Below are 55,921 nucleotides of genomic sequence, written 5' to 3' on the forward strand. Positions count from 1 at the left end.
CGTGAAGCATCTTATTGAAGGCGATCTTGAGTTTCGTCTCAGTCAGGCGGCGCTCGACAAGGGGTACAGCATAGCCGACTGCGCGCGAACTGCGGCACGTGACGGGATGTTGGGTTACCACGCGGAAAACACCGTCGTACCGGTCGAAGTGTCCGCTGATCGCGTGGTCTGGCGCGGGCCGATCAGGAACAGCATCTACGAGATCCTGCTGGACTATCCTGCGCAGGCCTGTGATGCAACCGAGCTGGTCTTGGGCTATGCAGGCCTGTTCACCGAGCAGTTCTTCTGGAAGGGCGTCAAGAGCGTTCCCTTCACCTCGCCTGCACCGTTGCCTGCCTATTCACCCAGCAGCCCGCTGTGTGAGGACTATGGCAATACCTTCCGCTCCGAAGTGTTCGATGTCAGTGGCCAGACTGAAACCGGCGTGGACCCGCGCACAGGCTTGTTCCATGCGCATTATCCGGTAGCCACATTGCGTGGACTGGAAGGTTTAGGGCCTGTCTGCGACCTGACCCTGCATTATTCAGCGCTCAGAGGCAATGAAGCAGGGCTTGGTGATGGTTGGGCCTGGCGCTTTTCTAGCCTGGAGCATCGTGATCGTCGGCTGACTCTGGCCGATGGCTTGCAAATCGATTTTACAGACGCCGAGTGGAGCGAGCTTGCGCAAGGAAACAGCCTTACGAAAGCACAATGTGTCATTCGCAGCAACGCTGACTACAGCGAAGTCACCGTTAGTCTTCCTAGTGGTCGGCAGGAAATCCTGACCAAACCCAGTGCCGAGGGCAGCGATGAAGAAGAACCCAATGATAAGGTCCGTCAAGAGATTCTTCGTTTGTTGCGAGCGATAAAAAGCAAATCGAAGCCAGAGTTTCCGGCCAAGCCACAGGGTTTTCAGCAGTGGGCGCTCATTTGCATACTTCCCGTGGGCTATTACGCGGCGGCGTCGTTGGATTGGAATAGTGCGCTCAACGCATGGAAAGACAGGGTCAAGGAGCTGGACCAACAGATCGCCTATTACGAACGATCCTTCGTTCAGTTACTGCCGTCTCGTATCGTGTCGCCCTATGGCCAAGTACTGGCGTTGACATGGAAGCGACAGAAGGGGCAGTTCCTACTGCAGAAGGTCAAAAGCGATGAAACTACCCTGTTCGAAGGCACCTACCTCCCATCGACGGTAACCTTGAGCCTCTGGGAAACCAGCGATGCGGACCGTGCCCATGTGCGCCTCACGCTGGAAAACTACTTGCTCAAGACCATCCAGCGGTTCCAGGGCTCTGACGATAGCAATCTGCTGCATGAGGTTCAGTACGGGTATGACCAGGACCCGACCTTGGACCGCGTACTCAACCAAGTGAGAGAACTGGACGGATCTGTGGAGTTTGTCAGGTTCGAACACGAAGCCATGACATTCTCCGACTCACGCCCTGCGCTGCCACGTGTCCAGCAGCATGTGATCATCCCCGCGAGGAATCAGCAAAGCCTCGTCAGCGACTACCGCTATCATGGCAGCTATTTGAAAGATGAGCATTTCGCGTGCGGTGTCACACGCTGGATAGGTGGAACGTCTTCGGCAGACTTCAAGGTGTTTGACCGTCGAGGGCGCCAGCTTGCACATGGCGATGCTCAGGCTGAGACCATCACGGTGGCGAGCGAAGCGTTGGGGCGCAGCTTCGTCACTTATCCCGTCGGGTACTGGGGTGATACCGAAAGGCGAGTGGGACAGCGCGTGATTGCTTTCATACGAGCATGCTTTCTCAGCGCCCCACCTGACCCTCACGAGTGGAGCAACGGGTCACATCGCTCGTTTAACGAGGTTGAAGACAATTATGAGCGCGAGCATTCACTAAGCTATCAAGACTATTCATTGGACAACGATGATGATCACACACCGGACAACGATGACGATCACACACCGCTCCAGTTAACCGAGTTGGAGAAAGAAAACCAAATTCATAAACCGGTTTGCGATGCCCTGAAAGCTCATAAGCTCAGCTTCAAAGTCCTGCATGAGCAGGTGATTCGTACGTTGGCCTCTTGTATCGTGGACCCTTTGCATCAGCCGCAGATCCTTTCCCCTGCGTCGGACCGGTCAGCGTTGCTCGCCTCATTGGCGGCAATCGATTGGAACAGTTTTTTCGAGCGCTATCGGTTCATTCTGCCGCTGCTCAGTTACATCGAAGACTCGCGTATGGATGTTCACAGTGATGAGCGTTCCCGCGATCGCGTGCAGTTCGCTGAAACTGGCACCTATCTCAAGACACTCAATCAAGCGTGTCTGTGCAACGAGCATGATCAAGTTATCCGTCTCAAGGCCACGGATGGCTGCTTAACCTACAATGCGTACTATTCCGCTCAAGGTCCCAATACGATCGTCTGCAGCCCTGTGCAGGAGCTGCCGACGCTCGAATGTCCAGCCATCCCGCCCGGTACGCCTGCGCCGTTGATGGCTGAATATCAATGCGATCCGTTTGGGAATCCGATGCGCTTGACGCTCTACGGATATCGCGCGTGCAAACGTAACGACCGAGACCTGCTTGAAGTCGCTCACACCGTCACGATCGAGGGAGTCAAAGCTACGTTGTCGGGAGGACAGCTGGATGCCAATGCCACGTGGTGCCTGAGCGTACCCGACAAGGCGCCGGTAGTTCGCAGGAGTAGTACGACGGTCAGCGCAATCGCCAATAAAACCAAGGAGCCGGATTGCAAGGTCAAGGTGTGGTCGACGACTGAAGAACAGACCACCCAGTGTGGTAATGACGTGTTCACCGTGACCACCAGCCAGGCATTCGAAAACAACCCGAATGGCGCAGGCATAGAGGTGCGTACCAGCGCCAAAACGACGTCAGGTACTGTGTTGCTGAAAAAAGAGGTACGCTCTCGTTTCACTCATAAGTGCCTCCAGAAGCTGGAAGACCACGTGGAGTGTCGCTGGCGATATGACGCCCTCGCCCGAGTCGTCGAGCACCAGCGCTATCTCCTTCAGGCGGGTGCAACGACCGTAAAGAAAGATCAAAAGCCTGATCAGACCACGACCATCACTTATTCCACTGACAGCAAGGTCGAAACCCACACGCTGCGCAATGGGGAGCAGACGCGCAATCACAAGGATGGCTTACAGCGCGTTTGGCTCACACAATGGCGCCGCAGCGAAAAAGCGTCTTTCGTGCCGATGACCGAGCAGTCTTTCGCCAGCATCGACTCGTCTCAGCTCCTGTGGGGTCTGTCATGGGACTACCTGCCAGGTGGCCAGGCCGTGCTTGCGAACGGTGACGAGGTGTTGGGGGAAATGCCTTGGAGCAGGCAGGTCGAGGGCGAGGATACGCTGGTCGAACATGGCCTGGGGCGGCGCTTGCTCGCTCGACATCGTCAGCGTACCGAGCCGCTCAGCGCGGGCGGGTTTATCCGCTCGGACAGTCAGACGGACGCGCAAGGCAATGCCTGTGCGCTCATCAAGCGCCGGTACGATGGCAATGGTGCGTTGATCTCGCTTGAGCGCACCGTGGATGGCAAGGCGTCGAATACCACGCTGGTCCGAGATCAGTTGGGGCGAGTGACCCATATGACGCGCGCCGACGGTAGTGTCATCGAGCGGTCCTACAAGGGTTTCAGCAATCAGGTTATTGAACTGAAGGTTGATGCCAAAGTGGTTGCGACGCAGGAAGTCAACTTGCCTTCGACCTTGACCTCCAGAACGGTTGGTACGCGCCGCTACGGGTTCTCGGACAGTGGAGTGGCCCTGCCAGACAAGACTTTGCTCAGTTTCAGCGATTCGGCCCAGGGCTCCAGCTACAAGGCCGACGAGCAGACGCTGGCCCAGCTGACACTCAGTGGAGCAATGGTCAAATGGGCTACGCCCGATACTGTGGACAGCGAGGGTCGCGCAGTAAGCGGTTGGGCTCACTGCGTGACTGGCGCGAGCCTTCCCGGGGCGTCTGGGGTTGAGGAAAGCGGCCCGCGTGGCACGGTCAAGGGGGCACGTTGGCAATCGTTGCGGGGGGTGACCGTGGCGGCACGAGGGACCAATGGTCACTTGCAGCGTTGTTTCGATGATCGGGCCGGTCGGACGCTGCGTACCTGCCAAGAGCACGAGGATGCTCGGTTTCGCTACGACGCGCTGGGTCATTTGGTATCCAGGCACGTTCATGCGCTGGGCGGCGGTGGCCAGTGGCAGGTGTGCAGCCAGCATGATGCGTTCGATCAAGAAACGTGTCGCACCTTCAGCCGTAATGACAGTGTGGTGTTCGAGCAGCGCCTGACCTGGAAAGGCGAAGGCAAGCTGGGCAGTAAGCAAAGCTGCAAGGGGCGACAGGTACTGCGTACCGAACGGTTCGACTATGACGAGCTTGACAGGCTCAAGGCCTATTCATGTGAAGCGCTAGCACCCGAGCATTACCCCCAGGACGCCACTAACAAGGCGGTCAAGTCTCAAACCTTCATCTGGGACAGCTTGAGTAATATGACCGAGTGCCTGACGACCTATTCGGATCATGGCACGCGCAAACAGGTCTTCGGCTACGAAGACAACGACCCGACCCGGCTTAAATCTGTGAAGTGCGGCGAAGACGCGAAAGTGCTTTCATGGAGCAGTAATGGTTGGCTGACCACCGATGAACAGGGTCGCACGCTCAGCTACAACGCCGGTGGCCAGTTGACGCAGATTTGCGATGCACAAAACCAGGTGCTGTCGCGTTATACCTATGACGGGCATGATCGCCTGGCTGCCCAATACGTCGCGACAGACGCTACTACCCGTGAACTTCGTTACTCGGGTAGCGAGTTGATCGGTGAGGTATGGTTCGACAAAGACGGTAACGCCAGTCGCTCGATCAGCTTGAGCCGTGGTCTTGCTGCCTATGAAGGCGCAAGCGTGCGCTGGTTGATAGACGATCCGCAGAGCGGTGTGGTGGGTGAGGTCAACGGTACAACCCTGACGATGAGCCCGCTGTTACCCTTCGGCGAGGGGGCTGACGCTTGCGCCCTGGATATGGGCTACAACGGTATGCGCCGCGATCCGGTGACAGGTAACTATCACGCCGGCAATGGCTATCGTTGCTACAACCCGACATTGGGTCGCTATCTGCAGCCAGATTGGCTGAGCCCGTTCGGACAAGGGGGGATCAATGACTACGTGCATTGTCCAGACCCTGTGAATTGGCACGATCCCAGTGGTGCGATCATGCTCAGCCGTTGGGCACAGGCGCAGACGCTCAATGCGCTGGAGCAGCACTTGAGTGAGGTCCAGCCGATGCCTGTCGGCACAAAATGGCGTGGGCTGGCAATGTCGGCGGTATTGACGGTGCTGGGGATAGCTTCCGTGGTCATGAGTGGAGGCGCTACATCGGCCTGGGTCGTCGCTGCTCTGACAACATTGAACACGGTCTCTTTCGGGCTGGAGTTCGCCTCGGAGATGGTCAGGGACGTGAATCCTGGTTTGGCCAGTAAACTGGGCATCGCCTCAGGTATTACAGGTGTTCTATCTATCGGCAACCCTGCGGGTATGTTCAAGCTGTTAGCCAAAGGTTTCAGGGCCTGCACCGTGTTTGCGTTGCGTATCGCACGCGGAGCCGCATTGCAGATGCACCATGCCCGCGAGGCATTTCGCATCATGCGTCTCAGAGGTATCGAAATGGGGCGAATTGCCTGGAATAGTGGTAAGCATGTACCCAAGGCCCTGGCGCACAACTCCGGGCTCGATATCCTGGGCTCACCGCATTTACGAGGCTTCACGGTCGCCCGACGGCCTAACGGCAAGATGGGTAGGTACATTGGAAACGATTCGCCAATCGGCTCGATAAGCGAATTCATCTTCGATCACCGGTTCGAGATCATTCGTGGCTGGAAGGCTGACCTTGTCCGGCTCAACAGGACGTTAGCCAATCTAGGGGAGGCCGCCTATCAAACGATGGACCTATACCTGGATTTCGACGACCTGAAGGACGGCCTGAATTTGTTTATGCCCGAAGAACAGCAACTCGGAAACGGTTCGAGCCTCAAAGGCCGCTTGGCGAAGTTGAAGGTCAACATCCCCTATGGGCGCAGAGCAGAGATGCAGGTTTTGACGCCTCCTATCGCTGGTACCGGCCCTGCATTTGGATGATTACAGTTTGTATCACGGGGTGGTTCGCAACTCGACACGCCGGGGATAGCAAGGTACCCCCGGCGATCGAGGCGATGGTTACACCAACACGCCCTGGCTACGCAGGTAGTCGTCGTAGGTGCCGCTGAAGTCGACCACGCCATCGGCCGACAGCTCGATGATGCGCGTGGCCAGCGACGACACGAACTCGCGGTCGTGGCTGACGAACAGCAGGGTGCCTGGGTAGTTCTCCAGCGCCAGGTTCAGCGCCTCGATCGACTCCATGTCCAGGTGGTTGGTCGGCTCGTCCATCACCAGCACGTTGGGCTTTTGCAGGATCAGCTTGCCGAACAGCATGCGGCCCTGCTCACCGCCGGAGATCACCTTCACCGACTTGAGGATCTCGTCGTTGGAGAACAGCATGCGCCCGAGGGTGCCGCGGATCACCTGTTCACCGGTGGTCCACTGGCCCATCCAGTCGAACAGGCTCACGTCCTCTTCGAAGTCGTGGGCGTGGTCCTGGGCGTAGTAGCCGACTTCGGCGCTGTCGGTCCATTTCACTTCGCCCTTGTCCGGGGTCATCTCGCCGACCAGGGTGCGCAGCAGGGTGGTCTTGCCGATGCCGTTGGGGCCGATGATCGCCACGCGCTCGCCCGCTTCGATGCTGACGCTGAAGTCCTTGAATAGCACCTTGTCGTCGAAGGCCTTGGCCATCTTCTCGACGGTCACCGCCTGGCGGTGCAGCTTCTTGTTCTGCTCGAAGCGGATGAACGGGCTGACGCGGCTCGACGGCTTGACCTCGGCCAGCTGGATCTTGTCGATCTGCTTGGCCCGCGAGGTGGCTTGCTTGGCTTTGGAGGCGTTGGCCGAGAAGCGGCTGACGAAGGTCTGCAGCTCGGCGATCTGGGCTTTCTTCTTGGCGTTGTCGGCCAGCAGTTGCTCGCGCGACTGGGTGGCGGCGGTCATGTACTCGTCATAGTTGCCTGGGAACAGGCGCAGCTCGCCGTAGTCCAGGTCGGCCATGTGGGTGCAGACGCTGTTGAGGAAGTGCCGGTCGTGGGAAATGATCACCATGGTGCTGTTGCGCGCGGTCAGCACGTTTTCCAGCCAGCGGATGGTGTTGATGTCCAGGTGGTTGGTCGGCTCGTCGAGCAGCAGCACGTCGGGGTCGGAGAACAGCGCCTGCGCCAGCAGCACGCGCAGCTTCCAGCCAGGCGCCACTTCGCTCATCGGGCCGAAATGCTGTTCCAGCGGAATGCCCAGGCCCAGCAGCAGTTCGCCGGCGCGCGATTCGGCGGTGTAGCCGTCCATCTCGGCGAACTCGGTTTCCAGCTCGGCGACGGCCATGCCGTCTTCTTCGGTCATTTCCGGCAGCGAATAGATACGGTCGCGCTCGGCCTTGACCTTCCACAGCTGGGCGTGGCCCATGATCACCGTGTCGATCACGGTAAATTCCTCGTAGGCGAACTGGTCCTGGCGCAGCTTGCCCAGGCGGGTGTTCGGCTCGAGCATCACCTGGCCGGCGGACGGCTCCAGGTCGCCGCCGAGGATCTTCATGAAGGTCGACTTGCCGCAACCGTTGGCGCCGATCAGGCCGTAGCGGTTGCCGTTGTTGAATTTGACCGAGACGTTTTCGAACAGGGGCTTGGAGCCGAACTGCATCGTGATGTTGGCGGTGGAGATCAAGGGCTTACCTATCAGTAGCTTACGAAGCTGTGGGCCCCGCTGGTACCGATCGGATACCCGTTTGCGGGACGTGCCAGCTCGCTTCAGTCAGAGCTTGGGGTGGACCAACAGGCAAGCGTCTAGAGCAGCATCGGAACGCTGTGACCCAGCTGTTGGGCGAAAATGCGGGGGTTGAGGCCGGACATTGGGCGGCATTGTCGCATAGGTGGGGCGGGAGGTGTATGGGCGAGTGGCGGATAACGAGCGGTTCGCATACCGGTAGCTATCGTGGCGGGCGCCCGGTGTCATTCGACGCCTGTGTGCTGGCTGGCATGACGCTTATCGTTGATGCAGTGTTCCAGCGCGCGCAGGCGCGAGGTCGATCCCGGTTCTGCCAGTGGCATGGGCCTGGTTTTGCCTGGCGGCTCGCCGCAAGGTAGCGCCTGCAATCCACTGGGCGGCATGTGCACGTGCATCTGGCGTCGCCGCTGTTGCGCAAGCTTGTGGAGGCGTTTCATCACGGCCTTCCTCGATGGGTGCCTTTCGCGCCGTGGCAAAAGGACATGTCCACCAGTAAGCACGTGTTTTGGTGCATCGTGCCGCTGGCCGACCAACGGCCATGCCAAGCGGTCACGGTCAGCGCAGGCAGCGGCGCGTTCGCACCCATTCATCGGCCACATCACCCATGGTCAGGGGTATGCCGCTCTTTATCCAGGCCATGAAGGCGCGGTCGAACTTGAACGTGTCGCCGCACTCGCCAATCAGAAACCGGCGCACCGCCTGTGTGTTGCGGTAGTGCTGGTCGAGCGGGGTGTCGCGGCTGATCGGCCCTGCGTGCCAGTCGAAGCTCATCGAGGTTTCCTTGTACCGGCTCGCTATCTGGCGCATTCCGGCATGCTGACGACCTATTCGCGCAAAGAAAAGCCCGCGGGGCAGCGGGCTAAAGTGTTTCACGGATGAAAAGCTACCATGCCAGCCCAAAGGTGAAAAAAGCGTCAAGGCAAGGCGAAGAAGGAAGATCAGCGTTGTCGCCCTGATTCTGCGGCGGCAACGGAATCATCGACGAAGTATTCAACGGCGCGCTGAACCGGGGCGAACGTTGCCCTGCGCCTCTCAAAGAAAAGCCGGGACTGATCGCCCCGGCTCACCTGCAACGGCGCTGTCACTCAGCGCTTTTCTTCATCACTCCAGTGCTCCTTGCCCGGGTCGCGTTCACCCATCGGGTCCGCCTCCGGCGCACGCTCGCGGTCCTTTTGCCAGTCTCCGCCAGCGCCCTGGCCACCTTTCTCGCCGCCCTGGGAGGTACGGCTCGGGTCATCCTTGGCACCGCCTTCGTTCATCTGGCCACCCTGGCGCCCCATGTCTGAAGAGCGGCCCGGGTCGGCACCCTGGTTACGCTGGGGGTCTTGCGGATTACCTTGTTGACTGCGGTGGTCATCTGGATTCCTAGGCATGATGTGGTACCTCATCGCTTACGCACAGGAAAGTCTGTGTGTACGGATGACCGGGGCGAACGTTCGCAGATTTCAAAAACTTCCGGTTTTGCAGACCAAACGCTCCAACAACCCCAGGCCCAATGGATCGTGCGCAAAAAGCCGATGGGGGTGCGCCGGTGGCGGCTTGCCCTGCGGGGCCGCCGCGTGCTGATCAGCCTTGGGCCAATTGCTCCGAGATCGACACCGTACGCGATGAAATCTCGCCGCCCGTGTGCAGGGTGGTGTCGGTTTCGATCAGCATCACCGCGCACTCTTCATGGGCGATGGGCTTGTGCAGCGCCTGGCGGGGAATCACGCAGAACTCCCCGGCCTGCAAATGCACCGTGCGGTCTTCGAGCAGGATCTGCAGCCTGCCGGAGATGACCATGAACATCTCGTCCTCGTGCTCATGGGCGTGCCAGACGAATTCCCCCTTGAGCTTCGCGACCTTGATGAACTGATTGTTGACGCGCCCGACCACACGCGGTTTCCAGTGTTCGGTAATGCCCTCCAGTGCCTGTTGCAGGCTGATGGTCGTGTTGGTGTGGGTCATGATCATGCTCCGAAGGTTGGGAGGCACGAATCTAGGAAAGGGAAGGTGCTTTGGGTAGCGACGTTTTATAATGCGGGTATTTACATCGCTAATGGCAATCATGGGAAAAGTCCTCAATATCGACCTGGCCCTGCTTCGCGCATTCGTCGAAGTGGCGGACAGTGGCAGCATGAGCGCCGCCGCCGAGCGCCTGCACCTCACCCAGGGCGCTGTCAGCCTGCGCATCAAGCGGCTCGAATCATTCTTCGGCTGCCTGCTGCTCGAGCGCGATGCCTCGGGCAGCCGCCTGAGCACGCAAGGCGGCGAGCTGCTACCCGATGCGCGGCGCCTGTTGGCCATGAACGATCGCCTGTGCCGACGCGCCCTGGCCGCTCCAGCACTCGAGCGAGTGCGCCTCGGGCTGCCGTTCGACATGGCCGGTGCGCAGTTGGCGCCTTTGCTGAAGACCTTCAACGAGGCGTTCCCACAGGTCGAAGTGAAAATCATCAGTGCCTCGTCCGTGGACATCGACGCGGCCTACGCGCGAGGTGAAGTGGACATTGCCTTGACCCAGGGGCCACCGACCAGCCCGCTGGGCGAGAGGCTCGCGCTAGACCGCCTGATCTGGCTGGGACGGGAAAGCGCCTGGGCGCGACGGCAAGCGCTGCCGCTGTGCTTTCTGACGCACAACTGCGTGTTCCGTGACGCCGTTATCCAGCGGCTGGCCGACGCGGGTATCGAATGGACGGTAGTGTTCGAGAACGAGTCCGTCGACACTACGCTGTCGATGGTCCTCAACGACCTGGCGGTGACGCCTTGGCTGCGCAGCCTCGTGCCGGATTACGCGAAAGGCTTGGTGGTCGAGCAAGGGCTGCCGCGGCTTGCGCAGTTGGCGATCCGCTTGCAGGTGCAAAGCGAGGCGAGCCCTGCGCTGTGCCGCCTCGCAGACCTCTTCAGGGCGCACTATCGCTCGTGAGCGGGGTGATTGGCGTCAAGCCGGCACCCATTCGGCCCGGTCCGCCAACCGGCGGGCCCGTTGCAGCAGGGCGTCCCCTGCCACCGGTGCCGTTATCGCCAGCCTTAGCCGGCCCAGCGCACGCCCCTGAATGCGTTCTATACCGCCTTGCAGTAGACGCACCTGACCGCCGAGCAGCGCCGACAGGTCTGCGAGGTCGGGCTCCAGCGCACCGGCGCCGGTGTAGTGCAGGTCCAGCCAACGCTCGCCTGGCACGGCCGCCGTCGCATCGCGCGCGCTCGGGCCGTGGCCGAGCAGGACTCTACTGACCTCATGGCGTGGGTCGCCGAACACCTCCCATACCTCGCCCTGTTCCACCACCTGGCCGCGTTCGAGCACCGCCACGCGGTGGCAGAGGTCGCGGATCACCTCCATTTCATGGGTGATCAGCACGATGGTCAGGCCCAGGCGGCGGTTGATGTCGCGCAGCAGTTGGAGGATGGCCTGGGTGCTTTCCGGATCCAGGGCCGAGGTGGCCTCGTCGCACAGCAGGATGCGTGGTTGCTGCACCAGCGCGCGGGCGATGCCGACGCGCTGCTTTTGCCCGCCGGACAGTTGCGCCGGATAGGCGTCGCGGCGTTCGGCAAGGCCCACCAGTTGCAGCAGCTCGTCGACCCGGCGGCGGCGTTCGGCGACCGGCAGGCCGGCCATGCGCAGGGGCAGTTCGATGTTCTCGGCCACGCTGCGGGTGGCCATCAGGTTGAAGTGCTGGAAGATCATCGCCACCTTGCGGCGCAGGTCGTGCAGGGCGTTGCCGGTGAGGTGGGCGATGTCCTGGCCGTCGATCAGCACCTGGCCTTCACTGGGGGTTTCCAGGCGGTTGAGCAGGCGCAGCAAGGAAGACTTGCCGGCGCCGCTGCGGCCAATGATGCCGAAGATCTCGCCCTGCTGGATGTGCAGGTCGATGCCGTGCAGGGCGGCGAGGTCGCCGTAGCGTTTGGCGATGCCGCGCAGGTGGAGCTGGGCGGTGGGAAGTTCCTGGGGGAAGCGGGTCATGGTGTGGGCCCAATGTGTGGTGTCGATGAGCGCCCCTGTCACGGGGCCCTCACGGCCGGATAGAACTCAGAAACCAGGCGCGATCTGCCCCTTGTAGCGGGTCAGGATGAACTCGCGCACTTCAGGCGAGTTGAGCGCCTTGGCCAGCTTCTGGATACCGGGGTCTTGCAGGTTGTCTGGCCGTGCCACCAGGAACTCGACGTACAGGTCCTTGCCTTTCTCGACGATCAACGCGCTGTTGGTGTCGATACCGGCTTCCAGCGCGTAGTTGGCGAACACGAACGCCAGGTCGACCTGTTTCACCGAGCGCGCCAGCATGGCGCCTTCCAGCTCGCGGATTTGCAACTTGCGCGGGTTGGCGGTGATGTCGCGTTGGCTCGACTGCGGGTTGCCTGGGTCCTTGAGCTGGATCAGCCCGGCCTCGGCCAGCAGCACCAAGGCACGGCCGGTGTTCACTGGGTCGTTGGGGATCGCCACGCTGGCGCCGTCGGGAAGTTCCGCCAGGCTCTTGTACTTGGCCGAGTAGGCGCCGAATGGCTCGATGTGCACGCCGACCACCGGCACCAGGTCGGTGTGGCGGGTCTTGTTGAAGTCATCGAGGAAGGGCCGGTACTGGTAGTAGTTGGCGTCGAGGTTCTTCTGCGCCAACTGCAAGTTGGGCTGGATGAAGTCATTGAACACCTTGATGTCCAGGTCGACGCCTTGCTTGGCCAGGGTCGGCTTGACGAATTCGAGGATCTCGGCGTGCGGCACGGGTGTTGCGCCAACCACCAGGTGTTCGGCGGCCTGGGCGTTGAGGGCGATGACCGCGGCCAGGGCAGTGAGGATTCGTTTCATGAGAGGCTCCGGGAAAGTGTCGGGGGGTTCAACGTCGGGTGAAATGCCGTACCAGACGGTCGCCGCTCATCTGCAGCGCCTGCACCAGCAGGATCAACAGCAGCACGGTGACCACCATCACGTCGGTCTGGAAGCGCTGGTAGCCGAAGCGGATGGCCAGGTCGCCCAGGCCGCCGCCGCCGATCACCCCGGCCATGGCGGTGTAGTCCACCAGCACGATGGCGGTTACCGTGACCGCGGCGATCAGCCCGGTGCGCGCCTCGGGCAGCAGGGTGTACCAGATGATCTGGCCTGTGCTGGCGCCCATCGACTGGCTGGCCTCTACCAGGCCTCGGTCGACCTCGCGCAGGGCGGTTTCCACCAGCCGCGCGAAGAACGGTGTGCACCCCACCACCAGCGGCGGGATAGTGCCGCGCACGCCCAGCGAGGTGCCGGTGATCAGCGTGGTCAGGGGAATCAGCACGATCAGCAGGATGATGAACGGCAGCGAGCGCAGCACGTTGACCACCAGCGACAGGCTGCGGTAGAGCGGCGCGTTGGCCAGCAACTGGCGTTGCCCGGTGAGGTACAGCAGTACCCCCAGCGGCAGGCCGAGCAGCACGGTGCAGCCCAGGGCCGCGCCGAGCATGCTCAGGGTGTCGAGGCAGGCCTGGCCGATCTCGCGCCAGTCGAGGTTGGCGAGCAGCTCGTTCATCGCCCGGCCTCCTGGCGCAGGCGGGCCACTGGGTGTGGCGCGCGCAGGCGGTCGCCTTGGGCGAATAGCTTGTTGCGCAGGCTGCCTTCGGCGTACTCGCGCTTGAACAGGCCTCGGGCCTGCAATTCGGGCACCAGCAGGTCGACCACCGCGATGAAGGTTTCCGGGGCGACCACGCTGGCCAGGTTGAAACCGTCCACGTCGGTTTCCTCGACCCAGGCTTGCAACTGGTCGGCCACGGTCTGCGGCGAGCCCACCAGCAGCGGGCCATCGCCGCCCAGGCAGCAGTAGTCGGCGATCTCGGCGGTGGTCCAGGTGCGGCTCGGGTCGGCGCGGGTGAAGGCCTCGACGGCCGACTGGATGGCTTCGCTGGGCACCTCGCGCAACACCTGGTCGGGGGCGTACTGGGAAAAATCGATGCCGGTCCAGCCGGCCATCAGCGTCAGCGCCCCGGTGCGGCTGGCGTATTCGCGGTATTCCTGCAGGCGCGCCAGGGCCGCTTCGTCGGTCTCGGCAACGATCACCGTGAGTTGTTCGAGCACCAGAATGTCGTTGGCCCCCCGGCCTGCGGCGACGGTGGCGGCGCGCAGGTCGGCGACCTGCTTTTTCAGCACGGTCTTGCTCGGTGCGGCGACGAACACGCACTCGGCATTCGCCGCAGCGAAGGCCCGGCCACGGCTGGAGGCGCCGGCCTGGTACAGCACCGGCGTGCGTTGCGGCGACGGCTCGCTCAGGTGGAAACCCGGCACCTTGAAGTAGGTGCCTTCATGGTCGATGCCGTGCACCTTGCGTGGGTCGGCATAGACCCCGCTGGCGCGATCGGCGCGCACGGCATCGTCTTCCCAGCTGGTTTCCCACAGCTTGTAGCAGACCTGCAGGTACTCCTCGGCCAGGCCGTAGCGCTGGTCGTGGCTCAGTTGGTCGCGCTGGCCGAGATTACGTGCGCCGCTGGACAGATACGAGGTGACGATGTTCCAACCGGCGCGCCCGCCGGTCAGGTGGTCGAGGGTGCTCATGCGCCGAGCGAAGGGGAACGGGTGCTCGAATGACACCGAGGCGGTAACGCCAAACCCCAGGTGACGGGTGGCGGCGGCCATGGCCGGTACCAGTTGCAAGGGGTCGTTGAGCGGTACCTGGGCCGCGGTTTCCAGCGCCGCATCGGCATTGCCGCCGTAGACGTCGTACACCCCCAGCACATCGGCGATGAACAGGCCATCGATGCAGCCACGCTCCAAGGTCTTGGCCAGCTCGATCCAGTAATGGATATCGGTGTAGCGGGTGGCTTGGTCGCGTGGGTGGCGCCACAGGCCGGGGGAGAGGTGGCCAACGGTGTTCATGGCGAAGGCGTTGAGGCGGATTTGCTTGGTCATGGCGCGGCCTCAGTTCCAGTCGTGACGGGCCGGGCGGATGCCGTTCAGGGCCCAGTTGCCGACCAGGTGGTACTTCCAGCGCACCGGGTCGTGCAAGGTGTGCACCCGGGCGTTGCGCCAGTGGCGGTCGAAATTGTGCTGCAGCAATGAGGAACGGGTGCCACCGAGTTCGAACAGGCGGTTGCTGGCCTCGATCGCCACCTCGGTGGTCAGCACCTTGGCCTTGGCCACGGCCACCGAGGCGGCCGCGACGTTGTCTTCGTCCGGTGCCGGCTTGGCCGCGTCCAGCGCCTTGCCGGCGCGTTCGAGCAGGGCTTCGGCGGCCTCCTGGCGGATCTCAAGGTTGCCGACCTGGATGATGGTCAGCGGGTCTTCGCTGGCTTTTTCCACCCCAGCGTCGATCCATGGACGGGCATGCTGGCGAACGAAGGCGATGGTGTCGTCCAGCGCCGCGCGGCCAATACCGGCGTCAATGGCGGCGGTGGTCAGCTGGGCAAACGGCCCGGCCAGGGTCGGGCTTTCATAGGAGCGGTAGCTGGGGAACAGGTTGAACGCTGGCACACGCAGGCCGTCGAGCAGCACGCTGCCGCTGGAGGTGGTGCGCTGGCCCATGCTGTTCCAGTCGTCGATCACCAGCAGGCCAGGGGTGTCGCGCGGCACGAAAGCCAGTTGTGCGCGGTCCTGTTCGTCCAGGGCCAGCACGCCGAGCCAGTGGGCGTACAGCGAGCCGGTGCAATAGCCCTTGCGCCCGTCGATGCGGTAGCCGTTACCTTCGGCGACCAGGCGTGTGCGGATGTCCTGCACGGTCTTTCCGCCGGTTTCCGACAGTGCATTGGCGAAACGATGGCCCTTGAGCACCAGGTCGAAGAAGAAGCGCTGCTGTTGCTCGCTGCCTTGCAAGCGGATGTCTTCCAGCAGGCAGTAGTGGTTCTGCGGGATCTGCCCCAGTGACGGGTCGGCGGCCGAGACGATGGCGATGACTTGGGCCAGGGTCGCGAAGGAGACCTCGGCGCCGCCGTGCACGCGCGGCACGGTGATGCCCCACAACCCACTGTTGGAATAGGCATCGACCACATCGGCCGGCACCTCGCGGCGGCGGTCGCGCTCGGCGGCGCCTTCGCGCAGCAGCGCGGCGACCTGGTGCGCGACGGCGAGGGCTTCGGCATCGTCTCGGATGACGTGGGCATCCGGCTGGCGGATATCGTAGTGGGCGGATACGGCGGGAGTGGACATGGGTTCCTCGGCAGACTGTGATCGAACACAGTGAGGTTGAGCAGGAACCGTGCCAGTGAATTTAATCTATGTTTTTCAGTAAGTTATGTATTTTTTGCGTGCCTGTTGTCGTACCTCGGACAGACAGCTGTTGGCCAGGTGTTGATGGGCGGACAGTTGCCGCTCGAACAGTCGCCTGTGTAAGGGTTTTGTAAAAAAGCATGTCGCAATTGTGAACAACTGTATCCTGAACGCACTCCACACCATTGGCCCTATAGACCTATGAACCAACTTCCGTCGCAGCCTGAGGCCGCACGCGGGGCGTTCTCCAGTTTTGAGGCGTGTCGCAATTCCCAGAAAGGTCCGGTGGTGATCCTGGCATCAGGGGCGTCGGCGAGCGATTTTCCGCTCGAGGCGTTCGCCGATGTACCGCTGATCGCGATGAATGGCTCCATCGCCATGCTCGAAGGCACTGGCATCCGGCCGTTCTTCTATGTCTGCACCGACCGGGACTTCAGTAACCAACAGCCCGAGCTGTTTGCCAGTGCCCTGCGCCTGAGCCCGCGGGTGGCGTTGTGGCCTGAGCAGTTCGACTGGCTCGACTTGCCCGACGAGTGCGAGCGCTATCCGTTGCTCAAGGCGTTGGAGCCCGGCTTTGGCGACTGGCTGGGTGGGAAGGAGGGGCCCTATGTGAGGAACCGCGGGTGGTGGAGCAAACGTGCGCGCTCCATTGGTTTCAGCAAGGATTTGTCCCACGGCTTCTTCGATGCCCGCACGGTGATGTACGTGGCACTGCAACTGGCCTATCACCTGGGGTTCGAGACGGTGCTGCTGGTTGGCGTGGATTTGAATCAGTCGCTGGGGCGCTTCTACGAGACGGGCAACGTGCGGCGTTCGCCTTGTGGCCTGGACCAGCATTGGGAGGGCCGGATTCTGCCGTCGTTGACCTTGATGGCACGGCAGGTGGTCGGGGACCGGTTCAGGGTCTACAACCTGTCGGTGCAGTCGCGTATTTCCGATGCGCTGATTCCCAAGATCGATGTGCGGCAGGCGCTTGCCCTTGTCAGTCATCGGGCAGTGGCTTAGGGAGCGGGCTTCCCCCGCGATAGAGCCCTGAGCCTGAAGACTGTCGCAAGAAACGGGATGCATCCAACACCACGCACCGGCTACAGTGCCCCCGCCGTCCATACTTAACGGGAGCCCGCCATGTCCTGCGCCTTCACCCTCATGCCATCGCCCGTCGGCGTCCTGACCCTGGTCGCCCGTGGCGACAGCCTGGCCGCGATACTGTGGGAGCACGAGCGGCTCAACCGCGTGCGCCTGGGTGAGCTGCACCGTGACGACCAGCATCCGCTGCTGGGGGAAACCGCCCGGCAGCTCGGCGAATACTTCGCCGGCCAACGCCAGCGCTTCGACCTGCCCCTGGACTTCGCCGGCAGCGACTTCCAGCGCCAGGTATGGGCCGCGCTGCTGACCATTCCCTTCGGTGAAACCCGCAGCTACAGCGAGATCGCCCGACAGATCGGCAACCCCAGCGCGGTAAGGGCGGTGGGCGCTGCCAACGGACGCAACCCGATCTCGATCATCGCCCCTTGCCACCGGGTGATTGGCGCCTCAGGCAGTCTCACGGGATTCGCTGGCGGCCTGGAGGCCAAGCAGTACCTGCTGGCGCTGGAAGGGCGCGAGAGCCTGGCCCTGGCGTTCTGATCCAGTTCAATCGAGCCACCAGGCTAGCAGGCAAAGCGCCAGCGCCAGCACGCTGCCGGCGAACAGGCTGTAGTCGCGCCGTGCTTGGCGGGCATGGCCCTGTACCGCACGCAGGTATTGGCCGGGTGGCGGGGCGTCGGGGCGGTGGCGCAGCCCTTCGACGATGTCGGCGAGGCGGCCCTGGATCAACAAGCCGACCACGTAGTAGGTCGAGGCGTAGCTGGCCAGTGCCAGCAGCAGGTACTTCACGCGAATCCATCCCTGGTCGAGTCGAGCGCCGAGGATACTATCCGGCGAGGCGCCTTCACCAGCGTGAAGGCGCGAGTTTCATGGCGCCTGGCGGTTCAGGAGGCCGGCCGTGGGGCGAAGCGCTGGCGGAACCAGTCGCCGAGCATGGCCTTTTCCGCATAGAGACGGTCGTTGCTGGCCTGGCGCCCTGGGCGGCTGAGGTACATCTTGTCGCTGACCCGTTCCTCGGCCTGCTGGTCGGGGCGGCCGGGCTGGCTCAGGGTATAGGTGAGGTCGATGGTCGGCCAGGTGATCTCACGCATGAAGCGTACGTCGTAGGCCTCGCGGTGCCACGGTTCGTAGCGGCCGGCCAGGTCGATGTCGCGGATGTCGATGCGCAGCTGCTGACCGGGTTGCAGGTAGCGTTGGCCGAGCTTCTGCAGGTGGGTGGTGAGGGCCTTGATCACATCGCCGTCAGCGCCACGCTCGTAGCCGGGGCTGTTGAGGCTGGCATCGCGGAATCGCTCCGGATGGTCGAATCGCACCTCGACCTGCGCGGTCGAGGTGCCTTGTGCCATGCTGTCGAATGCCAGCACCATCAGCGCGGCACAGGCGAGGGCGTAACGCATGATGCACCTCCGGGTTGGCGGCTTGCCTGACCATTCTACGCCTGCCGCCGACGGCACAGCAGAGGAACAATGTAATGGCTCGGTTTCGGCGCTTCGCCGCCAACACGCAGGGGCGTGACCTGGCCGTGGGCGACATCCATGGCCACTTTCGCCGGCTGCAGGGCTGCCTGGACGCGGTGGGCTTCGACCCGCGTGTCGACCGGCTGTTCAGCGTCGGCGACCTGGTCGACCGTGGGCCGGACAGCGAGCAGGCCCTGGCGTGGCTGGCCTGCCCCTGGTTCCACGCCGTGCAGGGCAACCATGAAGCGTTGGCGATCAGCCACGCGCGCGGTGGCCGGGTCGACCTGGACCTGTACCGCGCTGCGGGAGGAGGCTGGTTTCTCGACCTGCCCCGCACCGAGCAGTTGCGTTTCGTCGAGGGTTTCGCCGCGCTGCCGATCGCCTTGGAGGTCGAGACCGCAGCGGGAACGGTCGGCCTGGTGCACGCCGACAGCCCGTTCGCCGACTGGACACAGCTACGCGCCAGCCTGCATGACAGCGACGATGCCCAGATCCAGGAGGTGTGCCAATGGTCGCGGCGGCGCCTGCGACAAGCCGACAGCCAGGCGGTGGCAGGGTTGCGCGCGCTGTTGGTGGGCCACACGCCCGTGCTCAGGCCCAAGGTGCTGGGCAACGTCTGGCACCTGGACACGGGTGGCTGGGGCAGCGGCCGCTTCAGCTTGCTGGAGATCGGCAGCCTGGTGCTGCTCGACTACGTCACGGCCCAATAGGGAAACGCTGCCCACGGCTTGAACCCCCCAGGCAACCGGCGTACCGTTTCCCTCCGACCCCGCCAAGGAACCAGCCCCTCATGCAAGGCAAGGCCCGCAAGATCGTCCAGGCCATTCTCTACGAAATCATCGCCGTCGCCTGCGTCGCCCCGGCGCTGTCGCTGATGTTCGATGCCGGCATGGCCCATTCCACTGCGCTGTCGGTGTTGATGTCGGGCATCGCCATGAGTTGGAACATGGGCTACAACTGGGCGTTCGAGCGTTGGGAGGCACGCCAGCGGGCGCCCGAGCGCACCGTCTTGCGGCGCTTCCTGCACGCCCTGGGCTTCGAAGGTGGCCTGGTGTTGATCCTGTTGCCGCTGGTGGCCTGGTGGTTGGACATCAGCCTGTGGTCCGCGCTGCTGACCAACCTGGCGCTGTTCGCGTTCTTCTTCGTCTACGCCTTCGTGTTCCAGTGGGGCTTCGACAAGGTCTTCGACGTACCGCTGTCGGCACAACGCCCGTGCGGCGAGTGTTGACTTCCCACAACGGCGCAGGATAAGTTCGACGCCCATGAACACTCTCCCGCAGCGTCGCGCCGTCAGCATCATTATTACCGCCATTATCGGATTGGCGGGCTAGCGCGCACGTGCACCGAACCCGCCCTGGAGGCGGGTTTTTTCTCTCTGACTCCTGGGCCCTTGAAACCACCAGGAGTCATCGATGACCAGCCTCAACGTCAGCCCCCGCACCGCCCCCGCGCCCCAGCAACTGCTGTCGGAGCAGGTGCGGCGCATCCTTGCCGCGCCCGTGTACGACCTGGCCATCGAGACGCCGCTGCAGGCGGCGCCAGCGCTGTCGGTATCCCTCGGCAACCAGGTGCTGCTCAAGCGCGAGGACTTGCAGCCGACGTTTTCGTTCAAGATCCGCGGCGCCTACACCCGGCTGTCACGCCTGAGCCCGGCGCAGCGCGCGCGTGGGGTGATCACCGCCTCGGCGGGCAACCATGCTCAGGGCGTGGCGTTGGCCGCTTCGCACCTTGGGTTGCGCGCCACCATCGTCATGCCCACCACCACCCCGGAACTGAAAATCGCCGGTGTGCGTTCGCGCGGTGGCAATGTGGTGCTGCATGGCGAGAGCTTCCCCCATGCGCTGGCGCATGCCCTGCAACTGGCCGACCAGCAAGGCGCGACCTTCGTGCCGCCGTTCGACGACTCGGACGTGATCGCCGGGCAGGGCACCGTGGCCATGGAGATCCTGCGCCAGCAACCCGGTGCGCTGGACGCGATCTTCGTGCCGGTCGGCGGCGGTGGCCTGGTGGCGGGTATCGCCGCCTACGTGAAATACCTGCGCCCGCAGGTCAAGGTGATCGGCGTCGAGCCGGAAGACTCCAATTGCCTGCAAGCCGCGCTGGCCGCTGGCGAGCGGGTGATTCTGCCGCAGGTCGGTACCTTTGCCGACGGCGTGGCGGTGGCGCAGGTGGGCGCCCATTGTTTCGAGTTGTGCCGACATTTCGTCGACGAGGTGATCACCGTCAGCAGCGACGAGCTGTGCGCGGCGATCAAGGACATCTACGACGACACCCGCTCGATCACCGAACCGTCTGGCGCGCTGGCTGTGGCCGGGATCAAGAAGTACGTGGCCCGCGATGGCGTGAGGGGGCAAACCCTGGTGGCCATCGACTCGGGCGCCAACATCAACTTCGACCGCTTGCGCCACGTGGCCGAACGCGCCGAGTTGGGCGAGCAGCGCGAGGCGGTGATCGCGGTGACCATCCCCGAGCGGCCGGGCAGCTTCCGCACCTTCTGCCAGGCCCTGGGCAAGCGCCAGGTCACCGAGTTCAACTACCGCTACCAGGCGGGGGGCGAGGCGCGGTTGTTTGTCGGTGTGCAGACCCACCCGCTGCACGACCCGCGCGAGGCGCTGCTGGCCAGTTTGCGTGAGCAGGGCTATGAGGTGCTGGATTTGACCGACAACGAGCTGGCCAAGCTGCACGTGCGCCACACGGTGGGCGGCCATGCGGCGCCGGGGACGGACGAACGGGTGCTGCGCTTCGAGTTTCCGGAGCGGCCGGGGGCGTTGCTGGGGTTCCTGGAGCGGCTGGGCAAGCGCTGGAACATCAGTCTGTTCCACTACCGCAACCATGGTGCGGCCGAGGCGCGGGTATTCGCGGCGCTGGAGGTGCCCGAGGAGGAGCGGCCGGGCCTGCCGGCGGCGCTGGAGGCGATGGGGTATCGGTACTGGGATGAGACGGACAACCCGGCGTACCGGTTGTTCCTAGGCTGAGGGACCGTGCCGTAGTGCGGGCCTGCCCCGCGCTACGGCATCACCCTCAGTTACGATCCAGCCACACGGTCTGCACGTTGCAGAACTCCCGCACGCCGAAGTGCGACAGCTCGCGGCCGAACCCGCTCTTCTTCACGCCGCCGAACGCCACGCGGGGGTCGGAGGCGCAGTAGCCGTTGATGAACACGCCCCCGGTGTCCAGCGCCGCGGTCATGCGCTCGGCCAGGGCCAGGTCGGCGGTATAAATGGTCGACGCCAGGCCGAACTCGCTGTCGTTGGCCAGTTCCACCGCGTGGTCGGCATCACGGGCACTGATGATCGCCGCCACCGGCCCGAACAGCTCCTGCTTGAACGCGGTCATCTGCGGGGTGACGTCGGCGAACACGGTGGGTGCATAGAGGTTGGCCGCACCCTTGACCTTATGCCCACCCAGCAGCAGGGTGGCGCCTTCGGCGAGGGTCGCCTGGACCTGGTCGTCGAGCTCGTCACGCAGGTCGTAGCGGGCCATCGGGCCGATGTAGGTGTCGTCTTCCAGCGGGTTGCCAACCTTCAGTGCGCGGGTGGCCTCGACGAACTTGGCGGTGAACGCCTCGACGATGCTTTCCTCGACGATCAGGCGCTTGGCCGCCGCGCAGACCTGGCCGGTATTCTGGTAGCGACCGATGACGGCGGCCTTCACTGCCGCGTCCAGGTCGGCGTCGGCGAGCACGATGAACGGGTCGCAGCCGCCCAGCTCCAGCACGCACTTCTTCAGCGCGGCGCCGGCCTGCGCGCCGATGGCCATGCCGGCGCGCACGCTGCCGGTCAGGGTCACGGCGGCGATGCGCGGGTCATTGATGGCGCGGGTGACGCCGTCCGGGGTGATGTTCACCACCTCGAACACGCCTGGCGGCAGCGCGGCTTGCTTGAAGGCTTCTGCCAGCAGGTAGGCGCAGCCCATCACGTTTGGCGCGTGCTTGAGCACGTAGGTGTTGCCTGCCAGCAGGGCCGGCACGGCGCCCCGCAGCACTTGCCAGAGCGGGAAGTTCCACGGCATCACCGCCAGGATCGGGCCCAGCGGGCGGTACTCGATGCGTGCCTTCTCGACCTGCGTGGCTTCGGCGGCGAGCATCGCTGGGCCATGCTCGGCGTACCACTGGCACAGGTCGATGCACTTGGTGACTTCGCCACGGGCCTGGGCGATCGGCTTGCCGATCTCGCGGGTGATCATCACCGCGAAGGCTTCGTGATTGGCCTGCAAGGCGGCCGCCAGGGCAAGCAGGTACCCACTGCGCTGACCCAGAGACACCTGACGCCAGGCGGCGAAGCCGGCCTTGGCGCGTTGCAGCGCCGCGTCCAGTGCGGCGTCGGTGTCGTAGGGGTAGTGGCCGATCCGCTCGCCGGTGTACGGGTCGACGGAAAGGGCATGGGTCAGGCTGCTGATCTCGCTCATGGCGGGCTCCTCGTTGTTGTCGTTGCTGGTGCCCAGACTAGTGGCGTGCTTCTTTGATGAAAACTGAATAATAATGAGTGAAACATTCACGATTGGAGAAAGACCGTGGACTTGGTGCAACTGGAGATGTTCAAAGCCGTGGCTGAGCACGGCAGCATCAGCGCCGCCGCCCAGCACATCCATCGGGTGCCGTCGAACCTGACCACCCGCATCAAGCAACTGGAAGAGGACCTGGGGGTCGCACTGTTCATTCGCGAGAAGAGCCGCCTGCGTTTGTCCCCGGCGGGCTGGAACTTCCTCGAATACACCCGGCGCATCCTCGAACTGGTGCACGAGGCGCGCCTGACCGTGGCTGGCGAAGACCCCCAGGGCACCTTCGCCTTGGGCTCGCTGGAGAGCACTGCGGCGGTGCGTATCCCCGGACTGCTGGCGGCCTATAACCAGCGCTACCCCAAGGTCGACCTGGACCTCTCCACCGGCCCGTCGGGGACCATGCTCGAAGGCGTGCTGTCCGGGCGCCTGGTGGCCGCCTTCGTTGACGGCCCGGTGCTGCACCCGACCCTGGAGGGCATGCCGGTGTTCGAGGAGGAGATGGTGGTGATCGCGCCGCTCAACCACGCCCCGGTCAGCCGCGCCCGTGACGTCAACGGGCAGAGCATCTATGCCTTTCGTTCCAACTGCTCGTATCGCCACCACTTCGAGAAGTGGTTCGTCGAGGACGATGCCGTACCGGGCAAGATCCACGAAATGGAGTCGTACCACGGCATGCTCGCCTGCGTGAGCGCCGGCGCCGGCCTGGCGTTGATGCCGCGCAGCATGCTCGACAGCATGCCGGGGGCGAGCACGGTCAGCGTCTGGCCGCTGTCCGAGGATTTCCGCTACCTCAAGACCTGGCTGGTGTGGCGTCGAGGGACGGTGTCGCGCAGCCTGAGCACGTTTATCCACCTGCTGGAGGAGCACGCCGCCTGACCGGTGGTCACCCTGTGCTGAACGTGCCGGCGCGTGGGGTTTCGAATAGAGGTAGACCCTTCTCCAACAGGAGGAAAGGACCATGCGCAATCATCACTATGGCCTGTGCGCGACGCTGCTCGTCGCCCTGGCCTTGCCTTGGGGGTTGGCGGCGGCGGCCGACCCGGGCGCGACTATCGACCCGCAAGGGGTGCAATTGCAGCCGCAGGAACAGAACGGTATTCGCTACCTGCAGGGGGGGATTGGCCAGGACGAGGCCAACGCGCTGCGGCGCACGCCCGGGTATGACCTGCACATCACCCTGTCCACTGGCCCCGAAGGCAAGTTCCAGAGTGGCGCCTCGGTCGATATCCAGTCGGCGCAGGGTGAGTCGGTGCTGGCCCTGCAGGATGTCGGGCCGATGATCTATGTGCAGCTGCCGCCGGGGCACTACAAGGTTACCGGGCAGGCGGAAGGGCAGACTGTGCAGCAGCAAGTGAGGGTGGGCGGCAAGGCGCCGGCCAAGGTGGACCTGAACTGGCGTTAGCGTCGTGGCAGGGGCGCGAGGGCTCTATCGCGGGGCAAGCCCGCTCACAAGGGCGGCGGGTTCGGTGAGAGCGGCGCTGTACCTGTAGGCGCGGCGGTGCGGCGATCCGACTTGCCCGCGATAGGGCCGACCCTGCCACGGGTGATTCTGATACTCAGCTATCTTTTTTCTCATCTGATAGTGGCAAATGACTTTCAAGTTTCCAGAAGGCTGACGATAATCGAGAAAGTATTACCACTTGTGACTTGGTTTCTAGCACCGGGCCACGAGCGCATAACGAGGGGCCAAAGCCCCCGCTTGCCGCAGGCCCGGCCATGAAGGGCGGCCTGCCCGTGAAGACCATCAGGAGAAGTCATCGATGAAAACCCGTCTTGCCACTACGTTGGGCGCCGTCGTGCTGGCGTTCGCCGGGGCTAACCTGGCCCAGGCCGCGCAGGTTTCCGGTGCCGTGGGTGCCACCTCGCAGGGTGACATGACCTATCGTATCGGCCTGTCCTTCGACTGGGACAAGAAATGGTGGGAAAGCAGCACCGGCCACCTGACCGGTTACTGGGACGCGGCGTACACCTACTGGGAAGGTGGCGATGCCAGTGGCGCGCACTCACTGTCGTTCAGCCCGGTGTTCGTCTACGAGTTCGGCAGCGGCGGCTATGTGCCCTTTATCGAGGCTGGCATCGGCTTGGCGGCCTTCTCCAAGACCGACGTGGGCGACCAGCGCCTGGGCTCGGCGGTCAACTTCGAGGACCGCATCGGCTTCGGCTTGAAGCTGCCGGGGCAGCAGAAGGTCGGCATCCGTGCCTCCCACTATTCCAATGCCGGGTTGAAGCAGCCTAACGACGGGATCGAGTCGTACGCCTTGTTCTATAGCGCCGGGTTCTGATTCGGGACCGCATCGCCGTCATCGCGGGGCAAGCCCGCTCAGGCACACCGCCGATTTCAGCTTCGGCGGTGTGTCTGAGCGGGCTTGCCCCGCGATGCTTTCAGCGCTATTTCACCGCCTTGATCGCCAGCACATTGCACAGCGGGTGCTCCAGCACATGGGCCGTGGTACCGCCCAGGTAGGTCTGCATCGCATCGTGCCGATGGCTGCCCATGACGATCACATCCACGCGGCTGTGCCCGATGAACTGGGCAATCGCGCGAATGGCTGGCCCCTCCAGGAAATGCCGGCGCTCCAGGGCGATTTCATGATGGTCGCCCAAGCGGTTGAACGCCGAGCGCTGAGCGGTGCGCACGCTGCTGTCGAACCCCGGCATGGTCACCGTACCGGCACCGAAATCGGCGATGTGCGTGCGCGCGGCGTCGCACACGTGCACCAGGTGCAGCTCGGCGTTGCATTGCAGGGCCAGGGCGCGGGCGCTGTGGATGACCTGTTCGTCCAAGTGCTCACCGGCGCCGTGGCTGTTGAGGTCCACGGCGGCTGAGATCTGCCGGGGCAGCGGCAGACGGATCTCGCTGACCAGGTGCACGGCCACCGGGCTGTCCTTGAGCAACAGCCAGTCCAGCGGCGTCACCAGCAGGCGCTTGAGCACCGGTTCGTGCTGCACGTCCTTGACCAGCAGGTCACACCCCAGCCGCTCCACCTGTTGCAAGGCGCTGGCCAGTGGGTCACGGGTCAGCAGCAGGTCGGTGGACACATCCAGGCCGGCGTCACGCAACTGTTCGGCCTCGTCGGCCAGCCACTGGCGGTTGTCGCTGAGCAGGCGCTCGCGTTCGCGCATATCGCCCATCAGGCCAAAGGTGTCGACATCGTCGACGAAGACGTTGACATCCAGCAGCGCGCCACTGGATTCGGCCAGCGCCGCCGCCCGCTGCAAGGCCGGCGTGTGGCGCATCTGCGGGCCGAGCATGACGAACAATCGCTTGAATTGGCTCATCTCACACCTCCACGTGTGGCAAGCCCCCCTTGCGTGCCGGTGATGGTCGTCCCGGGCCCTGTGGCGCGGAAGTCCTCCTTCAGTCTAGCCCGTACTGAGCGGCCGGCAGGTCGCTGGGGCGGTCGATGTCCTGGAGTACGCCGGGGTCGCCCAGTTCGAGGGTAAGCACGGCCTCGGGGTGCGTTTGCAGCACGGCGCGGGCGCCGTTGTCGCCCTGTAGCTGGGCCAGGGCGGGCCAGAACGCCCTGCCGAACAACACCGGGTGGCCGGGGCGGCCTTGGCAGGCAGGGCGGCAGATGCGTTCGGGGCTGGCTGCGGCGAGCAGGGCGTGGAGGGTGGCGGGCCGGATGAAGGGCATGTCGGCGAGAAATACGGCGAGGGTCTCGGCCTTGGAGGCCTGGGCGATACGCGCCACGCTGGCGGCGATGCTGTGGCTCAGGCCCAGGCGGCTGGCTGGGGATTGCAGCACCCGCACGTCGGCGGGCAGCCAGTCGGGGATGGACTCGTCGGCGCGCAGGGCCAGCCAGATTTCGTCCAGGTGCGCGCAGGGCAGGGCCAGGCTGGCCTGGAGCAAGGTCTGACCGTCGGGCAGGCGGTGCTGGCGCTTGTCGCTGCCGAAGCGTTGGCTGTGGCCGGCGGCGAGGATCAGGGCGCAGGAGGTGTGGGGCATGTGGGCTCTCGGGGGCGGTGGTGGCCCTATCGCGGGCTTGTCCCGCGATAAGGCCACTACTCCCTAAGGATGGTCTGAAGTAGACCGCTGTTTTTCGACTGCCGAGCCATAGACGCTTTCAAAAACGGCAGCCGTTTAAAATCCGGGCAGGTTTTCCGCCTATTCCATCCATTTTTGCCGCCGCGAGCACCCCGCAGCAGCCATTTCTCGCATTACAGACGCACTTCTCCTGTGTCGGCCTGCAAATGTCGGCGGGCCATCCACAGATTCGACAGGGTAAATAGCGTCACCATCTCCGTAGCACTCCTTGCGGATCTGCTTGCGTTTACCGGCGTACTCGGCGTCGGCGAAGGTCATCTGCTTCATCGGGAAACTCGGGCAACGGGATCGGCGTATTTCATCAGATTTGGGAAGTCTTCTTCAGAATTTCCTTAGTGGCTCTTATTGGCTAGCCGCAGATTCAGTTCGCCAAACAGGTCGCGCTTAGCGTCTACTGTGAGACTGTGACCAACACCAGGGTATACTTTGACCTGCAGGTTCTGTTTGCCATGTATTGAGAATTGGCGCTGCAGATAATGCACGGAGGCCAAGGGTTGACTATCGTCCTGTTCCCCCACGCCGATCAAAATGGGAATGTCTACCTTGAGGTAATCCGGCATAGGATCAAAATCCAAAATATCCGTCCACCAGTAGACGGGATTTCCGTACCAGTTGTCGTTGAGGTCGATGGGCTTGTCTGCATATTCCAGTGCAAAGGCATCGACGTCAGGCACCTGACCTGGCGCAGCGTGCTGCCTCATCACTTGGAGAGACTTGCGCATGGTGTAACCACCACTGCCGATGACAACTAACTGGGTGACGTGCGGATTCAGCGATGCTGCGTGAACCGCAGCATCGGCTGCTTCTGAGACACCAATCACGACAACATTTCTAGGACTGAAATCAAGCTGCTTGAGCTTGCTATTGATGAATGCAGAGAAGTCCTTCATGCGCTGCTCAGAGACATTGGCTTTGATGAAATCCTCGCCACAGGTAGTCTCATTGTCCAAATCGCCCACATATCGCTTGTTCAAGGCAAATAGCACGCCGTTAAAGCGAATGGCTCTAAAGTAATCGGGCGTGTAATGCTTCATGCTGACGCAGCCTGTCGCTCCGTATGTGAATAACACTGTGTCGCGTTGCTGCACATCCCCGGCATTGGCTTGGTAGTACAAGGCTGACACTCCGTCGGCATAGGTCATCGTCTGTGCGGGGAGTGCCTTGGCTTCCAGCTTAGGCCCCTGTTGGCAGGCCATCAAAAGCAGGGTCGCTCCTACTACGCTCAGTGGGCGAATTATTGGATTCATACATATTAGATTTTTTGAAATAAAGGCACATTATACCGCAAAAGCCATGGATCAGTGGCGTTATCTGCCGCATCCCGGACGATCATAGGATGGTCTGAAGTAGACCGCTGTTTTTCGACTGTCGGCCTGCAAATGTCGGCGGGCCATCCACAGATTCGACAGGGTAAATAGCGTCACCCTCTGCGTAGCATTCTTGGCCAATCCCCGGAAGCGCACCTTCGTGTAGCCAAACTGCCGTTTGATCACGCGGAATGGGTGTTCGACCTTGGCACGGATTTGGGCCTTGGCCTTTTCGATCTTGCGTAGCGCTTTGTATAAGGCACTGCGCTTGCCGTGTTTCTTGTAAGTGCTCCGCCGAGCCGCAATCTGCCAGATGACTGCACAACCTTCATGTTCAGGGCGATTTTCGACCCCGGTATACCCGGCGTCGGCGCACACAACGTTTTCCTCGCCGTGCAGCAGTTGGTGGACCTGAGTGACGTCCGCAACATTTGCCGCCGTAACCACCACGCTATGTACCAGGCCCGACTCTTCGTCGGCACCAATATGGGCTTTCGCGCCAAAGTAATACTGGTTGCCCTTCTTGGTCTGGTGCATTTCCGGGTCGCGCTTCCCGTCCTTGTTTTTGGTCGAACTCGGTGCGTGGATCAGCGTGGCATCGACAATGGTGCCTTGGCGCAGCGACAGGCCGCGATCTCCCAGGTAGCCGTTGATCAGCGCCAGAATTCCGGCCGCCAGTTCATGCTTTTCCAGCAGGCGACGGAAATTGAGAATGGTGGTTTCGTCGGGGATGCGCTCCAGGATCAGCCCCGAGAATTGGGCGCAGGATGGTGGTTTCGTACAGCGTTTCCTCCATCGCCGGATCGCTGTAGCCGAACCAGTTCTGCATCAGGTGCACGCGCAGCATTGCCATCAGCGGGTAGGCCGGACGACCGCCTTCGCCCTTCGGATAATGCGGCTCGATCAGGGCGATCAAACCCTGCCACGGCACCACCTGATCCATCTCGATCAGGAACAACTCCTTGCGGGTCTGCCTGTGTTTACCGGCGTACTCGGCGTCGGCGAAGGTCATCTGCTTCATCGGGAAACTCGGGCAACGGGATCGGCGTATCTCATCAGATTTGGGAAGTCTTCTTCAGAATTTCCCTAATCAATCATTAAGTTTGCCTTCATGGCGCTTGCAGCCATCTTCGGTTTTTCCTGGCAGCCCCAGTCACTACGCTTTCCAGGCTGCCCAGAACGATAACCCCATGCGGGCTCTGAGGAGATCATCCATGGTCCACACCCTGAAGATCAACGGCCGCGAGCACCAGGTCGAGGTCGATGACGACACGCCACTGCTCTGGGTCCTGCGTGACATGCTTGGCATGACCGGTACCAAGTTCGGCTGCGGCATGGCGTTGTGCGGTGCCTGCACCGTGCATATGAATGGCAGCGCGATTCGCTCGTGCATGATGCCGGTCAGCGCCCTGGCCGGGGCCAGCATCACCACCATCGAAGGCGTCGGCGACAGCGAGCTGGGCCAGCGCGTGCAGGCCGCCTGGCTCAAGCACGAGGTGGTGCAGTGCGGCTACTGCCAATCGGGGCAGATCATGTCGGCCACCGCCTTGCTGGCCAGCAACCCCAAACCGGACGACGCCGCCATCGACGGCGCCATGGGCGGCAACATCTGCCGTTGTGGCACCTATGTACGCATCCGCGAGGCGATCAAGACCGCCTCCGGCCAGGTGGAGGTGTGACATGACCCGTCACGAACCGTTGTCGCCACTCAGCCGCCGGGGCTTTCTCAAGGCCAGCGCTGCCGTCGGTGGTGGGCTGCTGATCAGCTTCGCCCTGCCGGTCGGCGTGCGCGCCGCCGATGCGCCGGCCACCGCCTTCAACCCCAACGCCTACGTGCGCATCGACCGCGCAGGGCGGATCTTCCTGACCATCCAGCCGGTGGAGATGGGGCAGGGCACCTACACCTCGATGCCCGCGCTGATCGCCGAGGAGCTGGAGGTGGGCCTGGACCAGGTCACCATCGAGCACGCGCCGGCCGACGACAAGCGCTACGCCAACCCGATGCTGGGCTTTCAGGTCACCGGCGGCTCGACCTCGGTGCCGGGCAACTGGAAACCCCTGCGCGAGGCCGGTGCGGCGGCGCGCATCCTGCTGGTGGCGGCCGCCGCCAAGCAATGGAAGGTCGAGCCGGCCAGTTGCAGGGCCGAGCAGGGCAAGGTGCTGCACCCGGCCAGCGGTCGTCAGCTGGGCTATGGCGAACTGGTGGACGCCGCCGTTGGCCTGCCGTTGCCGGAGCTGATCCCGCTCAAGGACCCGAAGGACTTCAAGCTCATCGGCACCCCGGCGCCGCGCACCGACGCCCCCGGCAAGGTCAACGGCAAGGCGGTGTTCGGTATCGATGTTCACCCCGAAGGTGTCAAGGTTGCCGCGATCCAGCTGTGCCCGGTGATCGGCGGCACCCTGGTCGACGTCGACCCGGCCCCGGCCATGGCGGTCAAGGGCGTGCGCGCGGTGCTCAAGAGCGACAACGCCGTGGCCGTGGTCGCCGACCACCTGGGCGCGGCACGCAAGGGCATGGCCCTGCTGCAACCGCACTGGAACGAAGGCGCCAATGCCAAGGTGAGCAGCGCGCAGATGCTCGAAGCCATGCAGAAGGCTGCCGAGCAACCGGGCGTGCAGGTGCGCACCCAGGGCGATGCCCAGGCCGCGCTGACCAAGGCCGCCAAACGCATCGACGCGGTGTACCAGGTGCCATGGCTGGCCCACGCCTGCCTGGAGCCGGTCAACTGCACCGTGCATGTGCGCAAGGACGCCTGCGAACTGTGGCTGGGCATTCAGGTGCCGGCCCGGGCCAAGGCAGTGGCGGCGAAGCTGACCGGCCTGCCGGAGGAGGCGGTGACGGTGCACAACCACCTGATCGGCGGCGGCTTCGGCCGGCGTCTGGAAGTGGATTTCGTCAGCGACGCGGTGAAGCTGGCCAGGCAGGTCGACTACCCGCTCAAGGTCATCTGGTCGCGCGAGGAAGACACCCGCCACAGCACCCTGCGCCCCTACCACTACAACCACCTGAGCGCTGGGCTCGACGCGCAGGGCCAGCCGGTCGCCTGGACGCACAAGGTCACCGGCGCCTCGATCCTTGCGCGTTGGGCGCCGCCGGCGTTCGTCAACGGCATCGACCGCGACGCCATCCGCGACGCCTGCGGCCCCTACGCGTTCCCCAACCTGGCGGTGCACTATGTGCGCCACGAGCCGCCCACCGGCATCCTGCCGGCGTTCTGGCGCGGGGTCGGTCACACCCAGAACGCCTTCATGGTCGAGGGCTTGATGGATGAGCTGGCGCACCTGGCCGGCAGCGACCCGTTCGCTTTTCGCGCGCCTCTGCTGCAGGCCCACCCACGGGCGCTGAAGGTGCTGGAGACGCTCAAGGCCAAGGCCGACTGGGACCAGCCACTGCCGCCCGGCCAGGGCCGGGGCCTGGCGCTGACCTATTGCTTCAGCACCTACGCCGCCCAGGTGGCGCAGGTGAGTGTGGACGACGCCGGCAACGTCAAGGTCGAGCGGGTGACCACGGTGGTGGATTGCGGCATCGCCATCAACCCCGACAGCGTGGTAGCGCAGATCCAGGGCGGCACGCTGTTCGGCTTGACCGCCGCGCTGTTTGGCAACATCACCTTCAAGGACGGGCGGGTGGAACAGGGCAACTTCGACACCTACCGCTTGCTGCGCCTGAACGAGGCACCACGCATCGACACCTTCCGCATCGACAGTGGCGAATCGCCGGGTGGCTTGGGCGAGGTGTCGACAGTGACCATCGCCCCGGCGGTGGTCAACGCGCTGTTCGCCGCCACCGGCAAGCGCCTGCGCAGCCTGCCGATCGACCCGCAGGCCCTGCGCAAGGCCTGAGCCTCAATCGCGCAGCGCACCCAGGGCATCGTGGATGGGCGCGCTGCGCTGGCGCAGCGGGCGACCGTCGCGGCGGTTGAAGCAGGCGGTGATCTCGGCCAGCACCGACAGCGCCACCGCCTCCGGGCCTTCGGCGCCGATGTCCAGGCCCATGGGGTAGTGCACCCGTTCGCCACGGGCGCCGAGTTCGCCGAGCAGCCGCTCGGTGCGCTCGCGTGGGCCGAGCTGGCCGATGTAGGCGCTGCCGTGCGCCAGGGCCTGGCCCAGCCAGTGGCGGTCCTGGCTCAGGCTGTGGCTCATCACCACCACGGCGGCGCCTTCCAGCAAATCGCTCAGGTCGCCGGCTGTTTCCAGGGCGCGATGCAGCACTTCGCGCGCCTCGGGGAAGCGCTCGCGGCGGGCGAAATGGCTGCGCGCATCCACCACGCTGACCTGCCAGCCTTGCTGTGCGGCCATGCGCACCAGGGGCTGGGCATCGTGGCCGGCGCCGAACAGCACCAAGCGGGGCGCTGGCGCCAGGTATTCGAATAGCACTTCGCACTGCCGGCCGGCCTGGGTGTAGACCTGGGTGGCGTTGCGTCGCTGGGTCAGCAGGTGGCGCAGGTCGTCGGCGAGCCGCTCGGCTAGCACGCCATGTAGCCCTGCGGGCAGCCGGATGCCTTGGGCGTCGAGGCAGGCGCGAAGGCCCAGGGGCAGGGCGATGAGGTTGCTGTCTATGACCGTGGCCAACACCGCCGGATGCTGCGTGTCGCGCACCTGGCGCAGCAGGCGCGCGGGCAGGTAAGCGTTGTCCAGGCGTTCCAGCAGGATGCGTACCGTGCCGTTGCAGCCCAAGCCGAAGGCCAGCGCCTCCTCCTCGTCGGCATCACCGTCCTTGATCCCGGTGCGGTAGGTGCGCAGCACCGGTTCGCCGGCCTCGGTCAGCCACCAGGCGCGGCGGGCCAGTTCACCCTCCAGGCAGCCGCCACTGACCGTACCCACGGTGCCGCCATGGCGGGCGATGAGCATGCGTGCCCCGGGGCGTCGATAGGCCGAGCCTTCTACCTTGACCACCGTGGCCATCACTGCCTGTTCGCCGTCCCGCGCCAGGGCGTCCAGGGCTGCGAGCAGCCTGTCGATTTCATTCATGCTCGGGGTATCCGCTTCGCGTGGGTCGAGCCTCGATTATTCAACAGGACCGCGCCCGGATCCGCCGGGTCGCGCTGCAAGAGGCTTGAAGCGCGGCTTCACAGTCTCAGCCCAGGGCGCGCAGGCGGGCGCGGTCGTTGAGCGGCGAGCAGCCGAATTGCCGGCTGTATTCGCGGCTGAACTGCGAGGGGCTTTCGTAGCCGACCTGGTAGGCGGCGCTGGCGATGTCCAACGGTTGGCTCAGCAACAGGCGCCGCGCCTCCTGCAGGCGCAGCTGCTTCTGGTATTGCGTGCGAGTGACGGAAGGCCGGGCACTGGCGCCAGGGCCGGAGCGGCTGTGGGCCGATATCCCATCGTTGGCTTACCGGCCTCGGCCGTTACTGTTACTTCGGGAAATCCGTCGACATCGCCAACTCACGCCACTGCGCCAGTTCCCCTTCGACGAACGCATGCTTGGCCTCGATCCGTGCCACCGCATCACTACCCAGCGGCAGGCGCAGCGGTGGCTGTTCGGCGTTGGCCAGGGTCAGCATGGCCTTGGCGAACTGGTTCGGGTCACCGGGCTGCGCATGGTTGACGGAGGCCGCGAAGGTGCGCATCTGGCCCACGGTCTCGCCGTAGTCGGGCAGTTCCAGGGCGGTCTTGACCAGCGACTGCTCATCGAGGAAGTCGGTACGGAAGAAGCCCGGCTCGACCACGGTGACCTTGATGCCCAGCGGCGTCAGTTCCTGGTGCATGGCCTCGCTGATGCCTTCGACGGCGAACTTGGTCGAGCCGTATACGCCCCAGCCCATATAGCCCTGGTAGCCACCCAGCGACGAGATGTTGATGACGTGGCCGCTGCGCTGGCGGCGCATGTGCGGCAGCACCGCTCGGGTCACGTTGAGCAGGCCGAACACGTTGGTGGCGAACAGGCCTTCGACTTCGTGGGCGTTGGTTTCCTCGACCGCGCCCAGCACGCCGTAGCCGGCATTGTTGATCAGGATGTCGATACGCCCGAAGCGCTTGATGCCATCGGCGACGGCTTGATGGGCGTCGTCCTCGCGGGTCACGTCCAGGCGCACGGCCAGCAGGTTGGGGTGCTGGCCCAGGCGGGCCACGATGTCTTCAGGTTTGCGCGCGGTGGCGATGACCGCGTCGCCGGCCGCCAGGGCCTGTTGTGCGATCAGGGTGCCAAAACCACGGGAAGCGCCAGTGATGAGCCAAGTACGCATGTCAACTCCTCCTGTTACGGACCCTGCACCGTGCAGGGCCTTCTCGATGAGTTGACGCTACTGTAGGGCGTGCCTATTTCTGCGATAATCCCAATAATTTTTCATTGTCTTATGAGAGTTTTTCATCAATGAAGGCGCCCGGCACCCCCGACCTTTCGCTGTTCCTGTGCATCGCCCGGCACCTTAATTTCAGCCGTGCCGCCGTCGAGCTGGGGCTGACCCCATCGGCCCTGAGCCATGCCTTGAGGGCCCTGGAAACCCGCCTGAACGTGCGCCTGTTCAACCGCACCACCCGCAGCGTGGCCCTGACCGAGGCCGGTGAGCGCCTGTACCAGCGGCTACAGCCAGCGTTTCGCGATATCGCCGATGCGCTGGAAGACCTCAACAGCTTCCGCGACAAGCCCTCCGGCAACCTGCGCATCACCGCCGGGCGCGCCGCGGTGGAGCTGGCGTTGTTGCCGCTGGCCAACCGTTTCCTCGCCGCCTACCCGGATGTGCGTTTGGAGATCGTCGCGGACGATGCGCTGGTGGACATGGTCGGTGCCGGGTTCGATGCCGGGGTACGCTTGGGCGAGCGATTGCAGGCGGACATGGTGTCATTGCCGATCGGGCCGTACCTGCGCTCGGTGGTGGTCGGCGCGCCGGCCTTGTTCGAGCGTCACCCGCTGCCGATGCAGCCGCAGGACCTGCGGGGCTTGCCGTGCATCGGCCATCGCTTTCCCAGTGGCGCGCTGTACCGCTGGGAGTTCGAGCGCGGTGGTATGCGTCTGGAAGTGGATGTGCAGGGGCCGTTGGTGTTGGGAGACCTGACACTGATGATCGGCTCGGCACTCGATGGCGTGGGGCTGGCCTACGTGTTCGAAGACATGGTGCGTGAGCACCTGGCCAGCGGGCGGTTGCTACAGGTGCTGGGAGACTGGTCGTATTACTATCCGGGGTTTCACCTGTACTACCCGAGCCGTCGCCAGGTGCCGGCGGCGCTCAAGGCGTTCATCGAGTTCGCCCGTGGGCATCGGGATGTGCCGTCCTGAACATCGCGCCCTCCTTGGCGTGCGTCGGCAGAACAGCGCATGATGCGCCCATGCCTCGAATCTCTGCGTTGCACGCCCTTCGCCGCAGCCTGCGCCCAGCCTCGCACCTGACCCTGTGGCTGCGCTACCGCGCGCCCTATCACTGGCCTTCGACCCTGGCTTTTTTCGCCGCCCGCTGCATCCCCGGCATCGAGACCTTCAGCAACGGTGTCTACCGGCGCAGCTACGTGCATGCCGGGTATCACGGCCTATTGGAAGCACGCCCCGTCGACGGCCGTTGGCTGCAGGTGTGCGTCACGCCCACGCCCTTGGCGCAACTGCCGGGGCTGGTGGCGCGCTTGCGGCGGGTCTTCGACTTGGATGCCGACCCCCTGCGCATCGCCAAGGCGCTCGGCCAGGACCCGTTGATGGCACGCCTGCTCGCCGCCCGGCCGGGGCTGCGTGTGCCGCGCGGTTGGGACCCGTTCGAGCAGGCCATGCGCACCGTGCTCGGCCAGCAGGTCAGCGTGGCAGGCGCCATGACCTTGGCCGGGCGCCTGGTGATACGCCATGGCCGGCCTTTCCAGCTCCAGGCCCCAGGGCTCAGCCACGTGTTTCCGCCCGCTGCAGCGGTCGCCAGCGCCCAGCTCGATGGCTTGGGCATGCCGCGCGCACGTGCCGCGACGCTCGCTACCCTGGCCCAGGCGCTGATCGACCAACCCGGGCTGCTGCGCCCTGGCCAGCCGTTGGCCGCAGCCGTGGACGGCTTGTGCCGCCTCAAGGGCATCGGCCCGTGGAGCGCCCATTACCTGGCCTTGCGCCAGGTCGGCGCCGACGATGCCTTGCCGTTGGGGGACGTTGCGCTGGCCAAGGCCTTGCGCCTGCTGGAGGGGCATGAGGCGCAGCTGGCCGAGCGCGCACTGGCCTGGCGACCGTGGCGCGCCTATGCCGCGCAGCACCTGTGGGCGTCATTGGCCGATGTGCAGCCAACGAGCGCCGACCGCCCGTCGCCCCGACGCCGCAACTGATCGAACGGGGCAGGGGCCATGGGGTTCTTCCGCTAAGGTGCTAGAGGATCCCGCGCGCGATCATTAGCCCCGGCGAATGGACTGCCGCTTGGGCATGCGCATTATCAATTGGCACCTCGTCCGCAGAGCGCGTACCACCCAATAACAGGCCGTCCATACAGAGAGGTCGTACCATGTCGTTGATAGGCGTTTCGATGCTAGAGATGCGGCAGATGATCGAGCAAGCCTGCCTGCCCGACCGCTGCGAGGTGTCCTGCCCGGATGGCACCAGCCTGACCATTCGCCTCGGCCAGGGCCAGAGCCTGGATGATTGCCTGACCCGAACCGGCGTGCCCCTGGACAGCCTCAACAACTGCCGCGATGTCGTCGACCTGGTGGCGCAACTGCGCAAGGAGCAGCGCCTGGGCCACCCCCACGTGCTCAAAGCCAGCGCTTGAGCGCTACTGCGCCTGGGGTCAGCCTAGGCTGGCCGGGCGCACGTATTCCGGCATCAAGCCAGACCAGAACAGGATCATCGACACTAGGATGGTCACCAGCAGCAACAACCCCACGCCCCACACGCAGGTCGAGAACAGCAGCGCCTGCTCCTTGCGCAGGCGCAGGAAGGTCTGCAAGCCGCCATACAGCAGCACGGTGGCGTAGGCCGAGGCGGCCAGCAGCACCAGCACCGCCAGCCAGCGCATGGGCACCAGCCCCACCACCCCGGCCAAGAACCATGGCGTCGCGCAGTAGGCGGCGAAGCCGATGCATTGGTTCAGGCTGGGTTCGGCGTCGAAGCCGCGAGACATCCAGCGAATCATCACCCCCATGAGCATCACGCCAACCACGGTGGTGGCGTATAGCAGCCCAGCCAACTGCGCGGCGCTGGTCAGCCCTAGGCGCACATTGTCTTCGCCGGCCAGGCTCCAGCCGAAGGTGGTGGTGCCGACGAACAGGCACAGCGCCGGGACCAGCGCCAGGGCCAGCAGGCGCGGCAGGTATTGTTGCGGGTGGGCTTCCTCGGCGCGGCGGATATCCAGCCAGGCGTCGGCGGGGTGGGTGAAGAGCTTGAGCAAGGGGCTGTTCATGGCGGTCTCCTCCAGGGGCGGGCCCTCTAGCGTATGGAGACGCGTGGATCACGGCAGGTTCACCCGGGTTTGCCGCCGTTGATCGCCTATTGCAGTTCCAGCAGCAGGTTCAGGCCACCGTCACCGCATTTGCCGTGGTCGCGGACCACACCGCGGTAGGTGCGCCCGTCCCAGGTGAAGGCGACGCTGTGGGCGCGCTCGACCTTGTCGGGCAGCGGCGGCAGGATGTGCAGGCGCATCGCCGGGCGACCTTGTAGGTTGAGGGCCGCCAGTTGGACTTGGCACTCGACGCTCAGGGCGACCGGACCGAACAGGGTATCGCGCACGTAGTCCAGTTGCAGGCTGTTGCTGGGGGCGCGGCAGGGCTTTTTCATGGCTGCTGTGGCCGGTTGGCGTTGCACATGGGCGGGCTCCTGGTGAAAGGCGCGGTGCATCGTTGTTTTGAGGCTGTCGGGGCTGGGATGTTCAAAGTTTTTTAGCGGGGTGGCGGCCCTGTCGCGGGGCGAGCCCCGCACCTACCCGCTATATCTGGGAGCTGCGCTGTACCTGTGGGAGTGGGCTCGCCCCGCGATAGGGCCGGCAGCCAAAACCAAAACGCCTCAGGGCTGACGCTCCGCCACCGCCCGCAGGGTCTTCAGCGTCACCATCGGCGCATCCACCACGAACCGATTGGCCAACCACCCTGGCACCGCGCCGGCCGGGTCGGCCTGCAGCTGGTAGGTCACTTCGGTGTCCTTCTCGCCCATCGGCTTCATGATCCACTCACCGTGCAGCTGGCGCACGCGAATCAGCCCCGGCTCGACCGGCACCTTATCCGGGTCGGCGCTCAGATGACGCACCAGGGTGCCATCGTCGAGCCGCTCGCTGCGTACCCGCAGCACCATGTCGCGTGCCTGCGCCGGCCAGGGCAGGTCGGTGGTGAGGTAGACCCAGGTGCTGTCGCCGTCCACCTCCAGCAGGCGCATCTGCTCGCAGGCGTACAACCACTTGCAGGCCACGCGCAGGTTTTCCTGCAGGTCGGTCAGGGTGCGTACGCTGGCCTTGATGCGGGTCACGCCACGGAACTGCTTGTAGGGGGAACCCGGCACGTCGGCGAGGTAGACGTCGATGTCGTGGGCCTGGGTGTCCATGTGCCAGTCGTCGGCGCGCGGCGCCGTGACGGGCAGCAGCAGGAGCAGGGCGAACAGCAGGCGGGGCAGGGTCATGGGAGGGCGCCGGCAAGGAGGGGGAATCCAGTATGCGCGGCGAGGATGAAGCCTGTCATGAAGGTTGCTGCGTCGGGCTGCTTTGCAGCCCCTTCGCGACACAAGGCCGCTGCCACAATGGCCTGTCTTGGGCCTGTGGGCAGCGGCCTTGCGGGCCTTAGCGCTGCGGGTTGAGCGTCAGGTGCACGTGGCGGTTGACGTCCTTGTACAGCAGGTAGCTGAACGGGCCTGGGCCACCGGCGTAGCAGGCTTGCGGGCAGAAGGCGCGCAGCCACATGAAGTCGCCGGCCTCGACCTCGACCCAGTCCTGGTTCAGGCGGTACACCGCCTTGCCTTCCAGCACGTACAGGCCGTGCTCCATGACGTGGGTCTCGGCGAACGGGATCACGCCGCCCGGCAGGAAGGTCACGATGTTCACGTGCATGTCGTGGCGCATGTCGGCCATGTCGACGAAGCGGGTGGTGACCCAGCGGCCTTCGGTGCCCGGCATCTCGATGACCGTGGCGTTGTCGCGGTGGGTGACGAAGGACGGCGGGACTTCCAGGCCCTCGACCTTCTGGTAGTGCTTGCGCAGCCAGTGGAAGGTGACGTTGGCCTTGCTGTGGTTGCGCAAGCTCCATTCAGCGCCCGGGGCGATGAAGGCGTAACCGCCTGGCGCCAGGGTGTGTGGCTTGCCTTCCAGGGTGATGTCCAGCTCGCCCTCGACCACGAACAGCACCGCTTCGGCGTTGGGGTCCAGCTCAGGGCGCTCGCTGCCGCCTTCCGGGGCGACTTCGACGATGTACTGCGAGAAGGTCTCGGCGAAGCCGCTCAGCGGGCGCGCGATGACCCACATGCGCATCTTGTCCCAGAACGGCAGGTGGCTGGTGACGATGTCACGCATCACACCCTTGGGGATCACGGCATAGGCTTCGGTGAACATGGCACGGTCAGTCAGCAGCTCGGTCTGAGCCGGGTGCCCACCGTGGGGGGCGAAGTAGGAGGATTTCGACATGGACAGTCTCGACTTGTTGTTCTCTCCCCGTGCCGGGAACCGCACCGGCCGGTGCGGCGCAGGGGATGCACGAACAGCATAGGGGCGAGCCTGCGCCATCCACAAATTAAATGTTGGAATACTCGGTATTTGGTGACTGAATGCGTACGCTGCGCCCGGCATGCCCTTCAGGCAATCGGTCGCCTTGGCCGAACAGCTTGTGGCGCAAGGTGCCGTCCTGGTAGGCCAGCGGGTAGCGGCCCCGGCGCTGCAACTCCGGCACCAGCAGGTCGACGACGTGCCGCAGGTCGTCGGGTTGCACGGCATAGGTGAGGTTGAAGCCGTCGATGCCGGTCTGGTCGAGCCAGGTCTCCAGCTGGTCGGCCACTTCGCTGGGTGAGCCCAGCAGCACTGGGCCGCGTCCGCCGAGGCCGACGAACTCGGCGGCTTCGCGCACCGTCCACTGGCGGTTCGGGTCGGCGGCGGTGAAGGCTGCCAGGGCCGCGCGGCCAGCGTCGTTCTCCACGTATTCGATGGGCGCGTCCGGGTCGAGGCCGGCGAAGTCGATGCCGGTCCAGCCCGAGAGCAGCGCCAGGGCGGCGTCAAGGTCGACGTAGCGGCGGTATTCGGCGAAGCGCGCTTCGGCCTGTTCGCGGGTGTCGGCGACGATCAGCAGCGCTTGGGCGTAGATCAGTACCTCGTCGCGTCCACGCCCGGCGACTTCGCTGGCCTGGCGGATGCCGTCGGCGTAGCGGCGCAGCACGGTTGGCGTCGGCCCGCTGATGAACACGCATTCGGCATGGCGCGCGGCGAACTGCTGGCCGCGCGCCGAGGCGCCGGCCTGGAACAGCACCGGGGTCCGCTGGGGGGATGGTTGGCACAGGTGCATGCCAGGCACCTGGAAGTGTTCGCCGGCATGCTGGATCGGGTGCACGCGCGACGGCTCGATGTAACGGCCGGTGTCGCGTTCGAGCAGCACCGCGTCATCCTCCCAGCTCTGCTCCCAGAGCTTGTACAGCACTTCCAGGTATTCCTCGGCCAAGTCGTAGCGCTGGTCGTGGCCAAGCTGGCGCGACAGGCCCAGGTTGCGTGCGGCGCTGTCGAGGTAGCCGGTGACGATGTTCCAGCCCACCCGGCCATCGGTCAGGTGGTCGAGCGTGGACATGCGCCGGGCGAAGGGGTACGGGTGTTCGTAGGTGAGCGAGAAGGTCACGCCGAAGCCCAGGTGCCGGGTCACCCCGGCCATGGCCGGAACCAGCAGGAGTGGATCATTGACCGGCACCTGCACGCCGCCGCGCAGGGCTGCCTCGGGGCCGCCCTGGTAGACGTCGTAGATGCCCAGCACGTCGGCGATGAACAGGCCATCGAACAGGCCGCGTTCAAGCAGGCGGGCCAGGTCGGTCCAATAGTCGAGGCGGTTGAACGCCACGCTGGTGTTGCGTGGGTGGCGCCACAGTCCAGGGGACTGGTGGCTGGCGGCGTTCATGCTGAAGGCGTTGAAGCGAATCGGGCGTGGCATGCGACGCTCCTCAGGGCAAGACGGAGGCCGGGTAGACGGCATCGGCCACCGCAAGCTTGCGCGGAATCAGGCCCAGGCCCTGGAAGGTGTCGGCGAGCTTCTGCTGTTCGGCGACGATCTGCGGGGTGATGGCCACGGCATTGTAGTTGCGCCGCTCGCTGGCCACTTGCAGCACGTCGGCGCCGATCCCCAGTTGCGGTGCGAGCAGGGCGGCGACCTCGGCCGGCTTGGCATTGGCCCATTGGGTGGCCTTGGACAGCTCGGCGAAGAAGGTCTTCAACCATTCGCGGTGTTGGTCGGCGAAGGCGGCGGTGGAGAGGTAGAAGGTACGGTTGTTGGACAGCCCGCTGCCGTCGCGCAGGTTCTTCAGTCCCGGCTGGTGCTCGGCGGCGGCGAGGAAGGGGTCCCACAGGGTCACCGCCTCGACGCTGCCCGACTGCAAGGCGGCCACGGCGTCGGCGGCGTTATTGACGTAGGCGGGGGTGATGTCCTGGTAGCTCAGGCCGGCTTCCTGTAGGGCCACGGCCAGCAGGTACTGGGCGTTCCAGCCGCGACCGGTGGCCACGCGCTTGCCCTTGAGGGCTTGCACCGAGGTGATGTGGTCCTGGTCGCGCACCACCAGGCCGATGCCCCGCGGGTAGGGCTGTTCGGCCGCCAGGTACACCACAGGCTTGCCGGCGGCCTGGGCGAACACCGACGGGGCGTCGGCGGCATGGCCCAGGTCGATGGCGCCGGTGCTCAGGGCTTCGAGCACCTGGGGGCCGGCGGCGAATTCGTACCAGCTGACCTTCACCCCTTGTGCGGCCAGGGCTTTTTCCAGGGCACCGCTGCTTTTGAGGATGTTGATGCTGTTGAACTTCTGGTAGCCGATGCGCAGGGTCTTGGCGTCGTCGGCCAGGGCGTCGGCCCAGGGCAGGAGTGCACTGGCGAGGCTGGCCAGCAGGCCGCCGAGCAGCAGGCGGCGCAGGGGGGAGAAGGCGCGGGTGGGCATGACGGGATTCCTTTGCGGGCTAGGGCAGTGTGCACCCAGCGTAAGGAGGAGGGGGTGGGGTTTTCAATTTTTTAATTCCAATTTGTTAGATTGTTTTATTATTTTTATATCCTTTTTGATTTTTGAAGTGGGCGTTTCTCTCGCGGGGTCGACATTTTTTTCACATCACATTGCTAGCATCGCCGGCTCGAACGAGGAGCGGTGAATGATTCAGATTTTGCGCATGCGTGGGGTCCGTATGGGGCTGGCGGCCGGTGCCGGGGTGGTGGCGTGCGCCTTGGGGTTCTTTGCCTGGCAGAGCTTCTACCCGGTGCAGGCCTCCGAGGGCTGGGAGGTACAGGTGCTGCACCGCTCGGTGACCAAGGCCGCTTCGCTGCTGCCGATGGCCGACGGTAGCCTGTTGGTCAGTCGGGAACTGGACGATGGGCGTGGCAGCATCCTCAAGATCACCGCCCAGGGCGACCGTGTGGTGCTGGTCGAGGGGCTGTCCAAGCCCGACGGGATGGTCGCTGCCGAGGGCGGCTGGGTGTTCAGCCAGGAAGGCGGGCGCGCGCCCGTAAGCCTGGCCCGCGATGGTCAGCTCACGGCGCTGTTCGAAGGTGACAGTGTTCAAGGGTTGTGGAACGACGGCGAGCACCTCTATGCCATTGAGGACCGCAAGGGCAATGGCCGGCTGATGCGCTACGACTGGCGCAGTGGCCAGCTCGATGTGCTGCGCTCGGGCCTGACCGAGACCGAAGGCCTGACGCGTTGCGCTGATGGCCGCCTGTTGTATACCGAAAAAGCCGCCGGCACGGTCCGCGCACTGGGTGACGATGGCCACGATCCGGTGCTGGTCGAGGGGCTGCGCAACCCAACGTTCCTGTTCTGCGATGCACGGGGCCTGTGGATCAGCGAAGACTCCACCCATCGCGCGCGGCTGCTGCGCATCGATGCCGACGGCAAGCGCCACACGGTGCTGTCGTTCCTCAAGGCGCCCCAGGCGATCGTGCCGGACGGCAAGGGGAGCTATCTGCTTGCCGAAGGGGGGCGCAACCGGGTGCTGCGACTCACCCCGCCCGAGGCGGCTGCCAGCGAGCAGTTGGCACAGCAGCACTGATCATTTGCGCAGGGCCACCAGTAGCAGCGATTGCGGCATGGCGCTCTGCGGATGCTGCGGCTCCTGCAGGCTAGACAGGGTGTAGCCGGCCAGGTCCAGGGCGTTGAGCCAACTGGACAGGGTGCGGAAGTACCAGGGCATGGGCTGCCAGTCACCCTCGAAGCCGTCGAACGACTCCTCGCGCCAGCCGTCCTGATAGTCGCCGGCGGCCACGCTCCAGGGGTGCAAGGTCTGGATGGCCAGTGCGCCCCCGGGAGCGAGCAGGGCATGCAGGGCGTTGAGCAACGGGAGGATGTCCTGGTGCAACAGGGCGAAGTTGGCGCACACCAGGTCGTAGCCCTGGCCGACGTCGACCTTGGCGTTGGCCAGTTGCTCGTAGGTGGCCAGGTGCACCGCGGCTGAACCGGCCGCTCTGGCGGCGTCGACCAGTGTCGGGTCGCCGTCGACGCCGACCGCCTCGATGCCCCGGTCGGCCAGGGCGCGCAATAGCCAGCCTTCGCCGCAACCCAGGTCGAGTACACGTTCCGGCTGCTGGCCAAGGATGGCCAGCAGGATGGCGCGGTCGGTAACCTGCTGGCGCGATTCGATGCGACCGTTGCGGATCGTCTCGATCCAGGCGCGGGCATTGTGGTGCCAGCTTTGCAGCAGGGAGGAGGTGGGCGAGGGCATGGCATTGGGCCTGGTGGGGTCGACGCTTTCAGCGTAGAGCATCGAAGGCCACTGACGCTTCTGTAGCGGCGGGCTTGCCCCGAAGAGAAGGGCCGCCATTTATACCCCACGGATTGTCTCGCACGCACAGCCCCGGCACACTGCCCCTTCGCATCGAGGAGCAGCGCATGGCACTTTCGAACACCGATTTCACCACCCGTCTGTTGATCGACGCCGGCATCACCCAAGGCATGCGTGTAATGGACGTAGGCTGCGGCAACGGTGATGTCTCCTTGCTCCTGGCCGAACTGGTCGAGCGCGATGGCGCGGTGGTCGGCATCGATCAGTCGGCCCCGGCACTGGACTTCGCGCGCCAGCGCCAAGTGGCGTCCGGCGCGGCGCAACCCTCGTTCGTCGAGTGCGACCTCTACCACTTGCCCGCGTCGCTGGGCCTGTTCGACGCCATCGTTGGCCGCCGCGTGCTGATGTATCAGCCTGATGCGGTCAAGGCGGTGCGTGGCCTGGCACGGCTGCTGCTGCCCGGCGGGGTGATCGTGTTCCAGGAGCACGACAGCACACTCACACCGGCCAGCCTCGAACCCTTCCCGCTGCACCGCAAGGCGCAGAAGTGGCTGCAACGCATGATCGCCCACGAAGGCGCCGACCTGCACATCGGTTTCAACCTGCACCGCATTTTCAGCGAAGCCGGGCTGCAGGTGCAGAGCCTGCGTGCCGAATGCCTGGTACAGACGCCTGATAGCCCTTATGGCCTGGGCGATATCATCCGCGCCTGCCTGCCACGGATCATCGCTCACGGGGTGGCCACCGCGCGCGAGGTGGGCATTGAAACGCTGCAGGCACGTCTGGATGCCGAGCGCCAGCAATCCCAGAGCCTCTACATCGGCGACATGGCATTCGGGGCCTGGGCGTCTAAACGCTGACCAGCGAGAGGCAAGGGGGTTGTCAGACAATAATGATTCTCGTTAATGTAATGTTATTACATAAACGGAGAGCCGTCATGCAAGTGCTGTCATCCCTCAAGCAAGCCAAGCGTCGTCACCGGGATTGCCAGGTGGTCAAGCGCAGGGGGCGGATCTACGTGATCTGCAAGTCCAACCCGCGCTTCAAGGCGCGCCAGGGCGGAGTGAAGAAGAAGCGCGGGTGATGGCGAGGGCCCATGGCGCTATACTCGCCGCCCGTTCGATTGTTATCCGAGTATCACGATGGGTCTTTCCGCTACCGCCACACCTGAACCGCGCCGCGTTGGCGCGCCTGTGATCGCCCTGGCCTTGCTCTTGGCCGGGGCTTTGTTCCTCAATCTCAATGCCGGCCTCACGCAGGTGCTGCTGCTGATCGTGGGCGCTGCCTGGGGCTGACCCTGTACCACGCGGCCTTTGGCTTCACCTCGGCGTGGCGGGTGTTCATCGTCGAGCGCCGCGGTGCTGGGCTGCGCGCGCAAATGGTGATGCTGGCGCTGGCAGTGCTGCTGTTCTTCCCGGCATTGTCGGCCGGCAGTCTTTTCGGTTCCCCGGTCACTGGGCTGGTGGCACCGGCAGGTGTCTCGGTGGTGTTCGGCGCCTTCATCTTCGGCATCGGCATGCAGTTGGGGGGCGGCTGCGCCTCCGGCACCTTGTTCACCGTCGGTGGGGGGAACGCGCGGATGCTGGTGACCTTGCTGTTCTTCATCATCGGTTCGGTCACGGCCACTCACCACGCTGACTGGTGGTTTGCGCTGCCATCGTTCCCGGCCACCTCGCTGGTGAAGGTCTGGGGTGTCGGCCCCGCGCTGCTGGCCAACCTGACCCTGTTCGCACTGATTGCCTGGGTCACCGTGCGCCTGGAGAAGCGTCGTCATGGCGCCTTGGCGTCGCCGGAGACCCGTGAGCACCAGGGCCTGCGTCGCTTCTTGCGAGGCCCCTGGCCACTGGTGTGGGGCGCGATCGCGCTAGCGCTGTTGAACTACGCGACCCTGGCCCTGGCCGGGCGCCCGTGGGGCATCACCTCGGCCTTCGCCCTTTGGGGCGCCAAGACCCTGAGCGCGTTGGGTGTCGAGGTCGGCAGTTGGGCGTTCTGGCAGATGCCGGCCAACGCCAAGGCGCTGGCTGCGCCGCTGTGGCAGGACATCACCACGGTGATGGACATTGGCATCGTGCTTGGCGCCTTGTTGGCGGCTGGGCTGGCCGGTCGCTTTGCGCCGAGCCTGAAGATACCGCTGGCCTCGCTGATGGCCGCGGTGATCGGTGGGCTGCTGTTGGGATACGGGTCGCGGTTGGCCTATGGCTGCAACATCGGGGCGTATTTCAGCGGGATCGCCTCGGGCAGCGTGCATGGCTGGCTTTGGCTGGTGGCAGCCTATATCGGCAACCTGGCGGGTGTGCGGTTGCGACCGTTGTTCTTCGCGGGTGAGCGGCGGGCGCCTGTGTTGAATGGGTGCTGAGCCCATTGAAGTGAACGCGGAGCCTTGGGGCTCCGCTTTTTTTGGGCGCTTATTCTCTAATTCACTTCATAAATTTCTTTTAAATAATTGAATTTCAACGCTTTGCTACTGCATGTTGGGCGCACTGCTCGTAATAGGTCTGCTTGATCGCCACCGGTTTGAGCTGCGATCGGCTGTTGTAGGTCTGCTCGGTGATGCCGAACGCTGTCATGCGCATCCACGGTTTGGGGAACTTGCGCGCCTGCAGCTTCTTGCGCATGGCGTACAGCGTTACCCCGGAAAGCTTGGCTTGCTGGGCCTCGGCGGCGATCTGCGAACCCCAGCCGCAGACCTGGCGTTCGTTCTGGCTCAAGGCCCGAGCCTGGGCACTGAAAGCGGCGGTGGCCAGCAAACAGCCGGCGACGGTGGCTAGAAATACCCGCATGTTGCTGTCCTAAGCGACTGAAGGAGAAGGGAGTTTGCCCTCCCTTCAAACCCTCGGGGGCCAGCAAATTGCCGTCAGCGGGCGAGGCGCGAACGCGGAGCGCGCTGCATCCGAGCCGCAGCGGCTGAAATCCCCGTTGGCTGTATGTGATCGTACAACTGCTTGCGCTATGATGGCGGCTGTCTTTCACAGCGAAACGTACACGGCATGACAGAGCAACAGGTACAGGCCCGGACCCGGCGCAAGCCGCGCAGTCTGGCGCAGGAACTGGTCACGGTGCTGACCGAGCGTATCCGCAGCGGCCAGCTCAAGCGCGGCGACAAGCTGCCGACCGAGTCGCAGATCATGGCCGAGGAGGGTGTCAGCCGCACCGTGGTCCGCGAGGCCATTTCGCGCCTGCAGGCGGCGGGGCAGGTAGAGACCCGCCACGGTATCGGCACCTTTGTGCTGGATGCGCCGAGCACCGGTGGTTTTCGCATCGATCCTGCGACCATCGTGACCTTGCGCGAGGTGCTGGCGGTGCTGGAGCTGCGCATCGCCTTGGAGGTGGAGTCGGCGGGCCTGGCCGCGCAGCGGCGCAGCGACGACGAATTGGCCGGCATGCGCGCGGCGCTGGATGAGCTCAACGAAGGCGCCGCGCACGCATCGGATGCGGTGTCGGCGGATTTCCAGTTCCACCTGCGCATCGCCCAGGCTAGCGGCAACCACTATTTCGCCGACATCATCAACCACCTCGGCACCAGCATCATCCCGCGTACCCGGCTGAATTCCGCGCGCCTGGCCCATGACGACCAGGCGCACTACATGAGCCGCTTGAGCCATGAGCACGAGGCGATCTACGAGGCCATCGCCCGGCGTGATGGCGAAGGGGCGAAGATGGCCATGCGCATGCACCTGGCCAATAGCCGCGAGCGCTTGCGCCAGGCGCATGAGGCGGCCGAGGCGCAAGGGGCCTGAGGTCGGTGTCGCCCCATCGCGCAGCCCGCCCAGACATTCCAAAACCCCATGAAAAAGCCCCGCTTTCGCGGGGCTTGTCTTTATTCGCTAGCGGGCACGATCAAATCGCCCCCTCGCTCCACTGCCCATCCACCAGGCGCCGCAGCCCCAGCGGGTTGCCATCGCGCAAGGCTTGCGGCAGCAATGCCTGCGGGTAGTTCTGATAGCACACCGGCCGCAGGAAGCGGTCGATGGCCAGGCTGCCGACCGAGGTGCCCCGGGCATCGGAGGTCGCCGGGTACGGCCCGCCATGCACCATCGCATCGCACACCTCCACACCGGTCGGGTAGCCGTTGACCAGGATCCGCCCAACCTTCTCTTCCAGCAGCGGCACCAGCCAGGCGAATGTCTCCAGGTCCTCGGGCTCGCCAATCAGCGTCGCGGTCAGTTGCCCACGCAAGCCCAGCAAGGCGGCGCGCAGTTGCTCAGCGTCGGCCACCTCGACGGCCACCGTGGTGGGTCCGAACACCTCCTCTTGCAACAGCGGGTCAGCCTCTACCAACAGGCGCGCATCGGCCTTGAACAGCTGGGCACGGGCCTGGGCTCCTTGTTGGGGCTGGCCAGCCAGGTGCTGGATGCCGGCGTGGGTCCGCAGGTGCTCGAGCCCGGCGACATAGCTGCGCAGGCCGCCGGCGTTGAGCAGCGTCTGGCCGGCCTGCTGTTCCAGGTGCCCGCCCAGTTCGTCCAGCAACTGGCGGTAGGCCGGTGACGCCAAGCCGATCACCAGTCCAGGGTTGGTGCAGAATTGCCCGGCGCCCAGGCACACGGAACCTGCCAGCTCGCGGGCGATGGTCTCGCCGCGCTTGGCCAGGGCCGCAGGCAGGACGATCACCGGGTTGATGCTCGACATCTCGGCGAACACTGGGATCGGCTGCGGGCGCTCGGCGGCCATGCGGCACAGCGCATCGCCGCCTTTCAGCGAACCGGTGAAGCCAACCGCCTGGATCGCCGGGTGCTTGACCAGCCACTCGCCGATGCCGCCACCGAAGACCATGTTGAACACACCCTTGGGCATGCCGGTGCGCTCTGCGGCGCGCAGGATGGCGCAGGCCACCAGGTCGGCGGTGGCCATATGTCCGCTGTGCGCCTTGAACACCACCGGGCAGCCAGCGGCCAGGGCGGCGGCGGTGTCGCCACCGGCAGTGGAGAAGGCTAGCGGGAAGTTGCTGGCGCCGAATACCGCCACCGGGCCGACGCCGATGCGCATTTGTCGCAGGTCTACGCGCGGCAATGGCTGGCGCTGGGGCAGGGCGCGATCGATGCGGGCGCCGAGGAAGTCGCCACGGCGCAGTACCTGGGCAAACAGGCGCATCTGGCCGCTGGTGCGGCCGCGTTCGCCTTGGATGCGCGCGGCGGGCAGGGCGGTTTCGCGGCAGACGATGGCGACGAAACGGTCATCCAACTCGTCCAGTTCGGCAGCGATGGCCTCGAGGAACTCGGCGCGGCGTGCCGGTGGCAGCTGGCGGAATTCCCCGAAGGCCGCAGCGGCCGCGCGGGCGGCCTGGTCGACTTCCTGATCGGTGGCCTGCACGAAGCTGTAGGGCAGGGCCTCGCCGGTACTGGCGTCCAGGCTGTGCAGGTACTGTTGGCCGGTAGCGCTGCGCTGGCCGGCGATGAAGTTGTGGCCGAGGATCTCGGGCATGGGGGGGCTCCTGTCAGGTAATGGGTAGCCCCCTGTAGGCGCGGGCGTCCGGCTAGGCAATCGAGGTGTTGCGGCTGACGCTATCGCGGGGCAAGCCCGCGCCTACAGGGGCGGTGCGGGCTTCAGGTGATGGGCGCTGGGTTGAACAGGGTGATGTCGTTGTGCAGCTTGTGGCGTTCGGCCCAGGTCTGCTGGCGACCGCTGGCGACGTCCAGGTAGTAGTGGAACAGCTCCCAGCCCAGTTCCTCGATGCTCGCGCGCCCGGTGGCGATGCGCCCTGCGTCAATGTCGATGAGGTCGGGCCAGCGCTGCGCCAGTTCGCTGCGGGTGCAGACCTTGACCACCGGCGCCATGGCCAGGCCATAAGGCGTGCCGCGACCGGTGGTGAATACGTGCAGGTTCATGCCCGCAGCCAGTTGCAGGGTGCCGCAGACGAAGTCGCTGGCCGGGGTGGCGCAGAAGATCAGGCCTTTGCGGTTGACCCGCTCACCGGGGCCAAGCACGCCTTGGATAGCGCCGCTGCCGGACTTGACGATCGACCCCAAGGATTTCTCGACGATGTTCGACAAACCGCCCTTCTTGTTGCCGGGCGTGGTGTTGGCGCTGCGGTCGGCGGCGCCCTGTTGCAGGTAGCGGTCGTACCAGTCCATCTCGCGCACCAGCGCTTCGGCCACCTCTGGGGTTTCGGCGCGGGAGGTGAGCATGTAGATGGCATCGCGCACCTCGGTGACTTCCGAGAACATCACCGTGGCCCCGGCGCGCACCAGCAGGTCGGCGGCAAAGCCCAGCGCCGGGTTGGCGGTGATGCCGGAGAACGCGTCGCTTCCGCCGCATTGCATGCCGAGGATCAGCTCGCTGGCCTGCACCGTCTCGCGGCGGCGCTGGTCGAGCTTCTTGAGGCGCGCCTCGGCCAGGTCCATGATCTGCCCGACCATTTCGGCGAAGCCCAGGTTGGCGTCCTGCAGGCGGTACAGCCAGGGCTCGCTGAGGTCCACCGACGGGTCGTTGTCGTGCATCACTTGCCCTGCCTGCAACTTCTCGCAGCCCAGGCTGATGACCAGCGCCTCGCCGCCCAGGTTGGGGTTGCGCGCCAGGTTGCGCACGGTGCGGATGGGGATGTACGCATCGCGCGCGTTGATCGCCACGCCGCAGCCGTAGCTGTGGGTGAGCGCGACCACGTCGTCGACGTGGGGGTACTTGGGCAGCAGCTCCTCACGGATGCGCTTGACCGCGTGGTCGAGCACGCCGGTGACGCACTGCACGGTGGTGGTGATGCCCAGGATGTTGCGGGTGCCTACGGTGCCGTCGGCGTTGCGGTAGCCCTCGAAGGTGAAGCCGTCCAGCGGTGGCAGGGCCGCGGGCACGGCGTCGCAGCGCGGCAGGCTGTCGAGTTCCGGCGCGGCGGGCATGGCCAGTTGGGTTTCCTGCACCCAGCTGCCGCGGCGCAGGGGCTCCAGGGCATAACCGATGACCTGGCCGTAGCGGCGCACCGCCTCGCCCTGGGCGATGTCGACGGTGGCCACCTTGTGGCTTTGCGGCACGGCCTCGACCAGGGTCAGGCCATCGGCGAAACGGGCGCCTTCACCCAGGCCGCCATCGTTGACCACCACCACGACGTTGTCGTCGTCGTGCAGGCGGACGTAGCGGGGCGACTCGGCGGTTTCGATCAACTGCATGGCGTTATCTCTCAGGCTTGTTCATCTGCCCGCACCTGGCCGGGGCCGGGTGCGGGCGTGTCCAACTCAGTGGCGCGAGCCGGCCAGTTCGCTGCTGGCGGCCGGTGCGGGCGAGGGCTTGGGTGCCTCGCGCAGCTCGATGCGCTTGATCGGGCCGACGATCACCAGGTAGCTGAACACCGCCACCAAGGCATTGGCGCCGACGTACAGCAGCGCCCACTTGAACGAGCCGGTGGCACTGATGATGTAGCCGATGACGATCGGCGTGGTGATCGAGGCGATGTTGCCGAAGGTGTTGAACAGCCCGCCCGACAGCCCGGCGATCTGCTTGGGCGAGGTGTCGGCGACCACCGCCCAGCCCAGCGCGCCGATGCCCTTGCCGAAGAACGCCAGGGTCATGAAGCCGACCACCATCCATTCGGCCTCGACGTAGTTGCAGAAGACCATGGAGGTCGACAGCAACAGGCCGCAGACGATCGGCAACTTGCGCGAGAAGGTCAGCGAGTTGCCACGGCGCAGCAGCCAGTCCGACAGCACCCCGCCGAGCACCCCGCCGATGAAGCCGCAGATCGCTGGCAGCGAAGCGATGAAACCGGCCTTGAGGATAGTCATGCCGCGTTCCTGCACCAGGTACACCGGGAACCAGGTGAGGAAGAAGTAGGTGATGGCGTTGATGCAGTACTGGCCCAAATACACGCCCAGTAGCATGCGGCTGGTCAGCAGTTGCTTGATGTAGCCCCATTTCGGGCCATCGTTGGTGCGTTTCTGGTCCATGTCCACCAGGCCGCCATTGTGCTCGATGTGCTCGAGCTCGACCGGGCTGATGCGCGGGTGCTGGCGCGGGTTGTAGATGGTCTTGAGCCAGACCATCGAGAACAGGATGCCCAGCACGCCCATGACGATGAACACATGCTCCCAGCCGAAGGTGTAGACGATCCAGCCCATCAGCGGGGCGAACAGCGCGGTGGCGAAGTACTGCGCCGAGTTGAAGATCGCCGAGGCCGTGCCGCGTTCGGCGGTGGGGAACCAGGCCGCGACGATCCGCGCGTTGCCGGGGAACGACGGCGCTTCGGCGAAGCCGACCAGGAAGCGCAGGGTGAACAGCGTGACCACCGCCCAGGCCACCGGCAGGCCGCCGACGAAGCCTTGCAGCAGGGTAAACAGCGACCAGGTGAAGATGCTGAAGGCGTAGACGTTCTTCGAGCCGAAGCGGTCGAGCAGCCAGCCGCCGGGGATCTGCCCGGCCACATAGGCCCAGCCGAAGGCGGAGAAGATATAGCCGAGGGTGACCGCGTCGATGCCAAGGTCTTTTTGCAGGCTGGAGCCGGCGATGGCGATGGTGGCGCGGTCGGCGTAGTTGATCGTGGTCACGATGAACAGCATGAACAGGATCAGGTAGCGTACATGCGTCTTTTTCGTCGCTTGCATGCTGGTGTTCTCCCACTAGTTATTGTTGTGCGGGCTTGTCGGGTTGTGACCGGAGCGGGGTGGTCGCTCCGGTTCGCGGCATTGGCAGGCCGCGTGGGCCACACGCTTATTGCGGGCCCATCTTGTCCATCAGCGCGGCGAGCATCTGGTATTCCTCGTCGGTCAGGTCGGTCAGCGGGGTGCGCACGGGGCCGGCGTCATAGCCGGCGAGCTTGGCGCCGGCCTTGACGATGCTCACGGCGTAACCGGCCTTGCGGTTGCGGATGTCCAGGTACGGCAGGAAGAAGTCGTCGATCAGCCTGGCCACGGTGGCGTGGTCGTCGCGGGCGATGGCGTTGTAGAAGTCCATCGCGGTCTTGGGCACGAAGTTGAACACGGCCGAGGAGTAGACCGGCACGCCAAGTGCCTTGTAGGCGGCAGCATACACCTCGGCGGTAGGCAGGCCACCCAGGTAGCTGAAGCGCTCGCCGAGGCGGCGACGAATCGACACCATCAGCTCGATGTCGCCCAGGCCGTCCTTGTAGCCGATCAGGTTCGGGCAGCGTTCAGCCAGGTGTTCAAGCTGCGCGGCGTTGAGGCGGCAGACGTTGCGGTTGTACACCACCACGCCGATGCTCACCGAATTGCACACCGCCTCGACGTGGGCGGCGACGCCATCCTGGCTGGCTTCGGTGAGGTAGTGGGGCAGCAGCAGCAGGCCTTTGGCGCCCAGGCGCTCGGCTTCCTGGGCGTATTCGATAGCCTGGCGGGTGGCGCCACCGACACCGGCGAGAATGGGTACGGAGCGGGCGCAGGTGTCGACGGCGGTCTTGATCACCTGGCGGTATTCACTGGCGGCGAGGGAGAAGAACTCTCCGGTGCCGCCGGCGGCGAACAGGGCACTGGCACCGTAGGGCGCGAGCCATTCCAGGCGCTTGGCGTAGCCGGCGGGGTTGAAGTCGCCCTGGGCATTGAAGTCGGTGACAGGGAACGACAGCAGGCCGTGGGAGAGGATGGATTGCAATTCTTGTGGGGTCATTGTTGTAGGCATCCTGTGGGGCGCTTGGAGAGGTGTGAAGACCAAGTGAGAGGTAAGTTATCGTACAACTTGTACGATGACTAGTCCTGGATAGGGAAATTTTTGCGCAGGGGATGAGTGGCGGGGTGTTCGATTCGGCCCAATCGCGGGGCAAGCCTGCTCCTACAGGTGCCCGCCATTCACAGGAACGACACTGTCCCTGTAGGAGGGCGCGCTCCGCGATTGGGCCCGAGCAGGCAGCCAAGAACGCCGACCAGGCAATTGATGCTGATCAGTCATCGTATCTCTTGGTGGGGGTAAAAAAGATCGCGGAGACAGGCACAAGCCCGCCGCCCGCTTCCACGGGAAATGTTCTGGGACCAGCAGAGGGTGACCGGGGAAGCGGGGGCGGTATTGCGCCGCCCCGCGATCGAAGCTAACGAAGCGAGGTGTCAGGCCGCCAGGTGGCGCTTGTTGGCCTGGGCCTTGCGGACCTGGGCGCGGCAGGCGTCGCCGAAGGCCTGGAACATCTTGATGGAGTCCGGGTTTTTCGCTGCCTGCCACTCTGGGTGCCACTGCACCGCGAACAGGAAGGGCGAGAGGCTCGGGGCGTGGATCGCCTCGACCAGGCCGTCCTCGGCGTGGGCGATGGGCTCGATGCCTTCACCTAGATTGCGCAGGCCCTGGCCATGCAGCGAGTTGACGCGGATCTCGTCGCTACCCAGGGTTTCACGCAGCCAGCTGCCGGGCTTGATCTTCACGCCATGTGCCGCGGCGTACTGCACGTCCACCGGGTCTTCGGGGTTTTCCCGGTGGTCGTTGAAACCGGGTTCGGCGTAGACCTTCTGGTAGATGTCGCCGCCCAGCGCGACGTTGATTTCCTGCATGCCACGGCAGATGCCGAAAATCGGCAGGCCGCGGGCGATGGCCAGTTGCACCAGGGGGATGTCGAACAGGTCGCGGTCCTTGTCCTGGGCCTTGCCGGGGGTTTCGTTCTCCTGGCCGTACAAGGCCGGGTCGATGTTGCTGCCGGCGCCGGTCAGGTAGATGCCGTCGGCCATGTCGAGGTAGGCCTCGAGGTCCTCGGTGCCGCAGCAGGTGGGGACGAGGACCGGAACGCAGTCGGCGAATTCGACCAGCGGGGTGATGTATTTGTGGGTCATGACCTGGTAATCATGGCCTTTGCGCTCCTGGGTGCCCATGGTCATCAGCACGACGGGTTTGCGCGGGGTCTGGTTCTTGTTGCCAATGTTGCTGTTGGACATATGTCACCTTGGGACAGGTTCGACCTGTCGTTGTTGTGCAGGTGCGCGGCCTGTGGCCTGTTGCGTCACCTGAAGCCCCGAGCACTGCCGGCGCGCCTCGCAGGCTGCGATTCCGGTCGGGACATGCTTCCTAGCTTGCCAGAGCCGTTCGATATGTCAAACGACTGGCGCGTCGGCTCCTGCGGTCAAATCACCTATTCCAGGGGGCTTTGAGCGCTGTAAGCCTGAGGCGGCAAGGGTTTGGTGTGGGCATCGGTCAATAATATTTAACGACGCAGTTGGGTCATTGCGTGGATGCAATGTCGATGGGTCGAGGCGGCCCTATCGCGGGTTTGCCCTGCGATAGGGCCGGACCTGCTGAAATTTGACAGTGCCCGAGACACCATCGGAAAGTGCCCGCCATGCACACGCTGTAGCCACGCCAATTCCAATAAAAGGAGCTTCAGATGTCCGCACCCTCCACCCGCCCTGTCGTGCGCGTGCCGTTCGCTGAATTGCAGGGGCTGTTGCAACGCATCTTCCAACGCCACGGCTGCGCCGAACCGGTGGCCGCGGCGCTCGCCCACAACTGCGCCAGCGCCCAGCGCGACGGCGCCCACAGCCATGGCGTGTTTCGCATCCCCGGTTATGTCTCGACCTTGGCCAGCGGCTGGGTCGATGGCCAGGCCCTGCCCAAGGTCAGCGACGTGGCGCCGGGCTTCGTGCGGGTCGACGCCGCCGGCGGCTTCGCCCAGCCGGCCCTGGCCGCCGCGCGGGCATTGTTGGTGGAAAAGGCGCGCAGCGCTGGCATCGCCGTGTTGGCCATCCACAACTCCCACCACTTCGCCGCCCTCTGGCCTGACGTCGAGCCTTTCGCCGAGCAGGGCCTGGTGGCCCTGAGCGTGGTCAACAGCATGACCTGCGTGGTGCCCCACGGCGCCCGCAAGCCGCTGTTCGGCACCAACCCCATTGCCTTCGCCGCGCCGTGCGAGGGCAGCGAT

At 64.7% G+C, this 55,921-nt stretch carries 51 protein-coding genes and 3 pseudogenes (2 of these 54 cut by a window edge); 21 read left to right on the plus strand and 33 right to left on the minus strand.

Annotated features, from left to right (window positions below):
* Positions 1-6,097, plus strand: the 3' portion of a protein-coding gene (locus tag P0Y43_RS13775; protein WP_275637801.1) for an RHS repeat-associated core domain-containing protein. It extends 1,532 nt beyond the left edge of the window; the window shows 6,097 of its 7,629 coding nt (coding positions 1,533-7,629); its start codon lies off the left edge, out of view; the stop codon is at positions 6,095-6,097.
* A gap of 78 nt (positions 6,098-6,175) precedes the next feature.
* Here the strand turns inward: P0Y43_RS13775 and P0Y43_RS13780 are convergent, their stop codons facing one another.
* The 5 genes from P0Y43_RS13780 to P0Y43_RS13800 form a co-directional block, all read right to left on the minus strand.
* Complete coding sequence (locus tag P0Y43_RS13780; RefSeq protein WP_275637802.1) at positions 6,176-7,762, minus strand: ABC-F family ATPase; 1,587 nt, start codon at positions 7,760-7,762, stop codon at positions 6,176-6,178.
* Between the two features lie 284 nt (positions 7,763-8,046).
* Positions 8,047-8,259, minus strand: coding sequence for a hypothetical protein (locus P0Y43_RS13785; RefSeq protein ID WP_275637803.1), 213 nt, complete (start codon positions 8,257-8,259; stop codon positions 8,047-8,049).
* A gap of 118 nt (positions 8,260-8,377) precedes the next feature.
* Entirely contained in the window at positions 8,378-8,593 is a 216-nt protein-coding gene (locus P0Y43_RS13790) for a DUF6434 domain-containing protein (RefSeq protein WP_275637804.1), read from the minus strand.
* 314 nt (positions 8,594-8,907) lie between these two features.
* Positions 8,908-9,195 (minus strand): hypothetical protein, encoded by a 288-nt coding sequence (locus tag P0Y43_RS13795; protein ID WP_275637805.1) that lies wholly within the window; start codon positions 9,193-9,195, stop codon positions 8,908-8,910.
* Between the two features lie 193 nt (positions 9,196-9,388).
* Positions 9,389-9,769, minus strand: coding sequence for a cupin domain-containing protein (locus P0Y43_RS13800; RefSeq protein WP_275637806.1), 381 nt, complete (start codon positions 9,767-9,769; stop codon positions 9,389-9,391).
* Between the two features lie 100 nt (positions 9,770-9,869).
* Here P0Y43_RS13800 and P0Y43_RS13805 point away from each other — a divergent pair, with 100 nt between their 5' ends.
* Positions 9,870-10,724, plus strand: a complete 855-nt coding sequence (locus P0Y43_RS13805; RefSeq protein WP_275637807.1) for a LysR family transcriptional regulator — start codon at positions 9,870-9,872, stop codon at positions 10,722-10,724.
* Positions 10,725-10,739: 15 nt separating this feature from the next.
* Here the strand turns inward: P0Y43_RS13805 and P0Y43_RS13810 are convergent, their stop codons facing one another.
* The 5 genes from P0Y43_RS13810 to P0Y43_RS13830 form a co-directional block, all read right to left on the minus strand.
* Positions 10,740-11,759, minus strand: a complete 1,020-nt coding sequence (locus tag P0Y43_RS13810) for a methionine ABC transporter ATP-binding protein (protein WP_275637808.1) — start codon at positions 11,757-11,759, stop codon at positions 10,740-10,742.
* Between the two features lie 66 nt (positions 11,760-11,825).
* The gene (locus P0Y43_RS13815) at positions 11,826-12,596 is read right to left on the minus strand and encodes a MetQ/NlpA family ABC transporter substrate-binding protein (protein ID WP_275637809.1); all 771 of its coding nucleotides are present in this window, start codon (positions 12,594-12,596) and stop codon (positions 11,826-11,828) included.
* 28 nt (positions 12,597-12,624) lie between these two features.
* Positions 12,625-13,290, minus strand: a complete 666-nt coding sequence (locus P0Y43_RS13820) for a methionine ABC transporter permease (protein ID WP_275637810.1) — start codon at positions 13,288-13,290, stop codon at positions 12,625-12,627.
* Entirely contained in the window at positions 13,287-14,660 is a 1,374-nt protein-coding gene (locus P0Y43_RS13825; protein WP_275637811.1) for an LLM class flavin-dependent oxidoreductase, read from the minus strand. Before P0Y43_RS13825 ends, P0Y43_RS13820 begins: the two co-directional genes overlap by 4 nt.
* Positions 14,661-14,669: 9 nt before the next feature.
* Positions 14,670-15,893: an SfnB family sulfur acquisition oxidoreductase gene (locus P0Y43_RS13830; protein WP_275637812.1), complete on the minus strand. Its 1,224-nt coding sequence runs from the start codon at positions 15,891-15,893 to the stop codon at positions 14,670-14,672.
* A gap of 261 nt (positions 15,894-16,154) precedes the next feature.
* Between P0Y43_RS13830 and P0Y43_RS13835 the strand changes: the two genes are divergently transcribed.
* Positions 16,155-16,958, plus strand: coding sequence for a lipopolysaccharide biosynthesis protein (locus P0Y43_RS13835; RefSeq protein WP_275637813.1), 804 nt, complete (start codon positions 16,155-16,157; stop codon positions 16,956-16,958).
* Positions 16,959-17,078: 120 nt separating this feature from the next.
* On the plus strand, positions 17,079-17,579 hold the full coding sequence (locus P0Y43_RS13840; protein WP_275637814.1) for a methylated-DNA--[protein]-cysteine S-methyltransferase: 501 nt from the start codon (positions 17,079-17,081) through the stop codon (positions 17,577-17,579).
* A 6-nt stretch (positions 17,580-17,585) separates the two neighbouring features.
* On the opposite strand, the gene P0Y43_RS13845 is transcribed toward P0Y43_RS13840, so the two are convergent.
* Positions 17,586-17,828: a hypothetical protein gene (locus P0Y43_RS13845; protein WP_275637815.1), complete on the minus strand. Its 243-nt coding sequence runs from the start codon at positions 17,826-17,828 to the stop codon at positions 17,586-17,588.
* A gap of 95 nt (positions 17,829-17,923) precedes the next feature.
* On the minus strand, positions 17,924-18,436 hold the full coding sequence (locus P0Y43_RS13850) for a DUF3016 domain-containing protein (RefSeq protein WP_275637816.1): 513 nt from the start codon (positions 18,434-18,436) through the stop codon (positions 17,924-17,926).
* A 74-nt stretch (positions 18,437-18,510) separates the two neighbouring features.
* Between P0Y43_RS13850 and P0Y43_RS13855 the strand changes: the two genes are divergently transcribed.
* The 3 genes from P0Y43_RS13855 (at position 18,511) to ilvA (ending at position 21,471) form a co-directional block, all read left to right on the plus strand.
* Positions 18,511-19,206: a metallophosphoesterase gene (locus tag P0Y43_RS13855; protein WP_275637817.1), complete on the plus strand. Its 696-nt coding sequence runs from the start codon at positions 18,511-18,513 to the stop codon at positions 19,204-19,206.
* A gap of 80 nt (positions 19,207-19,286) precedes the next feature.
* Complete coding sequence (locus P0Y43_RS13860; protein WP_275637818.1) at positions 19,287-19,724, plus strand: PACE efflux transporter; 438 nt, start codon at positions 19,287-19,289, stop codon at positions 19,722-19,724.
* 184 nt (positions 19,725-19,908) lie between these two features.
* Complete coding sequence (gene ilvA, locus P0Y43_RS13865) at positions 19,909-21,471, plus strand: threonine ammonia-lyase, biosynthetic (protein ID WP_275637819.1); 1,563 nt, start codon at positions 19,909-19,911, stop codon at positions 21,469-21,471.
* Between the two features lie 46 nt (positions 21,472-21,517).
* On the opposite strand, the gene P0Y43_RS13870 is transcribed toward ilvA, so the two are convergent.
* Complete coding sequence (locus P0Y43_RS13870; RefSeq protein ID WP_275637820.1) at positions 21,518-22,903, minus strand: aldehyde dehydrogenase family protein; 1,386 nt, start codon at positions 22,901-22,903, stop codon at positions 21,518-21,520.
* A gap of 105 nt (positions 22,904-23,008) precedes the next feature.
* Between P0Y43_RS13870 and ptrR the strand changes: the two genes are divergently transcribed.
* From ptrR to P0Y43_RS13885, 3 genes are all read left to right on the plus strand, one after another.
* Positions 23,009-23,872 (plus strand): putrescine utilization regulator PtrR, encoded by an 864-nt coding sequence (gene ptrR, locus P0Y43_RS13875; protein WP_275637821.1) that lies wholly within the window; start codon positions 23,009-23,011, stop codon positions 23,870-23,872.
* 82 nt (positions 23,873-23,954) lie between these two features.
* A complete protein-coding gene (locus tag P0Y43_RS13880; protein WP_275637822.1) occupies positions 23,955-24,398 on the plus strand; it encodes a carboxypeptidase regulatory-like domain-containing protein in 444 nt (147 codons plus the stop codon).
* A gap of 358 nt (positions 24,399-24,756) precedes the next feature.
* Positions 24,757-25,278: an acyloxyacyl hydrolase gene (locus P0Y43_RS13885; protein ID WP_275637823.1), complete on the plus strand. Its 522-nt coding sequence runs from the start codon at positions 24,757-24,759 to the stop codon at positions 25,276-25,278.
* A gap of 106 nt (positions 25,279-25,384) precedes the next feature.
* Here the strand turns inward: P0Y43_RS13885 and P0Y43_RS13890 are convergent, their stop codons facing one another.
* The 4 genes and pseudogenes from P0Y43_RS13890 to P0Y43_RS13905 form a co-directional block, all read right to left on the minus strand.
* A complete protein-coding gene (locus tag P0Y43_RS13890) occupies positions 25,385-26,275 on the minus strand; it encodes a universal stress protein (protein ID WP_275637824.1) in 891 nt (296 codons plus the stop codon).
* A 79-nt stretch (positions 26,276-26,354) separates the two neighbouring features.
* Positions 26,355-26,945, minus strand: a complete 591-nt coding sequence (locus P0Y43_RS13895; protein ID WP_275637825.1) for a nucleotidyltransferase family protein — start codon at positions 26,943-26,945, stop codon at positions 26,355-26,357.
* Positions 26,946-27,376: 431 nt separating this feature from the next.
* Positions 27,377-28,240, minus strand: coding sequence for a dienelactone hydrolase family protein (locus P0Y43_RS13900; RefSeq protein WP_275637826.1), 864 nt, complete (start codon positions 28,238-28,240; stop codon positions 27,377-27,379).
* A gap of 111 nt (positions 28,241-28,351) precedes the next feature.
* A pseudogene (locus P0Y43_RS13905) lies at positions 28,352-29,372 on the minus strand (IS5 family transposase).
* 193 nt (positions 29,373-29,565) lie between these two features.
* Here P0Y43_RS13905 and P0Y43_RS13910 point away from each other — a divergent pair.
* Both P0Y43_RS13910 and P0Y43_RS13915 read left to right on the plus strand, forming a co-directional pair.
* Positions 29,566-30,030: a (2Fe-2S)-binding protein gene (locus P0Y43_RS13910; protein WP_275637827.1), complete on the plus strand. Its 465-nt coding sequence runs from the start codon at positions 29,566-29,568 to the stop codon at positions 30,028-30,030.
* Between the two features lies 1 nt (position 30,031).
* A complete protein-coding gene (locus P0Y43_RS13915) occupies positions 30,032-32,194 on the plus strand; it encodes a xanthine dehydrogenase family protein molybdopterin-binding subunit (RefSeq protein ID WP_275637828.1) in 2,163 nt (720 codons plus the stop codon).
* Between the two features lie 3 nt (positions 32,195-32,197).
* On the opposite strand, the gene P0Y43_RS13920 is transcribed toward P0Y43_RS13915, so the two are convergent.
* The 3 genes and pseudogenes from P0Y43_RS13920 to P0Y43_RS13930 form a co-directional block, all read right to left on the minus strand.
* Entirely contained in the window at positions 32,198-33,322 is a 1,125-nt protein-coding gene (locus tag P0Y43_RS13920) for an XdhC family protein (protein WP_275637829.1), read from the minus strand.
* 106 nt (positions 33,323-33,428) lie between these two features.
* Positions 33,429-33,611: pseudogene (locus P0Y43_RS13925) on the minus strand (helix-turn-helix domain-containing protein); the annotation flags it as partial.
* A gap of 94 nt (positions 33,612-33,705) precedes the next feature.
* On the minus strand, positions 33,706-34,536 hold the full coding sequence (locus tag P0Y43_RS13930) for an oxidoreductase (protein ID WP_275637830.1): 831 nt from the start codon (positions 34,534-34,536) through the stop codon (positions 33,706-33,708).
* A gap of 128 nt (positions 34,537-34,664) precedes the next feature.
* Between P0Y43_RS13930 and P0Y43_RS13935 the strand changes: the two genes are divergently transcribed.
* From P0Y43_RS13935 to P0Y43_RS13945, 3 genes are all read left to right on the plus strand, one after another.
* Positions 34,665-35,567, plus strand: coding sequence for a LysR family transcriptional regulator (locus tag P0Y43_RS13935; RefSeq protein ID WP_275637831.1), 903 nt, complete (start codon positions 34,665-34,667; stop codon positions 35,565-35,567).
* Positions 35,568-35,617: 50 nt separating this feature from the next.
* Positions 35,618-36,574 carry a DNA-3-methyladenine glycosylase family protein gene (locus P0Y43_RS13940; protein ID WP_275637832.1) on the plus strand — a complete coding sequence of 319 codons (957 nt, stop codon included), beginning with the start codon at positions 35,618-35,620 and terminating at the stop codon, positions 36,572-36,574.
* 173 nt (positions 36,575-36,747) lie between these two features.
* Entirely contained in the window at positions 36,748-37,011 is a 264-nt protein-coding gene (locus P0Y43_RS13945; RefSeq protein ID WP_275637833.1) for a DUF1652 domain-containing protein, read from the plus strand.
* 18 nt (positions 37,012-37,029) lie between these two features.
* Here the strand turns inward: P0Y43_RS13945 and P0Y43_RS13950 are convergent, their stop codons facing one another.
* From P0Y43_RS13950 to P0Y43_RS13975, 6 genes are all read right to left on the minus strand, one after another.
* The gene (locus P0Y43_RS13950) at positions 37,030-37,641 is read right to left on the minus strand and encodes a Yip1 family protein (RefSeq protein ID WP_275637834.1); all 612 of its coding nucleotides are present in this window, start codon (positions 37,639-37,641) and stop codon (positions 37,030-37,032) included.
* 86 nt (positions 37,642-37,727) lie between these two features.
* Positions 37,728-38,015 carry a hypothetical protein gene (locus P0Y43_RS13955; RefSeq protein ID WP_275637835.1) on the minus strand — a complete coding sequence of 96 codons (288 nt, stop codon included), beginning with the start codon at positions 38,013-38,015 and terminating at the stop codon, positions 37,728-37,730.
* A gap of 225 nt (positions 38,016-38,240) precedes the next feature.
* Positions 38,241-38,840, minus strand: a complete 600-nt coding sequence (locus P0Y43_RS13960) for an START domain-containing protein (RefSeq protein WP_430540251.1) — start codon at positions 38,838-38,840, stop codon at positions 38,241-38,243.
* A 163-nt stretch (positions 38,841-39,003) separates the two neighbouring features.
* On the minus strand, positions 39,004-39,840 hold the full coding sequence (locus tag P0Y43_RS13965; RefSeq protein ID WP_275637837.1) for a bifunctional allantoicase/(S)-ureidoglycine aminohydrolase: 837 nt from the start codon (positions 39,838-39,840) through the stop codon (positions 39,004-39,006).
* Between the two features lie 106 nt (positions 39,841-39,946).
* Complete coding sequence (locus P0Y43_RS13970) at positions 39,947-41,338, minus strand: LLM class flavin-dependent oxidoreductase (RefSeq protein WP_275637838.1); 1,392 nt, start codon at positions 41,336-41,338, stop codon at positions 39,947-39,949.
* Between the two features lie 10 nt (positions 41,339-41,348).
* A complete protein-coding gene (locus P0Y43_RS13975) occupies positions 41,349-42,329 on the minus strand; it encodes an aliphatic sulfonate ABC transporter substrate-binding protein (protein WP_275637839.1) in 981 nt (326 codons plus the stop codon).
* Positions 42,330-42,534: 205 nt separating this feature from the next.
* Between P0Y43_RS13975 and P0Y43_RS13980 the strand changes: the two genes are divergently transcribed.
* Positions 42,535-43,428 carry a hypothetical protein gene (locus P0Y43_RS13980; RefSeq protein WP_275637840.1) on the plus strand — a complete coding sequence of 298 codons (894 nt, stop codon included), beginning with the start codon at positions 42,535-42,537 and terminating at the stop codon, positions 43,426-43,428.
* Here P0Y43_RS13980 and P0Y43_RS13985 read toward each other — a convergent pair whose 3' ends face one another.
* Positions 43,429-44,097, minus strand: a complete 669-nt coding sequence (locus P0Y43_RS13985; protein WP_275637841.1) for a class I SAM-dependent methyltransferase — start codon at positions 44,095-44,097, stop codon at positions 43,429-43,431. It lies immediately after the preceding gene.
* 167 nt (positions 44,098-44,264) lie between these two features.
* On the opposite strand from P0Y43_RS13985, the gene P0Y43_RS13990 reads away from it, so the two are divergent.
* From P0Y43_RS13990 to P0Y43_RS14000, 3 genes and pseudogenes are all read left to right on the plus strand, one after another.
* The gene (locus P0Y43_RS13990) at positions 44,265-45,017 is read left to right on the plus strand and encodes a methyltransferase domain-containing protein (protein ID WP_275637842.1); all 753 of its coding nucleotides are present in this window, start codon (positions 44,265-44,267) and stop codon (positions 45,015-45,017) included.
* Positions 45,018-45,094: 77 nt separating this feature from the next.
* Entirely contained in the window at positions 45,095-45,241 is a 147-nt protein-coding gene (ykgO, locus tag P0Y43_RS13995) for a type B 50S ribosomal protein L36 (protein ID WP_023632134.1), read from the plus strand.
* 58 nt (positions 45,242-45,299) lie between these two features.
* Positions 45,300-46,513: pseudogene (locus tag P0Y43_RS14000) on the plus strand (YeeE/YedE family protein).
* Positions 46,514-46,607: 94 nt separating this feature from the next.
* On the opposite strand, the gene P0Y43_RS14005 reads toward P0Y43_RS14000, so the two are convergent.
* The gene (locus P0Y43_RS14005) at positions 46,608-46,937 is read right to left on the minus strand and encodes a hypothetical protein (protein ID WP_275637843.1); all 330 of its coding nucleotides are present in this window, start codon (positions 46,935-46,937) and stop codon (positions 46,608-46,610) included.
* A 207-nt stretch (positions 46,938-47,144) separates the two neighbouring features.
* Here P0Y43_RS14005 and P0Y43_RS14010 point away from each other — a divergent pair, with 207 nt between their 5' ends.
* Positions 47,145-47,894 carry a FadR/GntR family transcriptional regulator gene (locus tag P0Y43_RS14010; protein WP_275637844.1) on the plus strand — a complete coding sequence of 250 codons (750 nt, stop codon included), beginning with the start codon at positions 47,145-47,147 and terminating at the stop codon, positions 47,892-47,894.
* 100 nt (positions 47,895-47,994) lie between these two features.
* Here P0Y43_RS14010 and P0Y43_RS14015 read toward each other — a convergent pair whose 3' ends face one another.
* The 5 genes from P0Y43_RS14015 to P0Y43_RS14035 all read right to left on the minus strand — a co-directional run bounded on the left by P0Y43_RS14015 (position 47,995) and on the right by P0Y43_RS14035 (position 54,941).
* A complete protein-coding gene (locus P0Y43_RS14015) occupies positions 47,995-49,575 on the minus strand; it encodes an aldehyde dehydrogenase (NADP(+)) (protein WP_275637845.1) in 1,581 nt (526 codons plus the stop codon).
* 122 nt (positions 49,576-49,697) lie between these two features.
* Positions 49,698-51,251, minus strand: coding sequence for a galactarate dehydratase (garD, locus tag P0Y43_RS14020; protein ID WP_275637846.1), 1,554 nt, complete (start codon positions 51,249-51,251; stop codon positions 49,698-49,700).
* Positions 51,252-51,317: 66 nt separating this feature from the next.
* Positions 51,318-52,679, minus strand: coding sequence for an MFS transporter (locus P0Y43_RS14025; protein ID WP_275637847.1), 1,362 nt, complete (start codon positions 52,677-52,679; stop codon positions 51,318-51,320).
* 106 nt (positions 52,680-52,785) lie between these two features.
* A complete protein-coding gene (gene kdgD, locus P0Y43_RS14030) occupies positions 52,786-53,697 on the minus strand; it encodes a 5-dehydro-4-deoxyglucarate dehydratase (protein ID WP_275637848.1) in 912 nt (303 codons plus the stop codon).
* 431 nt (positions 53,698-54,128) lie between these two features.
* A complete protein-coding gene (locus tag P0Y43_RS14035) occupies positions 54,129-54,941 on the minus strand; it encodes a gamma-glutamyl-gamma-aminobutyrate hydrolase family protein (RefSeq protein ID WP_275637849.1) in 813 nt (270 codons plus the stop codon).
* Positions 54,942-55,387: 446 nt separating this feature from the next.
* Between P0Y43_RS14035 and P0Y43_RS14040 the strand changes: the two genes are divergently transcribed.
* A protein-coding gene (locus P0Y43_RS14040; RefSeq protein WP_275637850.1) for an Ldh family oxidoreductase crosses the window boundary here: on the plus strand, positions 55,388-55,921 show its 5' portion. 492 nt of this gene lie beyond the right edge of the window; the window shows 534 of its 1,026 coding nt (coding positions 1-534); its start codon is at positions 55,388-55,390; its stop codon lies beyond the right edge, outside the window.

It is taken from the genome of Pseudomonas entomophila, assembly GCF_029193575.1.
GTDB classification, from domain to species: domain Bacteria; phylum Pseudomonadota; class Gammaproteobacteria; order Pseudomonadales; family Pseudomonadaceae; genus Aquipseudomonas; species Aquipseudomonas entomophila_G.

Bases quoted from the DNA above. Each gene is read 5' to 3' on its own strand.
- P0Y43_RS13785 (WP_275637803.1), bottom strand. From the start codon at position 8,259: ATGAAACGCCTCCACAAGCTTGCGCAACAGCGGCGACGCCAGATGCAC.
- P0Y43_RS13790 (WP_275637804.1), bottom strand. From the start codon at position 8,593: ATGAGCTTCGACTGGCACGCAGGGCCGATCAGCCGCGACACCCCGCTC.
- P0Y43_RS13795 (WP_275637805.1), bottom strand. From the start codon at position 9,195: ATGCCTAGGAATCCAGATGACCACCGCAGTCAACAAGGTAATCCGCAA.
- P0Y43_RS13800 (WP_275637806.1), bottom strand. From the start codon at position 9,769: ATGACCCACACCAACACGACCATCAGCCTGCAACAGGCACTGGAGGGC.
- P0Y43_RS13805 (WP_275637807.1), top strand. From the start codon at position 9,870: ATGGGAAAAGTCCTCAATATCGACCTGGCCCTGCTTCGCGCATTCGTC.
- P0Y43_RS13810 (WP_275637808.1), bottom strand. From the start codon at position 11,759: ATGACCCGCTTCCCCCAGGAACTTCCCACCGCCCAGCTCCACCTGCGC.
- P0Y43_RS13815 (WP_275637809.1), bottom strand. From the start codon at position 12,596: ATGAAACGAATCCTCACTGCCCTGGCCGCGGTCATCGCCCTCAACGCC.
- P0Y43_RS13820 (WP_275637810.1), bottom strand. From the start codon at position 13,290: ATGAACGAGCTGCTCGCCAACCTCGACTGGCGCGAGATCGGCCAGGCC.
- P0Y43_RS13825 (WP_275637811.1), bottom strand. From the start codon at position 14,660: ATGACCAAGCAAATCCGCCTCAACGCCTTCGCCATGAACACCGTTGGC.
- P0Y43_RS13830 (WP_275637812.1), bottom strand. From the start codon at position 15,893: ATGTCCACTCCCGCCGTATCCGCCCACTACGATATCCGCCAGCCGGAT.
- P0Y43_RS13835 (WP_275637813.1), top strand. From the start codon at position 16,155: ATGAACCAACTTCCGTCGCAGCCTGAGGCCGCACGCGGGGCGTTCTCC.
- P0Y43_RS13840 (WP_275637814.1), top strand. From the start codon at position 17,079: ATGTCCTGCGCCTTCACCCTCATGCCATCGCCCGTCGGCGTCCTGACC.
- P0Y43_RS13850 (WP_275637816.1), bottom strand. From the start codon at position 18,436: ATGCGTTACGCCCTCGCCTGTGCCGCGCTGATGGTGCTGGCATTCGAC.
- P0Y43_RS13855 (WP_275637817.1), top strand. From the start codon at position 18,511: ATGGCTCGGTTTCGGCGCTTCGCCGCCAACACGCAGGGGCGTGACCTG.
- P0Y43_RS13860 (WP_275637818.1), top strand. From the start codon at position 19,287: ATGCAAGGCAAGGCCCGCAAGATCGTCCAGGCCATTCTCTACGAAATC.
- ilvA (WP_275637819.1), top strand. From the start codon at position 19,909: ATGACCAGCCTCAACGTCAGCCCCCGCACCGCCCCCGCGCCCCAGCAA.
- P0Y43_RS13870 (WP_275637820.1), bottom strand. From the start codon at position 22,903: ATGAGCGAGATCAGCAGCCTGACCCATGCCCTTTCCGTCGACCCGTAC.
- P0Y43_RS13880 (WP_275637822.1), top strand. From the start codon at position 23,955: ATGCGCAATCATCACTATGGCCTGTGCGCGACGCTGCTCGTCGCCCTG.
- P0Y43_RS13885 (WP_275637823.1), top strand. From the start codon at position 24,757: ATGAAAACCCGTCTTGCCACTACGTTGGGCGCCGTCGTGCTGGCGTTC.
- P0Y43_RS13890 (WP_275637824.1), bottom strand. From the start codon at position 26,275: ATGAGCCAATTCAAGCGATTGTTCGTCATGCTCGGCCCGCAGATGCGC.
- P0Y43_RS13895 (WP_275637825.1), bottom strand. From the start codon at position 26,945: ATGCCCCACACCTCCTGCGCCCTGATCCTCGCCGCCGGCCACAGCCAA.
- P0Y43_RS13900 (WP_275637826.1), bottom strand. From the start codon at position 28,240: ATGGCCTGCCAACAGGGGCCTAAGCTGGAAGCCAAGGCACTCCCCGCA.
- P0Y43_RS13910 (WP_275637827.1), top strand. From the start codon at position 29,566: ATGGTCCACACCCTGAAGATCAACGGCCGCGAGCACCAGGTCGAGGTC.
- P0Y43_RS13915 (WP_275637828.1), top strand. From the start codon at position 30,032: ATGACCCGTCACGAACCGTTGTCGCCACTCAGCCGCCGGGGCTTTCTC.
- P0Y43_RS13920 (WP_275637829.1), bottom strand. From the start codon at position 33,322: ATGAATGAAATCGACAGGCTGCTCGCAGCCCTGGACGCCCTGGCGCGG.
- P0Y43_RS13930 (WP_275637830.1), bottom strand. From the start codon at position 34,536: ATGCGTACTTGGCTCATCACTGGCGCTTCCCGTGGTTTTGGCACCCTG.
- P0Y43_RS13935 (WP_275637831.1), top strand. From the start codon at position 34,665: ATGAAGGCGCCCGGCACCCCCGACCTTTCGCTGTTCCTGTGCATCGCC.
- P0Y43_RS13940 (WP_275637832.1), top strand. From the start codon at position 35,618: ATGCCTCGAATCTCTGCGTTGCACGCCCTTCGCCGCAGCCTGCGCCCA.
- P0Y43_RS13945 (WP_275637833.1), top strand. From the start codon at position 36,748: ATGTCGTTGATAGGCGTTTCGATGCTAGAGATGCGGCAGATGATCGAG.
- P0Y43_RS13950 (WP_275637834.1), bottom strand. From the start codon at position 37,641: ATGAACAGCCCCTTGCTCAAGCTCTTCACCCACCCCGCCGACGCCTGG.
- P0Y43_RS13955 (WP_275637835.1), bottom strand. From the start codon at position 38,015: ATGAAAAAGCCCTGCCGCGCCCCCAGCAACAGCCTGCAACTGGACTAC.
- P0Y43_RS13965 (WP_275637837.1), bottom strand. From the start codon at position 39,840: ATGTCGAAATCCTCCTACTTCGCCCCCCACGGTGGGCACCCGGCTCAG.
- P0Y43_RS13970 (WP_275637838.1), bottom strand. From the start codon at position 41,338: ATGCCACGCCCGATTCGCTTCAACGCCTTCAGCATGAACGCCGCCAGC.
- P0Y43_RS13975 (WP_275637839.1), bottom strand. From the start codon at position 42,329: ATGCCCACCCGCGCCTTCTCCCCCCTGCGCCGCCTGCTGCTCGGCGGC.
- P0Y43_RS13980 (WP_275637840.1), top strand. From the start codon at position 42,535: ATGATTCAGATTTTGCGCATGCGTGGGGTCCGTATGGGGCTGGCGGCC.
- P0Y43_RS13985 (WP_275637841.1), bottom strand. From the start codon at position 44,097: ATGCCCTCGCCCACCTCCTCCCTGCTGCAAAGCTGGCACCACAATGCC.
- P0Y43_RS13990 (WP_275637842.1), top strand. From the start codon at position 44,265: ATGGCACTTTCGAACACCGATTTCACCACCCGTCTGTTGATCGACGCC.
- ykgO (WP_023632134.1), top strand. From the start codon at position 45,095: ATGCAAGTGCTGTCATCCCTCAAGCAAGCCAAGCGTCGTCACCGGGAT.
- P0Y43_RS14005 (WP_275637843.1), bottom strand. From the start codon at position 46,937: ATGCGGGTATTTCTAGCCACCGTCGCCGGCTGTTTGCTGGCCACCGCC.
- P0Y43_RS14010 (WP_275637844.1), top strand. From the start codon at position 47,145: ATGACAGAGCAACAGGTACAGGCCCGGACCCGGCGCAAGCCGCGCAGT.
- P0Y43_RS14015 (WP_275637845.1), bottom strand. From the start codon at position 49,575: ATGCCCGAGATCCTCGGCCACAACTTCATCGCCGGCCAGCGCAGCGCT.
- garD (WP_275637846.1), bottom strand. From the start codon at position 51,251: ATGCAGTTGATCGAAACCGCCGAGTCGCCCCGCTACGTCCGCCTGCAC.
- P0Y43_RS14025 (WP_275637847.1), bottom strand. From the start codon at position 52,679: ATGCAAGCGACGAAAAAGACGCATGTACGCTACCTGATCCTGTTCATG.
- kdgD (WP_275637848.1), bottom strand. From the start codon at position 53,697: ATGACCCCACAAGAATTGCAATCCATCCTCTCCCACGGCCTGCTGTCG.
- P0Y43_RS14035 (WP_275637849.1), bottom strand. From the start codon at position 54,941: ATGTCCAACAGCAACATTGGCAACAAGAACCAGACCCCGCGCAAACCC.